Genomic DNA, 54,702 nt, shown 5'->3' with positions numbered 1-54,702 from the left:
AAACGTGGCCGCATCGGAGGTGCATCTCTCCTCCTTGCGGGAGAGGTCATCGAGGGTGGATCAGCAGGTTCCGCGCCGCATCCTCACGCCGGTTTGAAACTTCGGGTCGGATCGGGCGTAGGTCACTTATGGTACTTCTTGGCGATTACGAGGGATTTCAGGCATGAATCCGATTGATCTGATTGTGACTGTCTGCGCGGTGCTCTCGCCGGCCACCTGCGAGGAGCAGCATCTGGTGTTCGCCTATGGCGGCTCGCCGGCGCAATGCGCGATGGCAGCCCCGCCCTATATTGCGCAATGGATTGGCGAGCATCCGAAGTGGCAGGCCGTGCGATGGCGCTGCGAATATCCGCACAGCAACGACAAGGCGGATGCGGGCGGAGCAAAGTCCGCCGCCTGAGCCGTCGCGTTATTTGGTGCAGTCCTTCAGGTCCTTGTCGGCGATCGAGAACACGGCGTCCGCCTTGATCTCGATATCGCGCACAACGCAACTCCGCGAATTGGGATAGCTGACCTTGGCGTCGTAGCGGCCGGGCTCGATGCCCGTGATGCGCAGCCGCTCGTCATGGTCGACCTCCTTGTCCTTGTCGTTCAAGGTCTGGTTCGGTCCCCATTCGGTCTTGCCGGCGGGTGAGAGCTGGAAGCCGGAGATGGTCTCCGAGGTCAGATTCCAGAGCCGGACGCCTTTGCCCTTGCCCTGCGCGGCGGCTTCGCCCGCGCACGCCACCACCACGATCAAAGCCAGACACCAACGCATCATCGGCCGCTCCTCCTCATGCCGTCATTCTCTGATGACGCGCTCGACGTTCCTTGCCTTGTCGAAATTCTTCGCGCGGTCAAGTCCGATCGGTGCGATCAGCCTGGTCGAGACGAGATCGGCGCCCTCGAAATCCGTGCCGATGACGGTCGCGCCGCTCAGATCCGCGCCGCCGAGCTGGGCGCCTTTGAGCGAAGCACCGGTGAGGTCGGCGCCCTTGAGCCCGGCGAATTCGAGATCGACGCGTGAGAGGTCGGCGTTGCGCGCATTCAGTCCCGAAAGCTTCGCCGAGCGCAGCACCGTCCGCATCAGCCCCATCGACTGGTTGCGCATATCGGCGCCGAGATTCGCGTCCGCGATGGATGCGCCAATCAGGCTCGCACCGGAAAGGTCCGCGGCGATGCGCGCCCCGGTGAGATCGGCGCCGTCCAGACGCGCGCGCGCCATCTGCGCGGCGAACAGATTGGCGCCCTTCAGGCTTGCGCCGGTGAGGTCCGCCTCGAGCAGCCAGGCCTGATCGAGGATCGCGCGGTCCAGCCGCGCGCCGGCGAGCTTCGTCTTGTTGAGCCGCGCCGCGCGGAAGATGGCGCCGGAGAGGTCCAGCCCCGAGAGATCGAGGCCCGACAGCCGCTTGCTGGTAAAATCGGCCGGCGTGGCCGTTGCCAGGATGGTTTCGACCTCCGGCCTCGTCATTTCGGCCGAGACCATTGCGGGCGAGGTGAGGTCGACGTCGCGCATCATGTCCTGCGCGTTTGCCGCGAACGCGGCCAGCGCGAGGCCGAGCGTCGTGAGCGTGACCGTTGGCTTCATCATCAGGCTCCGCTTCGAACCTGCTTAGCACGCGGCCGGTGCGGCCGCCTATGAAACATCGCGCCCGGCGCGCTCGCCTTGCGTTCGCCGTACGAGGCCGGCCTTGATGGCGGCGATCTCGGCCTCGCCGCGCGCGCCGCGGGGGATGCCGATGGGCACCTCGGCCAAGATCCGCGCCGGACGCGGCGACAGGAAGAACAGGCGGTCGCCGAGGCGCACGGCATCGTCGAGGCTGTGCGTCACCAAAAGCGTCATCACCGGCCGGCTTGCGACCAGCGTTGCGATCTCCTCGCGCAAGCGGCCGGCCAGCGCGTCGTCGAGCGAGGCGAGAGGCTCGTCGAGCACCAGCAGGTCGGGCTCGACCGCGAAGGCGCGGGCAAGCGCGACGCGGCGCGCAAGCCCGAGCGACAATTCGCCGGGATAGTGGCTGCGATGAGCATCCAGCTCGAGGATCTTGAACAGTTCGGAAAGCTTGACGTCGTCGACGTCGGGCGCTGCCAGCCGCACGTTCTGCTCGACCGAGCGCCACGGCAACAATCGCGGCTCCTGGAACACCATGCCGATGCGCGCGTCCGGAGGGCGCGTGATGTCGCCCCGGAAATCGTGGTCGAGACCCAGGATGATGCGCAGCATCGTGCTCTTGCCGCAGCCGGACGGGCCGACGAGGACGCCGACCTCGCCGGCGCCGAGCGAGAACTTGACCGGCGCGAGCACCTCGTGCGTCCCGCCGGCCGCGCTCGTGAAGGTCTTGCCTAAAATGTCGACTTCAAGCCGCACGGGGCCGCCACCGGGTTGAGCGGGTTTCAAACGGCTGTACCAGCAGGGTTTCGATAACGAGCACGACAGCCGCAAAGGTCAGCGAATAGGCGAGCAGGCGCGGGGTGTCGAAAAGCTGGAAGGCGACGCCGATCTCGAAACCGACACCGTTCGGCCGTCCCAGGAGTTCGGCGACCAGCACGATCTTCCAGACCAGCGACAGGCCGGAGCGCGCGGCCGCGGCGACATAGGGCGCAAGCTGCGGCAGCACGACATGACGAAAGGTGCGCCAGCGCGACATCGCAAACACCGTCGCCATCTCGTCGAGCGAGCGGTCCAGCGCCCGCGTCCCCTCGCGCAAGGTGACGACCGCGGTCGGCAGCTTGTTGATGGCGATTGCTGCGATGGCTGCAGCTTCGGTGAGACCGGCCCAGATATAGGCCAGCACGATCACGACCAGCGCGGGCAGGTTGAGCAGCAGGATCAGCCAGGGATCGCCGAGCCGATCGGCGAGCCTGTTCCGGCCCATGAGATAACCGATGGCGCTGCCGAGCGACATCGCCAGCACGAAGGCCAACACGACGCGTGCCAGCGTCGCGCCGAGATGCAGGAACAGCGCGCCGGAGGCTGCTTCGGCGATCATCACGTTGAGCACTGCAGGCGGCGAGGGCAGTTTCGCGCCGCCGACGAACAGCGCCGCGATCCACCAGATCGCAATAAACAGGGCAAACGAGACGAGACGCAGCAACGTCAGTCTCCGCCGGGTGTGTGATAGAAGGTGCCGGGATCGAGCTCCGGCGCCGGCCCGACCAGGTCCCGGCCGCCGACCTCGGCGAGCACGCGATAGAGCACGCGCGCATCCGCCTCTTCGTCGTCGATGCTTCGGTGCGGAATGCCCTCGCGATAACGGTTGCGATAGGCCTGAAGCAGGGCGGGATCGCTTGTGCCGGTCAGCGGCGCGACCTTCTCCCATGCGGCGTCCGAGGTCGTCAGCAGCTCCTTGGCCTTGCGTGTCATCGCGATGAAGCGCGTCAGGACCTCGCGGTGGCTCGCCGCCCAGCCTTCATCGAAGACGTAGCCGACTGCGGCGACCGGTCCCTTGGCGCCGAGCTTGGGCAAAATCTCCTCGATGCCGGCGAGGCGGCGAAAGCCCTTGGCTTCGAGCTGGGCGCAGAAATTCCAAAAGTTGAGACTTGCATCCATCTCGCCGTCGAGCGCCTTGGCGGCGAGCAGCGGCGGGGCGCCATAAACGATGCTCGCATCCGACTTGAGGTCGATCCCGTCCTGCTTCATCCGCGCCTGCAGCAGCAGCCAGCTCTTGTCGATGGCACCGCCGGCGACGCCGAACTTGCGGCCCTTCAGGTCCGCGAGCGTCTTGATCGGTGATGAGGCCGGTACCATCACCGCGCCGAGCGCGCTCGAATAGGGATAGAAGGTCAGCTTGGCGCCGAGCGCACGCTCGCGCGACACCCACAGCCAGTCCGAGAGCATGATGTCGGCATTGCCGGCGCGCATTGCGATCTTGCCGGCCTCCGTGCTCGCAAGCTCGGTGACCTCGAGCGACAGATTGGCGGCCTTGTCGAGGCCCTGGTCGCGGATCGCAGCCAGTTCCCAGGAAAAAGTCCCGGTTTTCTGCACCGCGAGGCGGATTGTGTCCGCGGCGTGGCTGGTTGCGCTCTGCGTCAGCGCGAGAGCAATCGACACGGCCAATGTTCGAACCAGGCGTCCCATCACTTCCAGGCCATTTCCCTAAGACGTGTGCTTTTCAGAACAATAGGCATAGCATAGTTTCCATCGCAACCACGGGAGGACGGCCATGATCTCAGCACGACAGATACGACCGATTGTCGCCGCTCTGGCCGTGCTCGCCGCCACCGCGATGGCCGCGCGGGCCGAAGAGGCCAACGATTACCCGACCGCGGCGCGCGCCGAATACGTCTATGGTTGTATGAAGGCCAATGGCGAGACCCGGCAGGCGATCGAGCAATGCTCGTGCTCGATCGACGTCGTTGCCTCGATCGTGCCCTATGAACGATATGTCACTGCCGAAACCGCACTCAGCATGTCGCAGGTACGCGGAAACCTCGGCACCCAGTTTCGCACCTCGGAGCAGGCGACATCAGCCGTCAATGATTTGAGGCGCGCCCAGGCCGAAGCCGAGGTGAGGTGTTTCTGATTCTCGCCCCCGGGACGGTGCTTTCCCTTGTCCCCTCGCGGGAGAAGGTGGCGCGAAGCGCCGGATGAGGGGTTCTATCCGCGAATTCCAATGTAACAGAAGCACGCGCGGAGAGAGACCCGCGAAGCCAGCGCAAGCGGCGCCAATCAGATCCCCGGCTTCTCCACATCCCACTCATTCCGGAACATATGCCCGTCCGTATCCGTCGCCTCCGCGCGGAGACGCTTCGCACCATTCGAGACGTAGGTGAAACGGATGTTGGGATCTTCCGAGATCGAGATGCCGCCTTCCACCGCGAGCACGAGGCTGTCGTCCTGCCAGAGCCTGAGCTGGTTGACGAAGAAGGCGGGAATGTAGAGTTGCGTGACCTGATCCATCTGCAGGCCGGAATTGTTGGGATGGCCGATCATGATCTGCGCCTCGCGGATCCGGCTGGCGGGCGCTTCGTCGGCGCGCGCGAATTGCCGGTAGCGCATCTGGCCGAGGCGGTTTTTGGCTTCCTCGGCATTCTTCGCCGCCGGCGCGGAGCAGCCGCCGGATGCTTTCACATAGGTCTTGCTGACATAGAGCTGCCCGTCGCTGAGCTCGGCGACGGCGTGGACGTCGGTATAGTTGTTGACCCGCACGCGCGTTGAGATCTCCGACACATTGGCATCCGGCCCGAGCTCGAACTTCGCGGCCATCGGTGCGGGGTTGCGATCGATCACCAGCGTGATCGCGCGGATGCGCCTGTTGTCGCCGGGCGAAAGCTTTGCGCGCAGCGTGACCGGAACGATGGCCGCATCTTCCGCACGATAGGGCATCTCGATGCTGATGACGTCATTGCCGTCATTCATCGGGCGGTTGTTGAAGATGTCCTGTACGAGGCCCGGCCAGGGATCATAGGCCTCTTCCGTGCGCGCAGGCGTTGCCGCAAGGGCGATCCCGAGCAGGACGGCCGCAAATGTCAGGCGAAGCGAATGTTTGATCATGCGCGTAGCTCTCGCGGTGACGAAGCAGGGCGGCAGCGTAGCGCTCCTGCTACTCCCATTCAATTTCCGAAAATGCTGCGGTTGCGTTGCGGGCGTTGTAGTCGTCGAACAATTGCCAGCGCCCATGCTCGCTTGCGCCCGCCTTGTCCGCAGCCGCCCTGATCGGCTCGCCCTTTTGATTGAGCGCGCGCACGTCAGCGAGCAGGGTTTCGAGATAGCGGCGCTCATCGACGAGTGCTGCAGGCCAATCGCTCACGGGACCGTGACCGGGAATGACGCGCTGTGCCGGCAAGGTTTCGAGTTGGTTGAGCACCGCGAGCCACCCGCGGACGCTGCCGTCCACTACGGGAACATGGCGGAGGAAGACGAGATCGCCGGCAAACAACGTCTTGCTCGCCTCGTCCAGCACGGTCAGGTCGTTGTCGCTGTGCGCGGCCGGCCAGGCCTTCAGGATGAGACTGCGCGATCCCAGATCGAGCCGTAGTGTGTCGGCGACGAGCACCGTCGGCGGCACGATTCTGACGGGATCGATCAACTCCGCGCCCATGGTCCGGCGGAAATTGTCCAGATAGAACGGCCCGCGTGCCGCAAGCGCCTGCGGGAGCTTCGCGTGGCCGACGAAGTTCGTGCCGTCGTGGACGAAGGCCACATTGCCGAAAACGTGGTCGGGATGGCCGTGGGTATTGATGACGTAGCGGATGGGCTTGTCGGTCCGCGCCCGTACGGCGGCGAGCAGTGCTTCGCCTTCGCGGACACTGCCGCCCGTGTCGATCACCGCGACCGCGTCCGTGCCGATGATGAAGCCGACATTGGCGATTGCGCCCTCGTTCTCGGCGTTCATGAGGGCAATTGACCCGGCGTGCACGAAAATTCCGGGGGCGACTTCGCTCACAGGCAATTCAGGTGGGGTCGCGCGTGCTAGCGTCGTCAGCCCCAGCAGGGCAAGCACCGCGATCACCCGAGCGACATGCGCCATCTTTACGCCTCAGTTCCGATCTTCGCGTGGCCTTGCACTGCAACAAGTCAAATCATAGAGCGAAGTCACCAAGAAACTTCGCCGGTCATGGCGCGTAACGTGATCCATGGATAGCATTCAATCAAGAAAACAGGAGGAAGCGCGATGATGGAGGCCGGACGACATCGTCGCTGGTTGTTCTCGGTGTTGGCGATGGCTGCACTATCTGTCGCTGATGGCGCCGCGCGCGCCCAGACCACCGACAGCGGCGATCTTTCCTTCGAATTGGTCGATCCCAAAGTGCTGCGCGTCTGTGCCGATCCGCGCAACCTGCCGTTCTCCAACGAGAAGGGGGAGGGCTTCGAGAACAAGCTGGCGGAGTTCTTCGCCGAGAAACTCCAGAAGAAGCTTGACTACGTTTTCTTCCCGCAGGCGACAGGCTTCGTGCGCATGACGCTGGGCGCCCATCGCTGCGACGTCATCCTGGGCTATCCGCAAGGCGACGATCTCGTCCAGGGCACCAATCCCTATTACCGCACCTCCTATGCGCTGATCGCCAAGCAAGGCAGCGGGCTGGAGGACGTCGATACGCTCGAGGACGAGCGGCTGAAGGGCAAGCATATCGGCATCATCGCCGGCACCCCGCCGGCGACCAACATGGCGATCGCGGGCCTGATGGTGAACGCAAAGCCCTATCCCCTGATGATCGACACGCGCTTCGACAATTCGGCGCAGGCGATGATCGACGATCTCGCTGCCGGTACGATCGAGGCCGGCGTGCTGTGGGGGCCGATGGCCGGGTTCTACGCGAAAAAGGCGGCGCAACCACTCCATGTCACACCGCTGGTGAAGGAAACCACCGGGCCGAAGCTCGTCTATCGCATCGGCATGGGCGTGCGCCCCGCCGACCAGAACTGGAAGCGTCAGCTCAACAAGCTGATCCAGGAGAACCAGGGCGAGATCAACAAGATCCTGGTCGATTTCGGCGTGCCGCTGCTCGATGAGAGCGACCGGCCGCTCGGCGCGGAGACCGCCAAGAAATCGCCATGAAGAAATCGCCGTGACCAAATCGACATGAGCACGTTGCCATGAGGCGGCATCTTGCCGCTGCGCTCGTTGTCGCAGCGCTTCTGGCGCCGACATTCGCGCAGCAGCAGGAGCCGTTCGAGCCCGAGGGCTATCGCTCCGACAATTACCGCGCGCCGGTGCCGGCGACGCTCACTGGCGCGCGCGTGCTGACGACGGCAGAGGCGGAGGCGATCTGGCGCGAGAAGAGCGGCGCCTTCATCGACGTGATGCCGCGCCCGCCGAAGCCCCGGAATCTTCCCGCGGGCACGGTCTGGCGCGATACGCCGCGCTTCGACATCCCCGGGAGCATCTGGCTGCCGGACACCGGCTATGGCGCGCTGCCGCCGGCGATGGAGGACTATTTTCGCCGCGGCCTTGAACGCGCCTCGCACGGCAGCAAGTCGGCGCTGCTTGTGATCTACTGCCTCGCCGATTGCTGGATGTCGTGGAACGCGGCCAAGCGCGCGCTCAGCTATGGCTACGCCAACATTGCCTGGTATCCCGAGGGCACCGACGGCTGGGAACGTGGCAGGCTCATGACATCAGAGGTCCAGCCGGAGCCGCGGCCGGATGAAAGCAAATAGCCGGTGCGCGCGAGGCGCGGCTACTTCGCCTTTTGCAGCTTGGTGATGGTTTTGGAGCCGTTGGCATCGGTGGAGAAGCTTACGCGATCGCCGGCATGCACGCTCTCGAGCATGCCTGCATCCTTGGCCTTGAACTCCTGCACCGGCCCCGTCGCGCCGCCATTGGCGCCGACCGTGCCACCCTGCACCTCCTGGATCGAAATGGTGCTGTTGAGCCGATCGATCTTGGTGATCATTCCGTTCATGTTGTCTTCGGCGACAGCCGCTGACGCAAGCATGCCGATGGCCGCAGCGCTGGCGAGAAGGAGTTTTGCTGTTCCCATCGAGGCCTCCTGACGTCTAGGATTCACTTCGACAAGACATCTTAAATAGATTTGGTTCCGGCCGACAGTGTGGCAAAGATCAGCGGTTCCCACCGGATAGCGGGAACCTTTCTCGCACAGGTGTCAGCGAGGCTGACGCTATTCCATTTCCTGCTGGATCACGCGTCCGAGCGCGAACAGGCGCTGGTCGATCGCCGTCGGCACCTCGCAGACGAAGCGCACCACCTTGCGGCGGTCCTCGAAGATGCGGGTCTCCCAGATCAGCTGATTGGACAGCGCGTCGACCTTGGCGTCGTCGCGTGGGGTGACGCCCTGCAGCCTCTGGAGCTCGATGGTATCGTCGCGGACCTTGTCGGCGGCCTCGCGCTGCTTGCGGCTGACTCGCTCGAGCCCGTTCATCACCGAGGAGCGCTGGGCGTTGAGCGTGTCGAACAAGCCGGCGAACAGGAGCTTCGCATTCGTGGTCTTGTCGGCGGCGGAGCTTGCCAGAAACTCCTTCACGGATTTTTCGGCCTCGTCCAGCGGCGTCTTGCGCGCCGCCAGCTTCGAGACCAGCGTGCTCACCTTGGCATTGTCTTTCCACTTGTCCTGGACGTCGTCGAGCGGCGGGCCGGCCCAGACCGCGGCGAGCGAGACTTCCGGGACTTTTGCCTGCGTGCAGGGCCAGTCGGGATAGCGCGGATCGGCCGCACGCGAGGCTGCGGTCGATGCCGCGAGCGCCAGGGCGGCTATGGTCCAGATCCGCAATCTCATCCTTCGCCTCCCGCGGGCCCGCGTCGCGCCAGCCCTCGCGACGGATCATAGGCATAGATCGCGCCGATCATGAAGACGATTGTGCAACTCGCCACCACCGCCAGCGAGATCCAGTTGATCTGCCCATAGAGCGCGAACCGGATCAGCTCGACCGCATGGGTGAACGGGTTGGCCTGGCAGACATAGTAGAGATACGGGCTGCCTTCCTGCACCCGCCACAGCGGATAGAGGGCCGATGAGGCAAAGAACATCGGGAAGATCACGAAGTTCATCACGCCGGCGAAATTTTCGAGCTGCTTGATGCCGGAGGAGATCAGCATCCCCAGCGATCCCAGCATCAGGCCCGACAGCACCAGCGCCGGCAGCACCGTGAGATAGCCGAGCGGCGGCGGCGTGATGTCCCAGGCCCAGGCGATCACCAGGAACGCGTAAACCTGCAGGAGCGACACGGCAGTGCCGGCGAGCAGCTTGCAGAACAGCAGGAACCAGCGCGGCAGCGGGCTCACCAGCAGCGTGCGCATATTTCCCATCTCGCGGTCATAGACCATCGAGAGCGAGGACTGCATGCCGTTGAAGAGCTGGATCATCGCCATCAGCCCGGGCGCGATGTAGACCTCGTAGAGGATGTAGGTCTCGTAGGGCGGGATGATCGAGATGCCGAGCACCTGGCGAAAGCCGGCGGCGAAGATGAACAGCCAGACCAGCGGACGCACCAGCGCGGAGATGAAGCGCTCGCGCTGGTGCAGGAAGCGCAGGCCTTCGCGCCAGACGATGCCGGTGAGGCAGGTCATGTAGGCCGAGAGCGGGAAGCCGCGCGGCGCGGCGTCGCGCGTGGTGATGCTGCTCATGCGCCACCTCCAGGCATCGTCTGCGCCCCGGTGAGGCGCATGAAGGCGGAATTGACGTCCTGCGCGCCGGCCTCGGCGATCACGCGGCCGACCGGTCCCTTCGCCAGCACCTTGCCCTGGTGCAGCACGACGAGGTCGTCGCTGGCCGTGATCTCGTCGAACAGATGCGTGGCCCAGAGCACGCCGATGCCTTGTTCGGTCACGAGCTGGCGGACATGGCTGATGATGTCGGCGCGGGCCTTGACGTCGAGGCCGACGGTCGGCTCGTCCAGCAGCAACAGGCGCGGCCGGTGCAGCAGCGCGCGCGCGATCTCGAGCCGCCGCATCTGCCCGCCCGAGAGATCGCGCACCTTGTTGCCGGCACGGTCGGCAAGCCCGATGCGGCCGAGCAGCTCGGCGCTACGCGCGCCGGCCTCGCGCCGGCTGATGCCATGGAGCGCCGCGTGGTAGAGCAGATTCTGCGTCAGTGACAGGTCGAGATCGAGCGTGCGCGGCTGGAACACGACCCCGAGCAGCCGCAGCGCCTCGCCCGGATTTCGGCTGATGTCATGGCCGAAAATGCCGACCCGGCCGGTCTGAATGCCGAACAGCCGCGTAACAAGCGAGAACAGGGTGCTCTTGCCCGCGCCGTTGAGGCCGAGCAGCGCCGTGAAGCTCGCAGGCGCAACCGTGAAGGAGACGTCGATCAGCGCGCGGCGCTGGCCATAAGCGTGGCTGATGCGCTCGATCGACAGCGCCGGCACCGCGGCCGCGTCCAGCCGGGGCGCGCGTTCGGTCGGGGCGGCGATGGGTGCAGGTGTCGTCATGGCGCGATCGTAACGCCCCAGGGCAGTTCGCCAACCTGGATCGTCTTGATCACTTTCTGCGCTGCCACGTCGATGACCGAAACGTCGTTGGAGACGCCGTTGGTGGTGAGGAGATATTTTTCGTCGGGCGTGAAGGCCATGTGCCAGACCCGCTGCCCGACCAGCAGATATTTCGTCACCTTGCGTGTGGCGGTGTCGACAACGGCGACGCGGTTCGCCGGTCCCAGCGCAACGAAGGCGGTCTTGTCGTCCTTGGTCATGCCGATGCCGACCGGCTGGATCGCCTCGCGCCGCAGGCCGGGAATTTCGAACGTGACCTTGCCGATCACCTCGCGTTTTTTGGGATCGATGATCGAGACCGTGCCGCCGATCTCCGAGGAGACCCAGAGCTCCGAGCTGTCGTGCTTGAATTCGGCGAAGCGCGGCCGCGCATCGACCAGCACGTTGCCGACGATCTGGCGCGTATCCGTATCGATGAAATGTGCCATGTTGGTCGTTTCGGACGTGTTTATCAACGTCTTGCCGTCCGGGCTGATCGTCATGCCTTCCGGCTCTACGCCGACCTGGATGTCGCCGATCCGCGCGCGCTTCTCCAGATCGATCACGGTGACCGTATTGTCGTTCTCGTTCGCGACGTAGAGCACCTTGCCGCTCGTATCCTGGGTGAACAGCTCGGGGTCGGGGCCCGAGGGCAGGGTGTCGACGATGCCTTGCGTCTTGACATCGATCATCTGGATGGTGTCGTCGTCGCCGACCGCGACCATGACGAATTTCCCGTCGCGCGTGAACTCGATGCCGCGCGGGCGCTGGCCGACCTTGATGGTCTTGGTCACCGTCCAGCTCTCGGTGTCGATCACGCTGACGGTGTTGCTCTTCTCGTTGGAGATATAGGCGATGAACGCATGGGCGGGCGCTGCCGCGAGCACCAGTCCGGAGAGCAGGCAGATACGCCACATGCGCATTGTCGTCGTCCTCACTTCAACTTGCATTTGCTCTCCGGGCGATCATAGCCGAGCGTATCGAGCTCGGAGACCTGGTGCAAAAAACCCTCCTGCGGCGACACCGAGACCACCATGCGGCCGTCGACCAGGAGGATCGGCTGGCGGAGCTGCAAATTCCAGTCGCGCAGCGTCAGCCGCGTGCCCTTGAAGGCGGCCACGGAAAAATCCGGCCCCTTGATGAAGTCGGTGACCTTCTTGACGTCGCCGGAATTGGTGCGCGAGGTGGCCTCGCCGATCATGCGCGCCGCCGTCCAGGCCTGCATGTCCAATGCCGTCATGCGGCGCGAATTCAGCTTCATGAATCGGTTCTGCATCTGGATGGCGCCCCACTGGTCCTGCGCAGCGTCCCAGCTCCGCGGCACGAGGCCGGCAGAGCCCGCCACGGGGCGCGGATCCCAGGTGCGGTAGGGCAGGTAGGCGCCGAACACCTCGCTCTCGTCGGCGGCGACCAGCACGTCGTAGGCAGGTGCCTGCTGCGTGAACACCGGCATCTGGCGCTGGATCAGCGTCACGCCACTATCGGTGCGGCGCGCCCCGCCGGTGTCTTCGAATGTGCGCTCCTGCACGATCTTGGCGCCGAACCGCGTCGCGGCACGTCGCAGCGCATCGGCATAGAGCTTGTCCTCGTCATGCGAGCCGACCACGAGCAGCCAGCGTGACCACCGCTTCCACACCAGATATTGCCCGAGCGCATCCGCCAGCATCGACCGTGTCGGCGCCACGTGGATGACATTGGCGCGGCAATCGGCCTCGCGCAGCCGCTCGTCGATCGCGCCGGCGTTGAACAGCACTGTGCCGCGATCGCGCAAGCCGTCGGCGACTTTCAGCAGCGCGTCCGCCGGAAGGTCTGCGATGATGAAACCATTGTGCTCGGCGAGCGCGGTCGCTGCCTGGACCGGATCCTCGCCTTCCCTGAGGCGGTGCTCCTCGAGCTTGAAGCGCTGGTTGAGGAATTTGCCGGTGGTATTGTTGTCCTCGATCGCAAGCCGCGCGCCGGCGATGCCGTCATTCTCGGCCGGCTGCTCGACCAGCGACAGGGTCGATCTGGTGCCGGCGACGCCGAGATAGCCGATCCCGATCTCGATAGGCTCGGCCGCGAGCGCCTGCGTCGCCGCAAGACCTGCGCCAACGAGACCGGCGCCGATCAGGCCGACCAACCATCGGATCATGTTTCCTCCTTGTCGTCCTCCCCGGCTTAGGTATCGGCGGAGGCATTTCCTGCCTTGAAACATGACCGATTTGGCTTAGCTTGCAACCCCGCATTTCGTCGTCGCGATGAGAAGGAGCAGGTCACGATCATGCGAGCGCTATTGGCGGCAGCCTTATTTGTGTTGACTGGTACCGCCGCGTTCGCCGATCCGCCGAAGCTTGCGGTGTTCGATTTCGAGTTGATCGATACCAGCCTGCCCGGCGAATTCTACGGAGCAAAGCCGGAGAACGAGCGCATGCTGCGCATCGGCGATCAGCTGCGCAAGGAATTGGCACAGTCCGGCAAGTTCCAGGTCGTGGATATCGCGCCGGTGACCGACGCGGCCCGGCACAGCAATCTCCAGGCCTGCGGCGGCTGCGACATCAAGCTGGCGGGGCAACTCGGCGCCGATCTCGAAATCACCGGCGTGGTGCAGAAGGTCTCGAACCTGATCCTCAACCTGAACATCTATCTTCGCGACGTGCACACCGGAAATCTCGTGACGGTGGCCAGCGCCGACATGCGCGGCAACACCGACGAATCCTGGTCCCGCGCCATGAGCTACCTGATCCGCAACCGCCTCCTCGCACCGAATTACGGCAAGCCGGAGTAGCGCTTTCTTCGCCTCTTCCCGCTTGCGCGGCTCAACCTCTCCCCTTGCGGGAGAGGGGGGCTCGCCGTAGTGGCGAGCCGGGTGAGGGGTTCTATCCGCGAGTCACTTTCTCAGTCGCATTCGCTGATGCAACCCCTCATCCGGCGCTTCGCGCCACCTTCTCCCGCAAGGGGAGAAGGGTAAGCAGTGCCTACCTCACGCCGTCAATCTCGCCGCGTGCCAGTGCAGATGGTCGCTCATGAAGGTCGAGATGAAATAGTAGCTGTGATCGTAGCCGGGTTGCCGCCGCAGCGTCAGCGGGATGTTCGCTTTCGTGCAGGCCGCTTGTAGCAGCTCCGGCCGAAGCTGCTCGGTCAGGAAATTATCGGCATCGCCGTAGTCGACCAGAAAGCCCGAATATTTCGCGCCGTCCTGGATCAGCGCCACCGTGTCGTGCGCGCGCCAGCTGTCCTTGTCGGGGCCGAGATAGCCGGTGAGCGCCTTGGTGCCCCAGGGCACTTGGGAGGGGGCGACGATCGGCGCAAAGGCGCTGGCGGCGCGATAACGGTGCGGATTGCGCAGTGCGACCGTCAGCGCACCGTGGCCGCCCATGGAGTGGCCCATCACCGATTGGCGCTTGGCATCGACCGGAAATTTCTCCGCGACGAGCCGCGGCAATTCGTCGGTGACGTAGCTCCACATATGATAGTTGCGCGCGAACGGCTCCTGGGTCGCATCGACATAGAAACCGGCGCCGAGACCGAAATCATAGGCGTTGTTGGGATCGCCGGGCACGTCGGCGCCGCGCGGGCTGGTGTCGGGCGCGACGAAGATCAATCCAAGCTCGGCGCAGGCGCGGCGGAACTCGCCTTTCTCGGTGACGTTGGCATGCGTGCAGGTGAGGCCGGAGAGATACCAGACCACCGGCAGCTTTGCGCCGTCCTGATGCGGCGGCACATAGACCGAGAAGGTCATGTCGGTCTTGGTCGCAGCGCTTGCATGGCGATAGACGCCCTGCACGCCGCCGTAGGATTTGTTGGTCGAAACAGTCTGGATCGTCATGCCGGAAACTCCGTGGCGTCTCGCCACCTCAAGATTGCAACGCGTATTTGACCGATTTTTGCGGAAAGCGTGCCCCGTCAGGCGACGCCGCTGTCGATCGCCAGGCGCACGAGCTCGACCGAGGTCTTCACTCCGAGCTTCTGGCGCATGATGGACGATGTGTTGGCGACCGTCTTGTAGGAGGATTGCACCAGCCAGGCGATCTCCGAAAGGCTCTTTCCGGCGCTGAGCAGCCGCAGGATTTCCATCTCGCGCGCATTCAATTTGGACAGCGGATTTTGCGCGAGCTGAGGCCCGGCAAACGCGATGCTGCGGGCGATCGCGCTCGGCAAATAGGTCTCGCCCTTGCCGACCGCGCGGATCGCCTCGACGAGGTCGTTGGGGTCGCCGGTCTTGGAGACGTAGCCCTTCGCGCCGCACTCGATGGCGCGCGCGGCGAAGGCCGGATCGTCGTTCATGCTGAACATGATGATGCGGGCATCGGGTGCGCGGTCCAGGATGCGGCGCGCGAGCTCGAAGCCGGAAACCGTGGGCAGGTTGATGTCGATCACGCAGATGTCGGGGCGCTCGACGATGAACACGCACTCGCCGCCTTCGGCGTCGGCGGCTTCCAGGATATCGATCTCGCCTTCGTCGGCCAGCACGGCACGGCAGCCGGAGGCGACGATGGGATGATCGTCAACGATCAGAATGCGCATAGGCGTTCCCCGCGACAGCCATTCGCGCCTTCCGTTTTGCGTCGCATGAGACCGCGCAGGGCGGTAACGCTCGCAACGAACGTCCCGCGTCGGACCATGCAACCCGGCCGAGATTGCTGTACGGTTCAGATTAGATATCGGGCGCTTTGGTCATGTCAACGTTCCCGATGAGCGAACCTTCGCGGGTGGTGGGCGAAAGCAATGTGGCAGAATTTATCCTTGCGCGGGCGCATCAATCTCTTGCTGGCGCTCGTGCTGGCGCTGGGACTTGCCGTCAACATCGGGCGGCAGGTCGCCGAGGCGGGGCCGCGCGTCCAGGCCGAGGACCAGAGCGTGATCCGGCTGGCGCGCGAGTTCATCGAGATGATCGTGGCGGAACTCAACGAGGCGCCGGATCCAGATGCCAAGCTGAACCAGATCGCGCACGACCTCAACCGGCAGCGTCATATCAGCATCGCCCTGCGGGATGCCGTGGGTAACGCGCTGACGCCGCCACGTTCGGGCGAAGATGATGACGCGCGCGCCCCGCCGGCCTGGTTCGTCAGCCTGATTCATCCCGAGCAGACCGCGGTCAGCGTCCCCGTCTCGATCCACGGCAAGCCGGGGTCGCTGGTGATCACCTCGCATCCCAATGACGAGATTGCGGAGATCTGGGACGGCATCTTGACGCAGCTCGAGATCGGCTCGGCCATCGCGCTCGTGCTGTTCCTGGTGACCATGACGGTGGTCGGCCGCGCGCTGAAGCCGCTCGAATCCCTCTCGCAGGCGATGATCGCGCTCGAAGCGGGGAGCTACGATGCACGCGTCGCACCCGGTGGCGCGCCGGAGCTCGCGGCGATTTGCACCAGGCTCAACCACCTCGCGGCGACGCTCGGGCAGGCGGTCGAGGAGAAGCGACGCCTTGCCGAGCGCGCGGTGTCGCTCCAGGACAGGGAACGCAAGGAAATCGCACGCGAACTGCACGACGAGTTCGGGCCCTATCTGTTCTCGTTGCGCGCGCATGCGAGCGCGCTGGCGAAGCTCTCGGAGGCGCGCGAGCTGAGTGCCGAGGCCGTGCGCAAGCACGGCGGCGCGATCCTGGAGCAGGTCAATGCGCTTCAGCAGTTCAACCGCCGCGTCCTCGAGCGCCTGCGGCCAGTCGGTCTTGCCGAACTCGGCCTGCGGCAGGCGCTTGAAGCGCTGTCGCGGCTGTGGCGGGAGTCGCATCCCGACGTTCGGATCGAAACCATGATTTCGCCGGCGCTGGGGGCGACCGGCGAGACTGCCGATCTCACCATCTACCGGATCGTGCAGGAAGCGCTGACCAACGTGTTCCGTCACGCTCGCGCGACCTCGGTAAACGTCACGATCGAGCCGGCCGAGCAGCCGGGCGGCGCGCGCGAGGGGCGCGTCTGCGCACGCGTGCGGGTCTGCGACAACGGCCGCGGCATGGAGGAGGGGCAGAAGCTCGGATTTGGTCTCGTCGGCATGCGCGAGCGGATTCTCGCGCTCGGCGGCACCCTCAACGTTGCATCCAGCGAGGCTGGCGTGACGGTGGAGGCGCTGATCCCGACGGCGGCCAGTTGAGGGTCGGGAATAATTCCCGATTTCGTCGGGAAGTATGGAGCCGATACCGCCCGACCTTTTGTAGCTGGCGCGCTTCTCGCCGTCGATTACACTTCCTGAATGATCGGCGACGTTCAGAACAGCCGACGATTGGAATGGGACGGCAGGGAATGGGCGGGCGAAGGCTGTTGATCGCCTCGATCTCGACGGGGCTGGTGCTGTGGACTGATGCCGGGATCGCGGCGCAGGACGAGGACACCAATGTCCAGAACCTGCCGCCGGTCGAGGTCGTTGCACCTGAGCCGAGCGTCCGCCGCGCACCGTCGCGCCCCGCAACGCGCGTGGCGAGCCGTCCCCGCAACCGGATCTACGTCTACCCGACCGCGCCGGGCAATGCGAAAGGTCTCGACGTCGACAAGGTTCCCTCGAGCATCAATGCCATCGACGCCAATCAGATCAAGCGCACCGGCTCTCTGAACGTCACCGACGCGCTCCGCGACAATGTGGCTGGCGTGAACATCTCCGAGGTGAGCGGCAATCCATTCCAGCCGAATGTCGAGTTTCGCGGCTTCGTCGCTTCGCCGATCGTCGGCACGCCGCAGGGGCTTGCCGTCTACCAGAATGGCGTGCGCATCAACGAGGCCTTTGCCGACAGCGTCAATTGGGACCTGATCCCGACCGCCGCGATCCGGTCGGTCACCGTCGTGACCAACAATCCGGCATTCGGCCTCAACGCGCTGGGCGGCGCGGTCAACCTGCAAATGAAGGACGGTTTCACCTATCAGGGCGCCGAGACCGACACCATGGGCGGCTCGTTCGGACGCATCCAGAGCTCGGTTCAATGGGGCAAGCAGGTCGACACCAACTACGCCGTCTACGCCGCGCTCGAAGGCCTGCACGACAATGGCTTCCGCAACTTCTCGCAATCGGACGTGCGGCGCTTCTACGGCGATGTCGGCTACAAGGGCGGGGATAGCGAATTCCATGTCAACATGGGGGTCGCCAACAACAATTTTGGCGCATCCGCCACCGTTCCCGCAGAATTGTTGCAGCAATATTGGGGCGCGATCTATACCAACCCGCAGACCACCAACAATCGCGTCGGCTACGTCAACCTGACCGGCAAGGTCGAGGCTACCCCGACCTGGACTTTCGAAGGCACCGCGCATGCGCGCGTGTTCGAGCAGCGCGTGGTCGACGGCAATCCCACCAGCGTGCAGGAATGCGCCGCTCCTGGCCTATTGTGCTTTGGCGACGACACGACGCCGGCCAACGGCCTGAACGGCACCCAGCTCGCAAATCCCTTCGCCCCCGGAGCGCTGCTCGGCGAGATCGACCGGACGACCACGCGATCAACCACGTTTGGCGTGTCCGGCCAGGCGACCAACACCGACAGGCTGTTCGATCACGAGAACCGCTTCGTGGTCGGCGCAAGCTTCGATGCCAGCGTGACGCGCTTCAACGCCACCGCCGAGCTCGGGACCATCGGCACGGACTACGCCGTCACCGGCAGCGGGATATTCTTAGGGAAATCCGGCACGCCCGACACCGGCGAGATGGGCCCTGTGTCGCTGCGATCAGTCAATCAGTACACCGGCCTCTATGCGCTCGACACCTTCAACGTGACGGATGCCTTCGCGATCACTGGCGGCGGCCGCTTCAACCACGCGCGTGTCACGCTGGAGGACCAGCTCGGTACCGATCTCAACGGCGATCACACCTACGACCGGTTCAATCCGATCATCGGTGGCACCTACAAGATCACGCCGGAGCTCACCGCCTATGCTGGCTATTCGGAAGCCAATCGCGTCCCGACGCCGCTCGAGCTCGGCTGCGCCGATCCGAACAACCCATGCCTGATCGCGTCCTTCCTCGTTTCCGATCCGCCGCTCAAGCAGGTCGTCTCCAAGACCATCGAAGCGGGCCTGCGCGGCAGCAAGGAATTGAACATCGGCACGCTCGGCTGGAAGATCGGCGGCTTCCGCGCCACCAATTATGACGACATCATGGGCCTGCCGGTGGCCGGACGGCAGGGCTTTGGCTTCTTCCAGAACGTCGGCGACACGCGCCGCCAGGGACTTGAGGCCGAGGTTACCCTCAAATCCGCGGCGCTCCAGTTCCACGCCAGCTACGCCTTTGTCGACGCGCGTTTCCTCGACGCGCTTCAGCTTTCGTCCAACAGCCCGGCTGTCGATCCGGTCACCGAGACCATCCAGGTCGTACCGGGCAATCAAATCCCCGCGGTGCCCCGCCATCGCGTCAAGGTCGGCATCGACTATGCCGTTACCGATGCCTGGAAAGTTGGCGGCGATGCGCTGTTCGTGTCGAGCCAGTATCTGGTCGGCGACGAATCCAACCAGGAAGCCAAACTGCCGTCGTACGCCGTATTCAATCTCCACACATCCTATCAGGTGACGAAGACCATCCAGGTCTACGGCAAGATCGACAACGTCTTCGACAATCGTTATGCGACCTACGGCACCTTCTTCGATACCGGCGCGGTGCCCAACTTCACCAATGGTGGCGTCAACTTCACCGATCCGCGCTCGCTGAGCCCGGCCCGGCCGCGCGCGTTCTACGCGGGGTTAAGGGCGACGTTCTGAATCGAGCTCACGGCTCGCGTGTTCGTGTGTCGAGCGACTCTCGCGCAGCCCGGTGTCGCAAATCTACTGCAAAGCGGACTTGACCTTTCGCGCTGGTTTACGCGGCGCGTTCCTTGTCTGACTGTTCCTCTACGGCGGTGGTGGTTTCTTCCAGTCCCTTTCCGTATTTGCCCGCGAACCTTTCGAGATTATCGGCCCACATCCTCAGCATCGTGACCTGAAAGCGCATGATCGGCTTCAAGGCATTCATGCCGATCGCTGTCGCTGCGGTGACGCGCCCTTGCGGGTCGCGATCGAAACGGTTGGCGTCAACGGTTTTGTCTGCCATGCTGTTCGCTCCTTCGCATTGTTGCTACGGCCTAAAGCCGGCTGTCGGTTTTGCACTGCGTGATTCCAGACACTCCGCCAGAACTTGATCTGCCGCGAGTCGCGCGCATTGGTCGTCATGCAATTCGTCCAATTTCTTCAAATAAGCGACTGCCGCAATTTGCAAGAGATCGAAATCTTTTTCGCCCGTATCAGGAAGATTGGCGACGTAGCGATAGAGAGCGGAACGCCTGTTATCGTTCTCGCTGACGCCGCTATGGAGCAGCAGGTAGTTCCGCCACGCGAATGCACACGCGCCTTCTATGGCCTGAGAAGTCATGGGCACCTCCCGAAAGCCAGAGAAAGACTGGCGCCCCATTTCGTTCCCCGAATTTGTCAGATGTAACGTTGTTCCGTAGCTGCGCCGCAAGGAGCACGCGGTGATAGCGATGGGGTCAAGCGATTGGCTGTTCGAACGGCGTCAAACTCGGGCTGATCACCCTTCAAGGGTCGAATTGCGCGATGACCGTGGATGTGTTCCCCAGAAACTGCAAAGCGTGCGGGATCGCCCGGTTCAATGATCGGAACAGATCTCGAATAGGTCGGCTACAGACGAAGAACACGCGCGAAGATAACCTGGCGGTAATCGCGAGCCTGGGAGCTTACTTCGGAAACAACCTGTCGCGGATGTAGCGCGACGTCGGCGTGAGTCTGAGCCCTCGGGGTTTGCGCCAGACCGCCTTGTCGATCTCCTTCTTGTCTCCGATCTTCAATTGGCCGGACGCGTTCTTCGCCAGGAAAATCGCATCGCTCATCTTCCGCCCGGATCGGCGGTTTTTCCCCTTCACCTCTCTCCAGAGCCTCAAGGGACCGAGCTTCAGGTTCGGCAATTCTTCGCTAATCTCGCGGCGCAAGCACTTCCTGTCACTCTCGCCGGCGCGCCTGCGGCCGCCCGGAAACATCCAGAGCTTGTCGCGCCGACGTCTGACCAGGAGCACGCGCCCCTTCCTTGCCGCAACGAGTTTGGAGGACTTTGCCATATTCCCGCGAATCGATTTTCCTACTTTGTATCAGTCTAAACCGGTCGGTTCGGCCTACAACTACGGGTGCAGCGTTTGCGAGCCGGTATTATCCCGGTCCTGGCAGCAGCATGCTGGCCGGAGCGTGACCGAGTTTGCGCCTGCCACCATTGATACGCCAGCAGCCCATTGCGAGCGCTCCCCGAACCCCACTTCTCAAATCGGCCATGACCCGCCATTGTGCCGGCCCGAAACGAATGGAAATGGAGCTGCACCAATGTCGGACGAGGTCTCGCGTCGCCAGTTCGCGAAGATCGCGGGACTGTCCGCAGCTGCGATGACGTCTCCGGTGCCTGAGGCTGCAGCCAAGCCGGGCCCGGCCGCGTCCGGCGCGCGCGGCTTTCCGGCAGGCTTCCTCTGGGGCACGGCCACCTCGTCCTACCAGGTCGAGGGGGCCGTCACGGAAGACGGGCGAGGGGCCTCGATCTGGGACACGTTCACGCGCGTGGCCGGCAAGATCGAGGACGGTACCAATGGCGACCGGGCCAACGAGCACTACCATCGCTACAAGGATGACATCGCGTTGATCAGGGAGCTCGGCTGCAAGGCCTATCGTTTCTCGGTCGCCTGGCCGCGGGTGTTTCCGGACGGCGACGGCAAGCCGAACCCGAAGGGGCTCGACTTCTACAACCGCCTGATCGACGAGCTCCTGGCAAGCGGCATCGAGCCGTGGCTCACGCTCTATCATTGGGACCTGCCGCAATCGCTGCAGGATCGTTTCGGCGGCTGGCGCTCGGCCGAGACCTGCAAGCTGTTCGGCGACTATGCGGCCTATGTCGCGCGGCATCTGACCGATCGCGTCAAGAACGTGTTCACACTCAACGAGAGCGGCAGGTTCGTCTATTTCGGCTACGGCATCGGTATCGACGCGCCGGGGCTGACGCTGTCGCAGGCCGAGGTGAACCAGATCAGGCACAACACCGCACTGGCGCACGGGCTTGCGGTGCAGGCGGTCCGCGGCGCCGGTCGCCGCGGCACGCGGGTCGGGCCGGCCGAGAATATCGATGCCTGCATTCCGGCGATCGACACGCCGGAGAATGTCCGCGCCACCGAGATCGCGCTGCGCGAGCTGAATGCGAGCTATCTCAACGTGATCATGGAGGGCAAGTACACCGATGCTTTCCTGAAATTCGCAGGAGCCAACGCGCCGAAATACACCGATGCGGAGCTGAAGATCATCTCCTCGCCGATCGACTTCCTCGGTCTCAACATCTACGCGCCGCAGCATTATGTCGTGGCCTCCGACAAAGGCGCCGGCTTTTCGCTGCTGCCCATTCCAAAGTCGTTTCCCCACATGAATTCGGACTGGCTGCGCGTCGGCCCTGAAACGATCTACTGGGTGCCGAAGTTGGCGGCGAAGATCTGGAAGACGAGCGCGATCTACATCAGCGAGAACGGCGCCTCCGGCGACGATCAGGTCACGCCCGACGGCAAGATCTTCGACACCGACCGCATCATGTATCTGCGCAATTATCTCGCCCAGCTCGAGCGCGCGACGGCCGAGGGCGTCCCGGTCCGTGGCTATTTCCTTTGGAGCCTGATGGACAATTTCGAGTGGGTGTTTGGACTCAACAAGCGCTTCGGCCTCTATCACGTGAACTTCGACACCCAGGTCCGCACGCCAAAACTCAGCGCAAGCTTCTACCGCAACGTCATCGCGAAGAACGCAGCGGGGGTGTAGCGGGGACACTTCTCCCTCTTCCCCGTTCTTACGGGGAGAGGTGAAGTGTCACTTTTCCGGATTGCGCGACCATTGCCTGTTGCCGACGATTTGTCTCGACGTATCAAATGGTTTCGCGGAATGGCCGTGTGTCATCCGGCAACCGCGCTTCTGCTTTGCTAGGGTTGTTTTCAGCCTTTTGCGAAAGGGCAGCCCGGTCGGACGATTGACTCCGCTCTTCCCCTGATTCAAAACGCGCTCAACAGCCAAGAAAAAGAGGATAACGCCATGGTTGACGCGCTGATCATCGACGCCTGCAGGACGCCGCGGGGCGTAGGGAAGGCCGGCAAGGGGGCGCTCTCTGGCATCCATCCGCAACAGTTGGGCGCGACCGTGCTGCGCGCGCTCGCCGATCGCACCGGCATCGACACCGCGGATGTCGACGACATCATTTGGGGCTGTAGCGCACAGGTCGCGACGCAAAGCGGAGACCTCGGGCGGATGTCGGCGCTCGATGCCGGCTATGACGTGCGCGCCAGCGCGGTCACGCTCGACCGCTTTTGCGGCTCCGGGATCACCAGCGTCAACATGGCTGCAGCCTCGATCATGGCTGGCGCGGAAGACCTCGTCGTCGCCGGCGGTTGCGAGATGATGTCGATGGAAGGACGGCGCGGCGGCGGTCCGATGATGATGGACTCCGGCAATCTGCGTCTGCGGGCAAGGCACCCCCAGTCGCATCAGGGCGTCTGTGCGGATGCGATCGCGACCATGGAAGGCATCACGCGCAGGGACGTCGATGCGCTCGGGCTGGAAAGCCAGAAGCGCGCGGCGCATGCGATGGCCAATGAGCACTTCAAGAACAGCCTGGTGCCTGTCTACCGCGAGGACGGCAGCCTTGCGCTCGACCACGAGGAGTATCCGCGGCCGCAGACCACGATGGAGGGCCTTGGCAGCCTCAAGCCGGCATTCCCTGCGATCGCCGATTATGCGCTCGACGACAAGGGCACGACCTATCGCGGCCTGATCCTGCAACAATATCCGGACCTCAAAATCGACTTCGTGCACCACGCCGGCAATTCCTCCGGCGTCGTCGATGGCGCCGCCGCGATCCTGCTGGCTTCGCCGACCTATGCCAAGGCACATGGGTTGAGGCCCCGCGCCCGTGTGGTGGCGATGGCCAACATGGGGGATTCACCGACCCTGATGCTCAACGCGCCGGTGCCGGCGACCCGCAAGGTGCTGGCCAAGGCCGGGCTCGACATCGACGACATCGATCTCTTCGAGATCAACGAGGCCTTTGCCGTTGTTGCGGAGAAGTACATCCGCGACCTCGGGCTCGACCGCGCCAAGGTCAACGTCAACGGCGGCTCGATCGCACTCGGCCATCCGATCGGTGCCACCGGCTCGATCCTGATCGGCACCATCCTCGACGAGCTCGAGCGGCGCGACCTGAAGCGCGGGCTCGTCACCATGTGCGCGGCCGGCGGCATGGCGCCGGCGGTGATCATCGAGCGGGTTTAGCCTTCTTTTATAGGCTGAATCGCGCTTCTTCTTGCACAAAGAGTGCGGTCATCGCTTGTCGGGAGCATGGAATCAGCTTTAGCAAGGGCGTCGCGGGCCTTTGAAATAAGGCAAAAAGCGCTGTTTTGGCTGCCATCCGCTCTGGAAGTGGCTAAAAAAGCAGGGTTTTTGTCACAGCGGGACAAAAAAGCCCGTAATTTCGAGACAAAACCGTGCAGAAGGCTATAGGCCTTCAACGGTTGGTCTAATATGCAACCGGCAACGAATCAGAGGAGACACGATGCCAACCCAACTGTCCAAATCGCAGCTGATCGAAAAGATCGCGACTGCCACCGAGCTTTCCAAGCGTGACGTCAAGAACGTCATGGAGACCTTGACGGACGTCGGCCACAAGGAGCTCAAGAAGAACGGCCTGTTCCTGGTGCCGGGCTTTGCCAAGTTCGTGGTCATCAAGAAGCCCGCGACCAAGGCGCGCAAGGGCACCAACCCGTTCACGGGTGAAGAGATGATGTTCAAGGCCAAGCCGGCCCGGAAGATCGTCCGCGCACGGCCCGTGAAGGCCGCCAAGGACGCCGTGGCTTAACGGCTAAAAAGCAAAGGCCCCCTCCCACAAGAGGGGGCCTTTTGTTTTTTGAGGTGCCGCGGGGGCGAGGCGGAGGGGTCAGCCCCTGCGGTATCCGGCTTTGACCCGAACGGGCTGAAGCTGGCCGCGCGGCGCGGGGATCAGACCCCGGAGCCTGTCGATCGCGCGATCGAGCCATTGCCGCAGCCGCCGTGGTCTCCGCACTGTTTTCGTGTTTTTCATCCTCATCATCATTCTCACTCGGCTGCCTCGACCTGCTGCTTGGCCGGGTCGAGCGCTGCGGCAATCGCCTCGTCGACCCGCTCGAGCCAGATGAATTCGAGGCTCTCGCGCGCGCTCTTCGGAATGTCGTCGAAATCGCGCTTGTTGCGCGCCGGCAGCATGACCCGCTTGAGGCCCGCAGCCGCGGCCGCCACCACCTTCTCCTTGATGCCGCCGACCGGCAGGACCAGGCCGCGCAAGGAGATCTCGCCGGTCATGGCCGTGTCGTTGCGCACGGTTCGGTTGGTCAGGAGCGAGGTCAGCGCCGTGAACATCGCAACGCCCGCGCTCGGTCCGTCCTTCGGGGTGGCGCCCGCCGGGACGTGAACGTGAATGTCGCTCTTCTCGAATAGCGCCGGATCGATACCGAGCTGGGTCGTCCGGCTCTTCACCAGTGTCAGCGCAGCCTGCACGCTCTCGCGCATGACGTCGCCGAGCTGGCCCGTCAGGATCAGATTGCCCCTGCCGGGCACGCGCGTCGCCTCGATGAACAGGATGTCGCCGCCGACCGGCGTCCACGCAAGGCCCGTGGCGACGCCGGGTACGCTGGTGCGCAGCGCGATCTCGCCCTCGAAGCGTGGCTGGCCGAGCACCGTCGTGATGTCCTTCGGGCTCACAACGACCTTGGCCGCGGTACCTTCGGCAATCTGCACCGCCGAATGGCGGAACACTTTTCCGATCTCGCGCTCCAGCGAGCGCACGCCGGCCTCCCGCGTGTAGCCCTTGACGATCAGCTTCAGCGCCTCCGGCTCGATCTCGGCCTGTTCGGCCGTGAGGCCATTGGCCTCGAGCTGACGCCGCACCAGATAGCGCCTGGCGATCTCGAGCTTCTCGTCCTCGGTGTAGCCGGCAAGACTGATCAGCTCCATGCGGTCCAGTAGCGGTCCCGGGATCGAGTCCAGCATGTTGGCGGTGGCAATGAAGACCACGCGCGAGAGGTCGAAGGGCACGCCGAGATAGTTGTCCCGGAACGTGCCGTTCTGCTCGGGATCGAGCACCTCAAGCATCGCGGCCGACGGATCGCCCTGCACGCCGCGACCCATCTTGTCGATCTCGTCCAGCATCATCACGCAATTCCGGCTACCTGCCTTCTTGATGCCCTGGATGATGTTGCCGGGCAGCGCGCCGATATAGGTGCGGCGGTGACCGCGGATCTCGGCCTCGTCATGCACGCCGCCAAGGCTGACGCGCACGAAGGGGCGATCCATCGCGCGCGCGATGGACTGGCCGAGCGAGGTCTTGCCGACGCCGGGCGGGCCGACGAAGCACAGGATCGGCGCCTTGCCCTGGGGGGCGAGCTTGCGGACCGCGAGATATTCGATGATGCGGCTCTTGATCTTCTCCAGGCCATAGTGGTCCGCATCGAGGATGCGGCGGGCCTCCGCGATGTCGATCGGCTTCTCCTCGGGCAGCGCCCATGGCAGCTCGATCAGCCAATCCAGATAGGTGCGCACCATGCCGGCCTCGCCGGCGGCTTCCGGCATGCGCTCATAGCGGCGCACCTCCTTCTTTGCGTGGGCTTCTGCCTCCGGCGGCATTTTTGCTTTCGCGATGGCCTCGGTCAGCTCGGCGACCTCAGCGGCCTTGCCGTCACCTTCGCCGAGCTGGCGCTGGATGGTCGCCATCTGCTCGCGCAGGATCGCCTCGCGCTGGCGCTCGTCGAAGGCCGCCTTGGTCTGCTGGCCGATTTCGTTGGAGATGCGTAAGACCTCCAGCCGCTCGGCGAGCTGTTTCGAGACCTTCTCCATGCGGACGGAGAGATCGACAGTCTCCAGGATCTCCTGCTTTTCCTGCGGCTTGATGTCCATATAGGCAGTGGCGAGATCGGCCAGCGCACCGGGCGCGGTCGTGCCCTGGAACATCGCTACTAGTTCGGGCGGCACCTGCGGCAGGAGCTGGATCGCCTCGATCGCCTGGCGCTGCAGATTGAGGAAGCGCGCCTCGATCTCGGGCGAGGTCGTGGTCGGTTCCGGAATCTGCTGCACGCGCGCGGCCGGGAACGGCGTCCCCGGCAGGAAGTCGAGGATGCGCACGCGCTGCACGCCCTGGCAGACGATGTGATGGGTCTCGTCAGGTGCGGTGATGTAGCGCACGATGTTGGCGATTGTCGCGATCCGGTAGAGATCATCCGGGGCGGGATCGTCGATATCGGGGTTGCGCTGGAGCACGATGCCGATCGGCCGCTGCTCGCGCAACGCTTGCTGCGCGGCGGCGATCGACTTCGCCCGCGCGATCGCGATCGGTGCGATCACGCCGGGAAACAGCACCATGTTGCGGACCGGGATGACGATCAACGCGTCGTCCGGGATTTTGACGGCTTCGGTGGTCACGGTGGTTTCGGTCTGTTCGTTGGCCATGGTCGACCTCAGGCGGATTTGGCGAGGCGCAGCGCGACGCAGCCGTCCATCACGAAACGGCTGATGGCATAGCGTCCAACTGGCAGTGCAATACGGCGCTCGAAACGCCCCTGCGGCAGCTCGAGCCGGTGGATGCGGGCATTGCGCAGCTCCGGCGGCAGCGTGCGCCGGCCGGAGATGACGAGCACGCCGTCATGGATCACCGTTTCGACATTGTCGGGATCGACGCCGGGAAGGGCGACCAGGATCAGGAGCTCACGATCGGTCTCCAGCACGTCGATCGGTGGCTCCCAGCAGGACTCCTGACGGCCGAACTGCTGGCGCAGCCGCTCGCCGCGGTTGAGCTGCTCCAGGGCTTCGGAAAGCATCCAGTCGAGGGGATTTTTGGGTTGCATGGCGCGGGCTCTGGAATGGAAAGCCTGCATATGGTGCTGGTTCCGGGGAAATCCAGCGCCAGCCTGCAAGGGTGGCTCGACGGATGGGCGGGCCGTGTTGCCCACCCGAATGCTTCGGCGCCGCTGCATCGCACACGGCGCCGTCTATTGCACCTCGTCGCTTGTGGCCCCTAGGCCGCCGCCCGGTATTGCTCTTCGGCTTCAAGATTGATGACGGAGGTAGCAAGCTCGGTCAGTGCATGGTCGGTCGCTTCCTCTTCGTCCAGCGTTTCCTGGAGCAGACGAGCCGCATCCTGCATGCCGAGTTCCTCGGCCCAGGTGCGCAGCGTGCCGTAGCGGGAGATCTCATAGTGCTCGACGGCTTGCGCCGCCGCGAGCAGGCCAGCATCGAGCGCCGGCGCGCCCTTGAACTCCTTCATGATCTCCGCGCCTTCATCCGCGATGCCGTTGATGGCTTCGCAGGGTTTGCCGCGCGCCGGCTTGCCCAGCATCTTGAACACCTGGTCCAGGCGCTTCACCTGGCCTTGCGTCTCCTTGAGGTGCTTGTTGAAGGCGGCGGTGAGGTCCTTTGATTGCGCGGCCTTCGCCATCTTCGGCAGTGTCTTGATGATCTTGTTCTCGGCGAAATAGATGTCCTTCAGCGTTTCGAGAAACAGGTCGTTCAGCGTCTTCGGCGCCCGGCGCGCGCGCCGCGCCGTCGATGTCTTCGTTGCTCGTTTTTTTGCTCGCTTAGCCATGGATCCTCCTCTTGAGGTCGACGGGAAGACGTCTGCTTCCTCGATCCTCACGCGATCAAGGCGTGAGGTTGGCCCAAGGTTCCAATCGACATGAGGAGGCGACGATCCGCCGCTCGGCCCGGCGGCTCGTGGAGCCTCGCCTCCATGGCCGGCGCGCATCACACCGGTAGACGAGGCCGCATGCGTCGATGAATCAGGGCCAGAGCATCGTGGCCGAGGCGTGACCCAGGAGCATGGCGATTCCGCCGTCGCTCATGATCGAACTTCGCTGGTTTTTCAGACTGGCGACGCCGCGCGCTCGCGCCTGCTCGGCATTTGCCTGCGGCCGATGCCGTGCTGTTCATGCTGAAGGGCATCACCTGGGTCCGCGCCAACCTGTCGTGATGCCGTCAAATTGGATCAATTTATTGATTCTGTTGTAATTTTCGTACGACTCCCGGAGCGAAAGTATTACCTTTCGCAATGCCATCCGCTTTCTCTTGCGCAGCCTCATGGCTTTGACGTAACTCGGATCGAACAGCGCGGAACGCGCGCATCGCCAGGATGCCGATCCCGATGACAACACAGCGCATGGCCGGCGACGGCATGGCCGAAGATTAGAAGAGCCTCGCCGGTGTTCGCGCGGATCAGGCACATCGTCGATCTAAAGAGATCGCACAAGGGGTCGAACAAGGCATCCAACCGGGTGCTCGTCCGCATCCGCGCGCTCCTGCGCAGCAATGAATTCTATCTGATCCCGCTCGCGCTTCTGATCGGCATCGCCACCGGCGGCGTCGTGACGCTGATGGCCGAGATCGCGCAGATCGCCCACGTCCTGATCTTCGGCATTCCCGTCGACGTGCGGCTGTCGGCGAACGCCTATGTCAGCCCGTGGGCGGCGCTGAGCGCGCCTGCCCTTGGCGGTCTGGCGCTAGGGATGATGGAATGGTCGCGGCGGCGGCTGAAGATCTCCAGCGCCGTCGACCCGATCGAGGCCAACGCGCTGCGCGGCGGCAATCTGTCCCTGCGCGACAGCGTGGTGGTCTCGAGCCAGACGCTGATCTCCAACGGCTGCGGCGCCTCCGTGGGTCTCGAGGCCGGCTATACCCAGATAGGCTCCGGCATCGCATCGCTGCTCGGTCAGTTTTTCAACCTCCGGCGCAACGATCTCCGCCTGATCGTCGGCTGCGGCGCTGCGGCTGCCATCGCGGCTGCCTTCGGCGCACCGATCACCGGCGCGTTCTACGCCTGCGAGCTGATCGTCGGCGTTTATGCGGTCGGGAGCGCCGCGCCGATCCTGGCGGCTTCGCTCGCCGGCGCCCTGACCGCGCAATGGCTCGGCGGCGCGCCGTATTCCATCGAGATACCGAAGGTCAGCTCGGTCGGGATCGAGCAATATCTCGCCCTGATCGGGCTCGCGCTGGTCACCGGCGGCGTCGGCATTGCCGTGATGCGCTCTTCCTCGATGTTCGAGCGCCTGTTCGCCTGGCTTCCGGTCTGGCTGCGCCCGGTGCTCGGCGGCCTCATCGTCGGCTCTTTTGCGATCGTCACTCCGCAGGTGCTCGCGGCCGGCCACGGGGCCATGGTGCTCGACCTTTTCCACGACATGACGATCAGCCTGATCGCGCTGATCATCGCCCTGAAGCTGACCGCCTGCCTCATCTCGCTCGCTTCGGGCTTCCGCGGCGGCCTGTTCTTCGCTTCGCTGTTCGTCGGGGCCTTGATCGGCAAGTTCTTCGCCGCCGTGCTGCTTCTGGTCAGCCCGAACTTCGCGATCGATCCGCTGGTTGCGATGCTCACGGGCATGGCGACGCTCGGGGTTGCCATCGTCGGCGGCCCCCTGACGATGTCGTTCCTGGTGCTGGAGATGACGCGCAATGTCGACGTCACCGCCGTGGTGTTGGCGGGCTGCATCGTTACCTCGATCTGCGTGCGCTTCATGTTCGGCCATTCGTTCTCGACCTGGCGCCTGCATCTGCGTGGCGAGACCATCCGCAGCGCCAACGACGTCGGCTGGCTGCGCAACCTGACAGTCGAACGGATGATGCGGAGCGACGTCGGCAAGGTGCCGTCCTCGACGACGATTGCCGCGACAAGGCGCGAATTCGCGCTTGGCTCGCGGCCGGGCATCGTCGTCGTCAACAATGCTGACGAATATGTCGGCCTCGTCATGCTGCCCGACCTGTTCTCCAGCGACCTCGACACCATCGCCGACGACATCCAGGTGATCGAGCTCGCCCGCTATACCGACATCGTGCTGATCCCGGAAATGAACGTAAAAAGCGCTATGGCGGTGTTCGACGAGGCGGAGGCGGAGATGCTGGCGGTGGTCGAATCCACCGATGGCCGCAAGGTGATCGGCTTCCTCACCGAGACCTTCGCCCGCCGCCGCTATGTCGAGGAAATCGACAAGGCGACGCGCGGCGTGCTGGGGGCGTTGTCGTAGCGCGCAGCGGTATCGGAGGAGGGGTGTCGCGGCGCTCGTCTCGACCCGGCCTCACAGTTTCCATGATGGGGTCTTGCTTTGGACAAACCGCATTGGCGATGATCAGCCAAGCGGAAATGCGACGGATGCCCCTGGGGCGACATTGGGCTGGGGCAAGGAGCGCCAATGAGTGCCGTGATTAACTCGACACAAATCGAACCGCGTCATGTCCTGTCCACGCGCATGGACGAAGAGCTCACGCATACCTACGAGAAGATCAGAAGCGTGGATGAAGAGATCGCGCGCGCGAGCGAGCAGCTTTCCAGGCTGGAGCGCGAGGAGCGTGATGACGCGCGTAGCCGCCTGCCGCGTGGCCGGCCGGCGCTTCGCGGCCTCGTCGGCCTGGCACTGGCGGCGGGGATTGGCGCCGCGGCCTTGGTCTCGCAATCGTCCCGAGGTGATGAGGTCAGGCAGATGATCGCCGGATGGGCACCGCTGCATGCTGCGATGCTGTCGCCGTCGCAAGCAGAGCCGATGTCCGACGCACAGCCCAGCGCGACTGGCGAGCTGGCTCAGGCCCAAGCCTCGACGCAACCGGTACCTGCCGTTCAGGCCGTTCCGGAGGCGGTCGCGCCGGCCGTTACCACGCTCCCGCCGCAGGTGACGGAATTGCTCGAGAAGATGGCCAGCGATCTCGCCAACGTGCAGCAGGGCATCGAGCAGCTCAAGGCAAGCCAGGCGCAATTGAAAGCAAACCAGGAGCAAATGTCCGTCGACAATCTCAGGGTTGCCGACGAGTTGAAAGCGAGCCAAGAGCAAATGGCGCGTCTTGTCGTCAAGACGCCAGACAACAAGCCGCCGGCCAATACGCCCGAAAGGACGGCCGGGAAGTCCGCTCACCAGATGTCCGATCCCGACACGCGGCCGAAGACGGCCACTGCTGCCGTGCCTCCGCCGCGCCCGGCCGCGGCCTCGTCACGCAAGCCGGCGCAGGCCGCGCCCGCGCCGCACGCGGCGGTGCAGCGGCAGGCCCCGGTGCAACTGGAGTCCGCGCAACAATAGTTGTCGGCGCGGCTCTCGATCTCGGCCCTCGTACCTTGCCCGCGGGAAGGGTGACCTCACTCCAGCCGGTCGACCTGGCGCAGGATGGGGAATAGCTTCATCCACAACAGCGCCACTGCGATCGTGCCGATGCCGCCGAGCAGCGCAGCCGGCATCGCGCCGAGCAGGGCGGCGAGCATGCCGCTCTCGAATTCGCCGAGCTGGTTCGAGGCGTTGATGAAGAGGAAGTTGACGGCGCCGACGCGGCCGCGCATTGCGTCGGGTGTGGCGAGTTGCACCAGTGCAACGCGGACGATGACGCTGATCGTGTCGGCCGCGCCCATGGCCATCAGCGCCGCGACTGACAGCCATACGGTTTGCGAGACTGCGAAGACGATGGTGGCGAGTCCGAAGGCAATCACCGCCTGGAACATCCGCAGGCCCGCTCGACGCGCGATCGGATGGCGTGCGATCACCGCAGTCATCAAAAGCGCACCGACGGCGGGCGCTGCCCGCATCACGCCGAGCGCCCAAGGGCCGGCATGCAGGATATCCTTCGCGTAGATCGGCAGCAGCGCGGTCGCGCCGCCGAGCAATACGGCGAACAGGTCGAGCGAGATCGTGCCGAGGATTGCGGGATTGCTGCGCACGAACGCGATGCCCGCGAACAATTCGGCGAGGTTCGGCGGCTCGGATTCGGCGGGACGCTCAAGCTCGATCGCGCCGACGAGCGCCACGGCCAGGAGTGAGCATAGCGCCATGATGCCGTAAGGCGCGCCGGGCGCGAGTGCGTAGGCGAGCCCTCCGAGCGCGGGACCCGTGATCGTGGCGAACTGCCGTGTGCCGGTCGCCATGGCGGTCGCGCGTTGGAGCATGCCGCCCGGTGCGACGCCGGGCAGCAGCGCAGAGGAGGCGGGGCTTTCGAAGGCGCCGGCGAACCCGAGGATGGCAAGGACCGCGAAGATCTCCGGTGCCGTTACCGTTCCCGCGAGCGTGCGTATGCCGAGCCAGGCTGCGGCCAAGGCCTGCATCACCTGGCAAAGCTGAACGATGCGGCGGCGGTCGTAGCGATCGGCCACATGCCCTGCGATGAAGACGAGAATGGCACTCGGAATGAACTGCACGAGGCCTGCCATGCCGAGATAGAAGGCGCTGCCGGTCAGTTCATAGATTTGCCAGCCCACGGCAACGGTTGCGACGTTGTGAGCGAATTCCGAGAGCATGCTGGAGCCGATATAGAGCAGCAGCGGCCGACGTCGCGTCAGCGTCTCGGCCGGATTTGCGGCAGAAGCCGTTTGGTCTGAAGTCATTTGATCCAAATTTCATGCGAGGTGAGGGGCAGGGACGGCGGGCACTGCCCCCATCCCTCGCCGGTTAGCGGGACGAGTCCGCGGAGGGCGCGACCACGAAGGCGACGATCCGGCGGACGAGCGGCAGAACCACCAGCAACGTCGGAAAGGCAACGAGCCACGACAGTCCCCAGGCCACTGGCCACGTCGCCAGGAAGAGCGGGGTCGGTCCAAGGCTCTTTAGTGTCGAGATCATCGACACCACGGCCGTCATGAGGATGGAAAGCACCAATGGCATGACGACAGGCGCATAGCACGCCGGCAGTTTGCGAACTGCAATCATGTGATCTCTTTGGGAAAAGGACGCGTCAGTCACGTTGAACCCTCAAAAATGCATCGATCCCGACCGCGTCGGTTGATGCGTTGGTTCACGTGAAACGCTTACGGCGCCGCAAAACAGCGCGCCGGTTACATAACCGCCCCGCTGAAATCGATCAAGCCGGATTTGCCAGGCAGGTTTACAATCGTTCAAATCGGCGCGGCGGATTGCCGCGATCGGGCAACCACATCGCTGGGTTGTGGATTATGTATCGTTTTCATATCTGTAGTTTGGTTCTTTGAGCGCGAACGGAGGAAGGCTCAGATGACGGATCAAATCACGATGTCCTTGAAAAGCAGAAAGGTCCTGCTGGCCACGCTCGCTGGCCTCGCATTCGTCGCGGCGTCGGCGGTGCCGCCGGCTGCGGCGTCACAGACGTCACTTTCGAAGTCGGCCACCACGGTCGCCCCGGCTTCCGCCGCTGCGACCGACTTTAGCGCTGCACGACGCCGCTATTATCGTCGCGGACCGAGTGCTGCGGGCCTCGCCTTCATGGGCGCGGCGACCGGCTTGATCGCCGGCGCAATCGCCGAGCAACGGCGGCGGGATTACTACGAGAACAATTACTATTATGGCCCGGGTCCCTCTTACGGCCCCGGCTATTACGGCGGCAGTCCTTATTATGGCGGTCCGCGCTACTATCAGCCGTACTGATCGCAAGAGCTTGCCATCGGAGTGCGCGCGGACAAGCGCGCCTCTAAAAGCACGATGAGATTAGGGTGAATCGTCATCGTGCTTTATGTTGTTTGAGTATGATGTTGTTTGAGCATGATCTTTTCGGAACACCGCTCCACGCTTTTCCGGATCATGCTCTAGCGGGGCAGCAGGTTCGTCTTGGCGAGATCGACGACTTCGTCGCCGCGGCCGTTCATCACGGCACGCAGGACCCAGAGACTGAAGCCCCTGATCTGCTCCGGGGTGATCGTCGGCGGCATCGAGAGCTCCTGCTTGGCGGTGACCACATCAAGGAGCGCCGGACCGTCATGCGTCAGGATCTCCTGCATCGCGCCCGGGAGCTCGCCCGGGTCCTCGACGCGGCGACCCATGATGCCCATGGCGCGGGCCATGGCTGCAAAGTCGGGGTTTTTCAGATCCACGTTGGTGTCGACGAAGCCTGCAGCCTTCATCTCGAGCGCGACGAAACCGAGCACGCCATTGTTGAAGACGACGACCTTCACCGGCAGCTTCATCTGGGTGAGCGTGATCAGGTCGCCCATCAGCATGGTGAAGCCGCCATCGCCCGATAGCGAAATGACCTGACGTCCTGGCTGCGCCGCCTGCGCGCCGATCGCCTGCGGCATGGCGTTGGCCATGGAGCCGTGCACGAATGATCCGATCAGCCGGCGGCGTCCGTTCATCTGCAGATAGCGTGCGGCCCAGACGGTCGGCGTGCCGACATCGGCGGTGAAGACCGCATCGTCAGACGCATGGTCGCTGATGACCTTCGCGAGATATTGCGGATGGATCGGCTTGCGGCCCGGGGTCCCCTCCGCGAGCGCGTCGAGGCCCTCGCGCGCCTTCTTGTAGTGCGCGATCGCATTGTCGAGATGCCGTCGTTCGGTCTTGATCGTCAACAGCGGCAGCAACGCTTCGATGGTCAATTTGACGTCGCCAACCACGCCGAGATCGAGCCTGCAGCGCCGGCCGAGATTTTCCGGTCTGATGTCGATTTGCGCGATCTGGCAGTCAGTCGGGAAGAACTGCTTGTAGGGAAAATCAGTACCCAGCATCAGCAGGACGTCGCAGGCATGCATGGCTGCATAACCGGACGAGAAGCCGATGAAGCCGGTCATGCCGACGTCATAGGGATTGTCGTATTCGACATGCTCCTTGCCTCCGAGCGCATGGACGATGGGACTCTTCAAGGTCTCGGCCATCTGCATCAGCGGTGCGTGCGCGCCCGCGCATCCCCGGCCGCAGAACAGCGTGACGCGCTCCGTGCCGTTCAAGAGAGACGCCAGCGCCGCCAGTTCGTTGGTCTCGGGCACGATCTTTGGCGCCGCGAGCGCCAGGCCCCGCGCGGTCGCGAGAGCACGCTTAGGTGGGGCGCGAAATGCGACGTCGCCTGGTATGGCCACCACTGCAACCCCGCGCAATCCGACCGCAGCGCGGATGGCGTTTTCCAGCACATAAGGCAATTGGCCGGGATCCGAGATCAGCTCGCAATAGTGGCTGCACTCCTGGAACAGATTTTGCGGATGGGTCTCCTGAAAATAGCCGCCGCCGATTTCGGCGGAGGGGATTTGGGCTGCGATCGCCAGCACCGGAACGCGGCTGCGGTGAGCATCGAACAAGCCATTGACGAGGTGCAGATTGCCCGGCCCGCAGGAGCCGGCGCAAACTGCAAGGCTGCCCGTCATCTCGGCCTCGCCTGCCGCGGCAAACGCTGCGACTTCCTCGTGCCGCACATGCACCCACTCGATGGTGCCGCGACGGCGCAACGCTTCCGTGAGGCCGTTGAGGCTGTCACCGACGATACCATAGATGCGCTTGACACCAGCCTGCTCGAGCGTTGCCACGAAGAGATCGGCCACGTTGTTGATCGCCATCACGTTCTCCCGGTATCGCTGATGTTGTCGGCCGACTGTCGCGTTCTGAAGCGCTCCAACCTCGGGGCGTGCATCAACATGACGTCAGGATAGGGTACAAACGCATCCTGACGCGATCACGGCTGGTTTATTGGGAAGTCGGTACGCTGTGGTTTGCGCACCTTGCTCCGCCTTTGCGGAAGCAATCACCGCCCTGCGGGTGCCGATAGCGCACCGGTCGAGTAGCGCCACCAGTCGACTGCGCGTGGCTCGGTCGGCCAGACGGCCGCGTTGGAGTCGCGGAAGGACTGGGTGGCAGGGGCGGGGGCCTTGCGGGCGTGGTGGCGCTGGCCTGCCGAGGCCTGAATCGTGAGGGCCACGAGCAGCGTGGTGGCGAGCAGCGTCGGTGTTGTTGTTCGCATCATTGCTCTCCCTGGTGGACGCTGACAGAGAAGCTGACAGGGAAAATGGCTCGTGCCGGCGCCGCCGTTCATGAGAGATGGCGATGCGTCTTGCCGAATATCACGGTTTCAGCCATCACGAAGCGGCGAGCCAAAACTTTGGTCGCGGCTAAATATTCGGCAATGGCGCCGGTGGTCCCGATGGACTTGCCCCGCGCGATCCGGTTCAATGGGGCGAGTTGATGTATCGAGCCACAACGATGTGGAAATATTTGCTGGTCCTGTTGCTGCTGGGGTCGCCTGCTATGGCTCAGGTCAAGCCGGTCCCGAAGACCGTGACGGCGGCGCGCCCGGACCCCTGCGCCCCGATCGGGCGCACCGCCGATGGCAAGCTGGTGTATTCGATGAAATGCGAGAACCTGCCGCCGCCACCGCCCCAGGCGGAACTGAAGGAGGTGCCCCCGCCCGCCGCCGAGCCGGAGCCCGAGACGCGACGGAGCGGGATTTTCGGCTGGTCCTACGACCGCAGGTAAGGCTCACGCCACTTGCGCTCATCCCGCCGGAATGCTCTTTGCTTGGGAGTTAGCTTAAGAGTGCCCTTTGGAGGGCCGATGCCCTCCCACCTAGAGAGATGAGATGAGCAAACTCGTTATCCGCGCCGGCGATTTCACCTTCGATGCCCGCTTTGAGGAGCAGTTGGCGCCGAAGACCGTCGCCGCATTCCGTAAAGCCATGCCGTTCGAAAGCCACATCATCCATGTGCGCTGGAGTGGCGAGGGCGTGTGGATGCCGCTCGGCGACCTCGATTTCGGCGTCGGCTACGAGAACCATACCAGCTATCCCGCGCCGGGCCAGATCATCCTCTATCCCGGCGGCATCAGCGAGACCGAGATCCTGCTCGCCTATGGCGGCGTGCACTTCGCGAGCAAAATGGGCCAGCTCGCCGGCAACCACTTCATTACGCTGACGTCGGGTCTGGAGAATCTGGCGACGCTGGGCAAGAGCGTGCTGTGGAAGGGCGCGCTGCCAATCCGCTTCGAGGAAGTCTGACTTGTCGGAGCCCCGCTACCCGCGCGATCTCCGCGGCTATGGCCGCAACCCGCCGCATCCGCACTGGCCGGGCAAGGCGCGGGTCGCGGTGCAGTTCGTCGTCAATTTCGAGGAGGGCGGCGAGAACAACGTTTTGCACGGCGATCGCGCGTCGGAAGCCTTCCTGTCCGACGTGCTGGGCGCGCAGCCCTGGCCTGGCCAGCGCCATGCCAACATCGAATCGATGTTCGAATATGGCTCACGCGCTGGCTTCTGGCGGCTGTGGCGTATGTTCGCGATGCGCAAATGGCCGACCACCGTGTTCGGCGTTGCCACGGCGCTCAAACGCAATCCGGAAATCGTCGCCGCGATGCAGGAGGCCGGCTGGGACGTCGCCAGCCACAGCCTGAAATGGATCGAGCACAAGGACATGACCGAGGCGCAGGAGCGCGCCGAGATCACCGAGGCCATCCGCGTGCACACGGAGGCGACCGGTGCGCGGCCGCTCGGGTGGTACACCGGCCGCTCCTCGATCAATACCAACAGGCTGCTGATGGAAGAGGGCGGCTTCCTCTATCTCTGCGACTCCTATGCCGACGATCTGCCCTATTGGGTTAAAGGCGGGGGCCGCAAACAGCTCATCATTCCCTATACGCTCGACAATAATGACATGCGTTTCATCAACGCGCAGGGCTTTGCGGAGGGCGAGCAGTTCTTCACCTATCTGAGGGATGCCTTCGACGTGCTCTACGCCGAAGGCGAGAGCGCGCCGAAGATGATGTCGGTGGGCCTGCATTGCCGCCTGGCCGGTCGTCCCGGCCGAGCGGCGGGGCTGATGCGCTTTCTCGACTATATCGGCGGGCACGAGCACGTCTGGGTGCCGACCCGACTGCAGATCGCGCGTCATTGGCATGACAATCTCGCCCATCTCGCCGACGATGCGTTCGAGATCGGTTGAGGCGAGCGGCGATGTCGCAGGTCTCGCTCTCCGATCTCAACGCTGCAACCAACGCCGATTTCGTTGCGGCGCTCGCCAACGTCGTGGAATATTCGCCGTGGATTGCCGAGCAGATCGCCGCACAGCGCCCGTTCGCCGGCATTAGTCAGTTGCATGCCGCGCTGATCGCGGCGATCCAGAGTGCCGAAAATGACGTGCAGTTGGCGCTGATTCGCGCGCATCCCGATCTCGCCAACAAGACCCAGCGTGCCCCCGGGCTCACCGCCGAGTCGAACGCCGAGCAGAACAGCGCCGGCCTCGACCGCCTGTCCGAGGCGGAATATGCGGCATTCGAGCGGGTCAACAACGCCTATCGCGAAAAATTCGGCTTCCCCTATATCGTCTGCGTGCGTCGCCACACCAAGGATTCCGTGCTGCGTGACTTTGAGGTGCGGCTGCAAAACATCGCCAAGACTGAAACCCGGCGTGCGATCGAAGAGATCGGCCGCATCTCCGCGCTCCGGCTCGATCAGCTTGTCGTCGCCGAGGACAAGCTCAAAGTGCATGGTCGGCTATCGACGCATGTGCTCGACAATCATGCAGGCAAGCCCGCGCCCGGCATTGCGGTCGAACTCGTCGAGCTGGCTGCGCTCGGCGAAAACCGCGTGATCGCGCGCGCGGTTACCAATGATGACGGACGCACCGATCAGCCGCTGATCGGCGGCCGGCCCTTGCCGATCGGCCGCTATGAGCTCCGCTTCAGCGTCGGCAAGTATTTTTCCGACCGCGGCGTGCAGACGTCGGAGCCGCCGTTCCTCGACGAGATTCCCTTGCGTTTCTCGATCGCCGAGCCGGAAGGGCACTACCACGTGCCGCTGCTGGTGACACCCTGGAGCTATTCGACTTATCGCGGCAGCTAGGCGCCGAACTTTTCGTGCAGCGCAGGGAAAAGTCGGTCCGGCTTGAACGGCGTGGAGGTGAAGCGGATGCCGGTGGCGTCCGCAATCGCGTTGCCGAGCGCGGCAGAGACGGGATTGTACGGGCTCTCGCTCATCGACTTCGCGCCCATCGGTCCGATCGTGTCGGATGTGTCGGCGAACAGCACTTCCGTGCGCGGCACATCGGCGAAGGAGGGCAGGTGATAGTCGCGGAATTTGGCGTTAATGATGCGCCCCTGCGCGTCGATTACCATCTCCTCGTACATCGCGGCCCCCAAAGCCTGCGCTACGCCTCCCTCGACCTGACCGCGGCACTGCATGGGATTGGCGACGACGCCGGCATCGGCTGCCTGCACGCTCTTGAGGATCTTCAGTTCGCCGGTGGCCTTGTTCACCGCCACACGAAAACCCTGCACGTTGAACGCGACCGAACGCGGTGTACCCTGGGAATTGCCGCTCGCCACGAGCGCCTCACCTTGCTCCTGCGCGTTCCTTGCGACCTCAGCAAAGGAAAGCTGCCTGACGCCGCTGACGACAGAATTATCGTTGAGCGTGCAGGTCGCGGCATCGCATAGCCATGCATCGGCTGCGGCAGCCTTCAACATGTTCGCAAGGCGCTCCGCCGCCGCATGCGTTGCCTTGCCGGCAACGAAAATGCCGGCGCTGCCATAGGCGCCGGTATCGTGGCCGCCATGCGCGGTGTCGGATTGCCTGAGGCGGATATTATCGACGGTGGTCGCGAGTGCGCTGGCTGCGATCTGCCGGTGCACCGTGCTGGTGCCGTTGCCGAACTCGGCGGTGCCGACGGTGAGCTCAAAGCCGCCGTCGTCGTTGAGCGCAATCATCGCGTCCGCGATGTGCCCGGCCGGCGGCACGGTGTCGATCATGGTCAGCGCAATGCTCTCGCCGATCAGCCAGTCCGGCGACAGATCAGGACTGGGCGCATCTGCCTGCATCGCGCGCTCAACGAGGTCGAGGCACTGGTCGAGCCCGTAGGAGCCATAGGCGACGTCGTGATATTCCGACGGCGGCGGCGACAGCATGGGATCACCGGGCCTCACGACGTTGCGGCGGCGGATGTCGTACGGGGTGATGCCGAGCTGTCGTGCCAGCTCGTCGATCGCCGCTTCCACGGCGACCAGCGTCTGCGGCAGGCCATAGCCGCGAAACGCGCCGGCAGGAACCGTGTTGGTGTAGACGGCGATCGCATCAACCTTCTTGTTCGGACAATTGTAGACGCTGATCGACTCGGCCACCGCGTGACCCAGCACCGGCCCGGCGTGATTGCCATAGGCGCCGGTGTTGGAGAGGACGTCGAGCTGGAGCGCGGTGAGCTTACCTTCCGCATCGGCGCCTGCCTTGATATGGACGCGCATCGGGTGGCGCGTCGAGGTCGCAATGAACTGCTCTTCGCGCGTCAACTCGAGCTTGACGGGCCGCCCCGTCTTCAGCGCGGCGAGCGCCAAGATGTCCTCGACGAACATCTCCTGCTTGCCGCCAAAACCGCCGCCGACGCGCTCGCAGAACACGCGGACCTTGTCCAAGGGCAGATCGAAGATGTCCGACAGCGCGCGTCGGGTGAGGAACGGCACCTGCGTGGAGGAGCGGACGTTGAGGACGCCGGACGGATCGAGCCAGGCAAGCCCACCATGCGTCTCCAGCGCGGCATGTTGCACGCGCTGGGTCGTAAAAGTGCCTTCATAGGCGACAGCAGAAGCTGCAAGTGCCGCTGCGACATCGCCGAACTCGCCGTGCATTTCCGCGACGATGTTGCGCTTTGCATTGGCGACGCGATGTTCGATGGTTCGATCGGGATGAACGACCGGCGCGCCAGCCGCCATCGCCTTTTCAGGATCGACGACCGCGGGCAGGATGTCGTAGGTGACCTCAAGGCGCCGGCACGCTTCCTCCGCAGCAGCCTCGCTCTCCGCCACGACGGCGGCGACCTTTTGGCCGATGAAGCGGACGACATCATCGAGGACGCGCGTGTCCTCCGGGTCCATCCAATCCTTTTCGTGCCGCGCGGTCGAGAACAGCCGGTCAGGCACATCTTCATGCGTCAGCACAGCGTGGACGTCGGGAACGTCCAAGGCGGCCGTCTTGTCGATCGCGATGATCCTTGCATGCGGATGCGGTGAGCGCAGGAGCTTGATATGAAGGAGGCCCTGGATCTCGGTATCGAAAGTGTAGCGCGCCTCGCCGCGCACGATGTCGGGGCCGGCCGGCGCGGGAAGGCTGCGGCCGAACGCGCCGCCGGCCTCAATGGCGTCGTCGACATTGGTCTTGCCGTCGAGCGCATCCTCGATCGAACGATAGCCGGTGCAGCGGCAGATGTTGCCCTTCAGCGCCGCACCAAGATCGGTGCGCTGCGCCTGGTTCAGCGACGCGCAGGTCAGGATCATTCCGGCGGTGCAGAAGCCGCACTGAAACCCTTGCGCGTCGAGAAAGGCTTGCTGCATCGGATGCGTGCCGCCGTTGCCGCCTAGCCCCTCGATGGTGGTGATCGCGCGGCCCTCGGCGCGGAAGGCCGGGATCAGGCAGCTGTGTACGGGCTCGCCGTCGAGCAGCACGGTGCAGGCGCCGCAATCGCCAGCGTCGCATCCCTTCTTGACGCCGAAATGGCCGAGCTCTCGCAGAAAGGTTCGCAGGCATTGGCCTGCGCGGGGCATTTGCGAAAACGGCTTGCCGTTGATCTCGAAACTCATGACCGCGGGCCATCGAGCAATTCGCGACGGATCTCCTCGGCAAGGTGCAGTGTCATATGCTTGCGCCAGAATGGCTTGCCGTGGACGTCGTCATGATAGAGGCCGTCGGCGATCTCGGCCGCGATGGCCGCGCGTAATGCGTTCGCATCGGGCGGCTTCGGAAAGGACAATCGGATCGGGCGCACAGTCGATGCAGTTACCGTCAGGTTCAGTCCGCCATCGCCATCAAGGCTGCCGATCAACAGTGCCGCAGAGCGGCCGACCGGCGTCAGCGAGATCTGGCGGAATGCCGAACGGCGCTTTAGCGCGGTGAGCGGGATATCGACCTGCCGCAACAGGTCGCCCGGCATCAGGCGGTTGCGCTGGTTGCCGGTGACGAAGTCGAGGACCGGAAGCTTCTGCTCCACGCCGCCTGCCTTCCAGATCGTGCAGATGCCGTCGAGCGCCGAGGTCAGCGAGATCATCGGCCCCGCCGGCAGCGACATGCAGAGATTTCCGCCGACGGTCGCCGTCTTCCAGATCTTGAACGAGGCGAGGAAAGCGCGGCAGCATTGGTTGATTAGCGCTGCGGCGAGCCACTCGGGCGGACAGGTCAGCGCATCAAGCTCGGCGATGGTGCAGGTGGCCGCAATCGTCAGATCGGTGTCGGTGATGGTCAGTGCCGGCCATTTCAGGTCGGCGAGATCGATCAGGCGGGACAGATGGGCCTGGGGCTCCGAGAACAGCCAGGTTCCGCCCGCGAGCCAAGCATCACCTGCCGTCCAAACGGGCAGTTGCGCGCGGCTCTGCGGATGGGCCACCGACGTGATTGTATTCAAGTCCATGAGTACGCCAATGCCTTGAATCGGATCGATCGCCTGAAATGGAGTCTTGCAAGTCCGGAGCCAAGTCGCAACAAGGACGCAGGCGGCTGGCCTTCCTTTGCAGGCGAAAATGCCGGCCGGCGCCAGGAGAAACGGGATCATGGATAACGCAAAGCCGGTCTGGATCAAGGATCCGCTCGCCATCCTCGCCGATGGTGCCGAGCGCGGCATCGTGGTGCAGGATGGGCGGATCGTCGAGCTTGTGCCCGCCGGTGGCAAGCCCACGACGGACGCCGCAGTCTTCGAGGCCGGCGAACATGTCGTGCTGCCCGGGCTGATCAACACCCATCATCACTTCTACCAGACGCTGACGCGCGCGCTGCCTGCGGCGATGGATCGCGAGCTGTTTCCCTGGCTCAAGGCGCTCTATCCGGTGTGGGCACGGATGACGCCGGAGGCACTCCAGCTCGGCGTCACCGTGGCGATGTCGGAGCTGTTGCTGTCGGGTTGCACCACCACGACGGATCATCACTACGTGTTCCCCGCGGGCCTGGAAGATGCCGTCGACATCGAGGTCGCTGTCGCCGAGCGGCTCGGCGTGCGCGTGCTGCTGACGCGCGGCTCGATGAACCTGTCGCAGCGCGACGGAGGCTTGCCGCCCGACAGCGTGGTGCAGGACCAGGACACGATTTTGGCCGACAGCGCGCGGGTGGTCGCCAAGCATCACCAGCGCGGTGCGGATGCGATGGTGCAGATCGCGCTGGCGCCATGCTCGCCCTTCTCGGTGACGACGTCGCTGATGCGCGCCACTGCCGAACTCGCCGACAAGCTCGACGTCCGCCTGCATACCCATCTCGCCGAGACCGAGGACGAGAACCAGTTTTGCGAGCAGATGTATGGCTGCCGTCCGCTCGATTATCTCGAGCAATGCGGCTGGCTCAATGCGCGCACCTGGCTCGCTCACGGCATCTTCTTCAATGCCGACGAGATGAAGCGGCTGGGCAAGGCCAAGACCACCATCAGCCACTGCGCCTGCAGCAACCAGCTTCTCGCGTCCGGCTGCTGCCCTGTCTGCGAGATGGAGGAGGCCGGCGTCGGCATCGGACTCGGGGTCGACGGCTCGGCATCCAATGATGCCTCCAATCTGATGCAGGAGGTGCGCTCCGCGTTCCTGCTCCAGCGTGCCCGCTATGGCGTGACGAGGATCAGCCACAAGGATGCGCTGCGCTGGGCCACCAAGGGCTCGGCCGCCTGCGTCGGCCGCCCCGAGCTCGGCGAGATCGCAGTCGGCAAGGCCGCCGACCTTGCGCTGTATCGGCTGGATGAATTGCGTTTCTCGGGCCACGGCGATCCGATTGCCGCGGTCGTGCTCTGCGGCGCGCATCGGGCTGATCGGGTGATGGTCGCGGGCAAATGGGCGGTGGTCGACGGGGCGATCCCCGGCCTGGACGTCGCCGATCTGATCCGCCGCCACAGCGCGGCGGCTCGTGCGATGCAGGCGGGCTAGGACAGGCGGAACAGAGAAGAGGGGGCAACCACCATTGCCGGGTATTGGTGGCTACCCCCTCTAACCTCCTCCGGGAGGAGCAGGTGATTTTACCAAAGCAAGAAGCGTGCTACTTGCCCGGCAGCTTGTCGTCGATGCCCTTGACGTAGAAATTCATGCCGAGGATCTGGCCGTCATCGAGGTGATCGCCGCCCTTGCATTCGACTTCCTTGCCGTCCTGCCCAACCACCGGGCATTTGAACGGATGCAGCTTGCCGGCTGTGATCGCGGCCTGGGCATCCTCTGCCATCTTTTTCACATCGTCGGGCATGTTGGTGTAGGGCGCCATCGCGAACATGTGGCTGTCGAGCCCGCCCCAGGTGTCCTCGGACTTCCAGGTGCCATCCAGCTCGGCCTTGACGCGCGCAATGTAGTAGGGGGCCCAGGTGTCCAGGATCGAGGTGAGCTGGGTCTTCGGGCCAAACTTGATCATCTCGGAGTCCTGGCCGAAGGCGAGCTTGCCGCGTTCGCTCGCAATCTGCATCGCTGCCGGCGAGTCCGTGTGCTGCATGATCACGTCGGCGCCCTGATCGAGCAGCGCCTTGGCGGCGTCGGCCTCCTTGCCCGGGTCGAACCAGGTGTTGGCCCAAATGATCTTGACCTTGATGTTCGGGTTGATGGTCTGCGCCGCGAGGATCGTCGCGTTGATGCCGGACACGACCTCGGGAATTGGGAACGAGCCGATATAGCCGAGCACACCGGTCTTCGACATCTTGGCGGCGATCAGGCCCTGGATGTATCGCCCCTGATACCACTTCGACGAATAGGTCGACATGTTCTTGTCGCGCTTGTAGCCGGTGGCGTGCTCGAAATGCACGTTCGGATATTTCTTCGCGACCTTCAGCGTCGGATCCATGTAGCCGAAGGACGTGGTGAAGATCAGCTTGTTGCCGGCGCGGACGAGCTGCTCGATGGCGCGCTCGGCGTCCGGACCTTCGGGAACGTTCTCGAGATAGGTGGTCTCGATCTTGTCGCCCAATTCCTTCACCAGCGCCTCGCGCGCCTGCTCGTGCTGATACGTCCAGCCGAGATCGCCAATCGGGCCAAGGTAAATGAAGCCGACCTTCAGCTTGTCGGCAGCGGAGGCAGCGCTGACGCTTCCGGCAAGCAAGAGCCCGGCAGTCAGCGCAAGAAGTGTTTTCCTCATCATCAATCTCCAAACAGTCGGGGAAAGCTACACCGCACCGTGCGCGCCCCATCGCGCACGAAGCGGAAGTCCATCAACGATCGGGCACGAACACGGTGCCGAGCGCGGCCGGCGCGGTCGAGCCACCGGTGCGCGCGCGGGACAACAGAACCAGGACGATCACGGTTGCGAGGTACGGCAGCGCCGACATGAACTGCGAGGGAATGCCGATACCCCAGCCCTGCGCATGCAGCTGCAGGATGGTGACCGCTCCGAACAGATAGGCGCCGACGACGAGGCGGCCCGGCCGCCAGGACGAGAACACGACCAGCGCCAGCGCGATCCAGCCGCGGCCGGCGGTCATGCCGGGAATGAAGAAGGGCGTATAGGCGAGCGGCAGATAGGCACCGGCCAGCCCCGCACAGGCGCCGCCGAACATCACGGCAAGGGTGCGGATGCGCAGCACCGGATAGCCGAGCGCATGCGCTGAGATGTGGTTGTCGCCGCAGGCACGCAGGATCAGCCCCGGCCGGGTCCGGTAGAGAAACCACCAGACGCCGACGATCAGTACGATCGAGAGATAGACGAAGGCGTCTTCGCCGAACAGCACGCGGCCGACCAGCGGAGTGTCCGTAAGGACGGGGATATGAAGATGCGGCGCCGGCGTGATGCGCTCGCCGACGAAACCGGCGCCGATCAGGCCCGACAGTCCAATGCCGAGGATGGTCAGTGCCAGACCCGTCGCGACCTGGTTGACGGCAAGGCCGAGCGCCATCAGTGCGAAGACCAGCGACATCAACGTGCCGGCGACGATGCCGCAGATCGCGCCAATGATGATCGAGCCAGTCAGCCAGGCGCCCGCAAAGCCGCAGGCCGCACCCATGATCATCATGCCCTCGACGCCGAGGTTGAGGACGCCGGAGCGCTCTGTCACGAGCTCACCGGTCGCCGCGATCAGCAGCGGCGTCGAGGCGGCAAGCACCGACAGGATGATCGCTTCAACCAGCTCCACGGGCCACCTGACGGTTCGGGAAGATCAGTCGGAAACGGTAGAGGATCAGGGAATCGCAGGCGAGCACGTAGAACAGCAAAATCCCCTGAAAAACCTTGGTGACATCAAGCGGGATCTTCATTGCGATCTGCGCCTGCTCGCCGCCGATGAACGTCAACGCGAGGAAAAGGCCTGCAATTAATATTCCAATCGGATTCAGCCGGCCAAGGAAGGCGACGATGATGGCGGTAAATCCGTAGCCTGGCGAGATGCCGGGTTGCAGATGCCCGACCGGGCCGGCGACCTCGATGATGCCGGCAAGTCCGGCCAGCGCGCCCGAGACGGCGAAGGTCAGGATGACGAGCTGGTTGGCCTTGAAGCCGCCGAACCGCGCCGCGCGCGGCGCAGCGCCGACGACGCGGATCTCGAACCCCTTGATGGTTCGCCCGAGCAGGACCGCCGCCGCCGCTACGACCAGGAGTGCGATGATCGAGCCGAGATGAAGTCGCCCGCCTTCGATCAACACCGGGACCGTCGCCACGGGATCGAACTCGGCCGTGGTCGGGAAATTGAAGCCGTGCGGATCACGCCAGGGGCCACGGACGAGATAGTCGAGGAAGAGATCGGCGACATAGACCAGCATCAGGCTGGTCAGGATCTCGCTGGCGCCGAACTTCACCTTGCAGACGGCGGGGATCAGCGCATAGAGCGCGCCCGCGACGGCGCCCAGCAAGAGCATCGCCGGGAGCACCCAGGCGCCGGCGTCGGTGCCTTGCGTCTTCACCGCGATCCAGCTTCCGGCAACGGCGCCCATCAGAAACTGGCCCTCGGCACCGATGTTCCAGGCATTGGCGAGATAGCAGAGCGACAGCCCGATCGCGATCATCACCAGCGGCGTCGCCTTCACCGCGATCTCCTGGAGGGAGTAGCCATCGGTCAACGGCGCGATGAAGTAGGCGTGGAGAGCAAGGAGCGGATTCTTTCCGAGGAGCGCGAACAGGATGCTCATGGTCACGATCGTCAGGCCGATTGCGATCAGCGGCGAGACCAGCGCGATCGTGTTGGAGCGCTCTGTGCGTCTCTCAAGCATGAGCTGCATGTGCGAACTCCTTCTGCTCCAGGCTGCTGCCGCCCATCAACAGGCCTAGCCTCTCGCGTGTCGCTTCTCCGGCCGTGAGCGGCGCCGACAGCCTGCCGTGGAACATCACCGCGATACGGTCGGCGATTTCGGCGAGCTCGTCGAGATCCTGGCTCGTCACCAACACCGCCGCGCCGCTGGCGGCGAGATCCAGGAGCGCCTGGCGGATGACGGCGGCCGCGCCAGCATCCACGCCCCAGGTCGGCTGGCTCACCACCAGCACGGCCGGCTTGCGCAGGATCTCGCGGCCGACGATGAATTTTTGCAGATTGCCGCCGGAGAGGCTTGCCGCTTCCGGATCGCGCTTGGCCTTGCGCACGTCGAAGGTCTCGGTCGCCTTGTCGACCGTTTTCAACGTTGCCGCCGTATCGACAAAGCCGTGCCTGACCATGCCGCTCGCGGCATGGCCTGTCAGCAACGCGTTTTCCGACAATCGCATGCGCGGCGCGGTGCCATGGCCGAGCCGCTCCTCGGGCACGAAGGCTGCGCCCAGCTTGCGGCGCTGGGTGATCGACAAAAGTCCGGCGGCGATGCCTTCGATCACCACCGTACCCGGCTCCTTCGACAGCCGCTCGCCCGACAACGCGGCGAAGAGCTCGTCCTGGCCGTTGCCGGCGACACCTGCGATGCCAAGGATCTCACCGCCCTTGAGCTCAAGCGAGATGTGCTCAAGTCGCACGCCGTGCGGCTCATCGGGCGCAAGGGTGAGATCGTTGACGACGAGCCGCGGCACTGTGGTCTGCCTGCCGGCCGCGGCCTTGACCTCCTTGATCTCACCGCCGACCATCATGCGCGCGAGCGAGGCCGCCGTCTCGGCCTTCGGATTGCAGGTCGCGACCTTCCTGCCGCCGCGCAGGATGGTGGCGGTGTCGCACAGCCGCTTCACCTCCTCGAGCTTGTGGCTGATATAGAGGATCGCGCGGCCCTCGGCCTTCAGCCGTTCGAGCACGATGAAGAGCTGGTCGGCCTCCTGCGGCGTCAGCACCGCGGTCGGCTCGTCCAGGATCAGGAATTTGGGATCTTGCATCAAGGTGCGCACGATCTCGATGCGCTGGCGCTCGCCGACCGACAATTGCCAGACCTCGCGCCTGGGATCGAGCGGCAGGCCGTAGGTTTTGGAGACCTGCTCCAGCCGTGCGGACATGTCCTTGAAGGATTCCTTGCCATCGAGCCCGAGCGCGACGTTCTCGGCGACGGTGAGATTCTCGAATAGCGAGAAATGCTGGAACACCATTCCGATGCCACGGCTGCGGGCTTCCGATGGGCCGGACAGCACGATGCGCTCGCCCTGCCAGCGAATCTCGCCGGCGCTTGGCTGGATCAGGCCGTAGATCGCCTTGACCAGCGTCGACTTGCCGGCGCCGTTCTCGCCGAGCAAGGCATGGATCTCCTTGGGGAAGATATCGATGTCGATCGACGCGTTGGCGAGGAAGTCGCCATAGCGCTTGGTGAGCCCGATCGTCTGGAGCAGCGGGAGCTCCCCGGTATGCAGGCTATTGGGCATCGCGTCTGACATTCGCCGTCACGTGGGTCGGGTAAAGTGTTTCTCTGCCTCAATAGTGGGCTAGTTTGATCCGTCGCGTAAGTAGCGAAAAAACGCCATGCCTTGCTCAACGCTTCGGCAAACGAGGGGATTGGCCGTCCATTCGCGATTCTTGGGCGGCAGTTTTAGCGAGTCCGTAGTTGTGCGGTAAGCGTCTGTTGCAAATTTGTGACGGTTCAAACCAAATCGGAACCGCCTGTGCAGCGTTGATGCCAAGTTGGGCAATCGACGCGTTGGCCCTGGATGCTTTGCGCAGACGCGGCGACGCCGCTGGCCCGGGCTTCAGCGTGTCGTTTTTCGCCGACACAAAAGGCAAAGAAAAACAATCAGAAAACTCTAGCCGAGGCTCGCGCAACGCAGGCAGGCGAAGCGTGTTGCCGCGTATCGAAGCGAGCCAGAAAGCCCTGATCCTCGCGCGCCTTCTGCCGAAACCTGCAGCATGCGCTGAAGCAAGTTGAGGCTTCTCACCTCCAGGGAACAGCGCAAGTGTCGCACCCAAGAGGCTTGCTTTCCAAGCTTCAACATTGGGGGTGTTTGGATGTCGTTTCGTTTCATGGCAATTGCAGCAACGGCGCTGTCTCTTGCTACGCTAGCCACCGGCGGCTTGGCTCACGCGGCGGACCTACCGGTCAAGGCCGCCAAGAAGGCGGCGGACCTTCCTTTCTTCCTGGTGATCGACGACCGGGTCTCATTCTCCTGGATGCCGAAGGGCACCGATCCCGGCATGTGGAGCGTCCGTCCGGATGGTTCGATCGACGGCAAAACGCCTAAGCAGGTCTACTCCTTCACGCATTTCGACCTCTGGGCCTACGGCACCAACTTCTTCACCATCTCGATGTTCAAGTCGGGTCACAACGACCCTGCCAGCCCTTGCGTCGCGCCCGGCGTGACCATCACCGGCGGGGCCGCCGATTGCGCCGGCGCGACCGAGATCTACGGCCTGTTTCGCTCGACCTTCGGCTGGAATGAGTTGTTCGGCACCAAGGCCTTCACCGCCGGTCCGCTGCACAACATCTCGTTCGAAGTCGGCATGGACGGCAACACCGAGAACAACTTCCTGGCGCCTGCCAAGCGCGATGTCGTCGCCGGTTTGCAGTTCGCTTTCGATCTTCCCTACAAGGGTTATATCAACGTCGCGCCACTGGCGTACTGGGAGTTCTCCAATCACAACGCCTTCACCCAGTGCGGCTTGTTCGTCACCGGGCCTGCGGGCGTCGTCTGTAACTCGGACGGCAATGTCAGCTACAACCCGACCTGGGCGGTCGAAATCAACTACTACATGGACCTCGGCTTCCTACCGCCGAGCATGCAGTTCTGGTCGATCAGCGGCCGCGCCGGATGGTACGGACCGAAGGGCGACTCGAACGGCCTTCCTGCGCTCTCGGGCGTCGGCCGGTTCTCCACCGCGTCCAAGACCGAGCTGAACAGCGAGCCGATCCGCCTGACCTTTGACGCCTCGAAGGCTGCGTGGGGTGACAAGTACTCGCACTTCGTCGACCTCTGGGTTGCCTACCGCTACTGGCAGAACAAGTTCGGCCTCGACCACAACGCCATGCCCGGCGTCTGCACCGTCGCGGCCACCGGCCAGAGCACCAAGAGCTGCACCGAGTCCACGGTCTATGGTGGTGTCACGTTGAAGTTCTGATCGAGCGACGCTTAGGGTGGGTTACGCCGAGCGGACTGCGCTTCGCGCAGCCGCAGGGCTGACCCACCCTACGACCGCGTCTACTTCGACCATACGCCGTCGTGCAGGGCTTCGGCTTCGTCTTCCAGAAGCGGGCCTACGACCTCGGTCGGCCGCTGGCCGCTGGCAAAGACCTCGCGGCAGGGCAGGTCGAGCGTCGGGTTCTCCGGATGATTGCCGGTGACGCCGCGCAGGCGGTGTTCGCTCAAGGCATAGACCACGCGACCGATGCCGGCCCAGTAGATCGCGCCGGCGCACATCGCGCAGGGCTCGGCGGAGGAATAGAGCGTCGCCTTGGCGAGCACCTCGCGGTCCAGCGTGCGGCAGGCTTGCGTGGCGGCGAGACGTTCGGCATGCGCGGTGCCGTCACGGTCCGGCATGTAGCCGTTCTCAGCCTCGATCAGCACCTTGTCGTCCGCATCGACCACGAGGCAGCCGAACGGGTGGTTGCCGTGCGTAAGGGAGCGGCGGGCGACCTCAAACGACAGGCGCAAGAAGTGCTCGTCGCGTTCCGATCCGCTCATCGCTGCTCCGCGGTCAATGTCCCGCCATATGACGGCCGACCACGGTGAGGTCGGCTTCGCTGGTCCGTGCTTCATACACGAATTCGCCGTGGAACATCACCACCAACCGGTCGGACAGCTCAAGCAATTCATCGAGATCCTCGCTGACCAGCAGCACCGCCGCTCCGCGATTGCGCGCGGCCATGATCTCGGCATGGATCTGCGCCACCGCGGCGAAGTCGAGGCCGAAGCAGGGATTGGCCGCGATAAGCACCTCGACGTCGCCGCCGAGCTCGCGCGCCAGAACGGCGCGCTGGACATTGCCGCCCGACAGCGCCGAGATCGGTGTCTCCGGCGTGCGTGTCTTGATCTTGTATTGCGCGATCTTCTTTCGGGCGTCATCCCGGAACGCGCCGCGGTTGAGCCACCAGCCGAGGCTCGCAAAGGGCGCGCGGTCGAACTCGCGGAAGGCGATGTTGTCCGCAACGCTCATGCCGCCGACGCAGGCGTTCTTGAGCGGCTCCTCCGGCAGCAGTGACATCTTGTGCCGGCGCATCTCCTCGCGGCGCGCGTGATAGGGGTTGCCGGCGACGCGGATCTCGCCGCTCTCGGCCTCGCGCTGGCCGGCCAGCACCTCGACCAGTTGGCGCTGTCCGTTGCCGGAGACGCCGGCGATACCGACGATCTCGCCGGCGCGCACGGTGAGGGAAACGTCATGCACGGCAATGGCGCCGGCATCGTCGAGCGCCCGGACCTTTGCCAGCTGCAGCCGCGCCTGACCCGTCTCACCGGTGCGTGGCGGCTGCACGGTCAACTGCTCGGCGCCGATCATGGTGCGCGCCATCGCGTCCGGCGTCAGCTCGGAAACCTTGCCGGCGCCTGCGAGCTTGCCGCGGCGCAGGATCGTCACCTCATCGGCGAAGGCCATGACCTCGCGAAACTTGTGCGTGATCATCAGGATGGTCAGCTCGCCCTTCACGACCATGTCGCGCAGCATGCCGAGCACCTCGTCTGCTTCTGCGGGCGTCAGCACGGAGGTCGGCTCGTCCAAGATCAGGAAACGCCGCCTCAGATAAAGCTGCTTGAGGATCTCGCATTTCTGCCGCTCTCCGGCAGAGATGTCGGAGACCTTTGCGTTGAGTGGCACCCTGAACGGCATCCGGGCCAGAAACGCTTCGAGCTCCTTCTTCTCCTTGCTCCAGTCGACCACCGCCGGAACGTCATCACGCGCGAGCACGAGGTTTTCGGCGACCGTCATCGCCGGCACCAGCGTAAAGTGCTGGTAGACCATGCCGAGCCCGAGCGCATGCGCGTCCTTGGGATTCCCGATGGTCTGCTGGCGGCCACCGACGAGGATGTCGCCTTCGGTGGCGTGGTAATAGCCCATGATGCATTTGACGAGCGTCGATTTGCCGGCGCCGTTCTCGCCGAGCAACGCGTGGAACGAGCCCGGCCGCACCTTCAGCTCGACATTGTCAAGCGCCAGGAAATCACCGAAGCGCATGGTCATGGCGAGTGCGTCGACGCCGAAGGCGCCACTCGGCGGAGGTATCTCGCCGATGATCACGAGATCGCTCCGATCAACGCATCCGAGGTCGCGACTGCGCCGAAGACGCCGCCCTGCATCTTGATCATCTTCAGGGCGTGGTCGTGATTGCTCTTGTCGGTCGCGCCGCAGCAATCGTGCAGCAGCACGCATTCGAAGCCGCGATCGTTGGCCTCGCGCATGGTGGTGTGGACGCAGACGTCGGTGGTGATGCCTGTCAGCACGATGTTCTCGATGCCGCGCACGCGCAGGATCAGTTCGAGATCGGTGGCGCAGAACGAGCCCTTGCCGGGCTTGTCGATAATGGCTTCGCCCGGCATCGGCGCCAGCTCGGGGATGATCTCCCAGCCGGGCTCGCCGCGCACGAGAATACGGCCGCACGGGCCGGGATCGCCGATCCCGGCGCCGATCTGCCGCGAGCGCCAGCGCTTGTTGGCGGGCAGGTCGGAGAGGTCGGGGCGATGGCCTTCGCGGGTATGCATGATGTGGAATCCCTGCTTACGCATCACCGCGAGCAGCTTCTTGATCGGCTCGACCGGGGCCCGCGTCAGCGAGAGGTCGTAGCCCATCTTGTCGACATAGCCGCCGACGCCGCAGAAATCGGTCTGCATGTCGATGATGATCAGCGCCGTGTTCTCGGGGCGCAGATCGCCATTATAGGGCCAGGCGTAGGGCTCGGACTTGATGTGGCGCTCGGGCATGAGTTCGCTTCCTAGCGGGTGATCGATAGTTCAGCCGGCGCGCCCGTCAGCGTTCGCTTCGGCGAGCAGGTGATGATCATGATCGCGAGCGTCAGGATGTAGGGCGCGGCGTTGAAGAGGTGATAGCCGGAGGTGACGCCGACCGATTGCAGCGCCGGTCCCAGCGCCGCGGCGCCACCGAAGGCGAGCGAGGCCCACAGGCACAGCATCGGATCCCAGCGCGCGAAGATGACGAGCGCGACCGCCGTGATGCCCTGTCCCGAGGAGAGGCCCTCGTTCCAGCTTCCGGGATAGAACAGCGACAGGAACGAGCCGCCGATGCCGGCGAGGAAGCCGCCGACCATGGTGGCGCGCAGCCGGATCAGGAGCACGGAATGGCCCATGGCGCGCGCCGCATCCGAGCTTTCGCCGGCGGTGCGGATGAGCAGGCCCCAGCGCGTGGTGCGGAAGGCCCAATAGAGGATCGGCGCAAGCGCGACGCCGATCAGGAACATGACGTTGATGCGCAGCGCGGCCCGGACCTGCGGGATGTCGCTCCACCAGCCGAAATCGATCGCCGGCAGCCGCGGCGCGGTCGGCTCGATCAGCGGTTTGCCGAGATAGAAGGCGAGACCCGTGCCGAACAGCATCAGCGCAATGCCGACCGCGATGTCGTTGACGCGCGGCAGCGAGCAGATGCCGGCATGCAGCGCGCCGAGCAGGGCGCCGGTGATACCGGCGGCAAGCACCCCGAGCCAGGGCGAGCCCGAGAGATAGGAGATGCCATAGGCGCTCATCGCGCCCATGACCAGCGTGCCTTCGAGACCGAGATTGATGCGGCCGGAACGCTCGGTAATGCATTCGCCCAGGCTCACGAACAGGAAGGGCGTGGAGACGCGAATGGCGCCGCCGAATACGGCAAGCGGGACGGTCCACAGTCCGATCGATCCGTCTGCCATCTCAGGACTTCCCCTTGAGAAAACCGATGCGGCCGTAGAGCGCATCGCTTGCCAGCACGAAGACGAAGATGATGCCTTGAAGCACCAGCACCGACGCATCGGGCAGCCCCAGGCGGCGCTGCAACAGCCCGCCGCT

The 54,702-nt window shown here is 64.2% G+C and carries 55 protein-coding genes (1 of these 55 only partly in view); 19 read left to right on the top strand and 36 right to left on the bottom strand.

The window, feature by feature from the left end:
• Nucleotides 1-163: 163 nt before the first annotated feature.
• Nucleotides 164-400 (top strand): hypothetical protein, encoded by a 237-nt coding sequence (locus tag ACV1FX_RS10945; RefSeq protein WP_473117559.1) that lies wholly within the window; start codon nucleotides 164-166, stop codon nucleotides 398-400.
• A gap of 9 nt (nucleotides 401-409) precedes the next feature.
• On the opposite strand, the gene ACV1FX_RS10940 is transcribed toward ACV1FX_RS10945, so the two are convergent.
• From ACV1FX_RS10940 to ACV1FX_RS10920, 5 genes are read right to left on the bottom strand one after another with little or no spacing between them, the layout of a single operon-like run.
• Entirely contained in the window at nucleotides 410-757 is a 348-nt protein-coding gene (locus ACV1FX_RS10940; protein WP_473117583.1) for a hypothetical protein, read from the bottom strand.
• 24 nt (nucleotides 758-781) lie between these two features.
• Nucleotides 782-1,567 (bottom strand): pentapeptide repeat-containing protein, encoded by a 786-nt coding sequence (locus ACV1FX_RS10935; RefSeq protein ID WP_473117558.1) that lies wholly within the window; start codon nucleotides 1,565-1,567, stop codon nucleotides 782-784.
• A gap of 48 nt (nucleotides 1,568-1,615) precedes the next feature.
• Nucleotides 1,616-2,344 (bottom strand): ABC transporter ATP-binding protein, encoded by a 729-nt coding sequence (locus tag ACV1FX_RS10930; protein ID WP_473117557.1) that lies wholly within the window; start codon nucleotides 2,342-2,344, stop codon nucleotides 1,616-1,618.
• Entirely contained in the window at nucleotides 2,334-3,071 is a 738-nt protein-coding gene (locus tag ACV1FX_RS10925; RefSeq protein WP_473117556.1) for an ABC transporter permease, read from the bottom strand. The genes ACV1FX_RS10930 and ACV1FX_RS10925 overlap by 11 nt, the downstream gene beginning before the upstream one ends.
• Before the next feature lie 2 nt (nucleotides 3,072-3,073).
• Nucleotides 3,074-4,054 carry an ABC transporter substrate-binding protein gene (locus tag ACV1FX_RS10920; RefSeq protein ID WP_473117555.1) on the bottom strand — a complete coding sequence of 327 codons (981 nt, stop codon included), beginning with the start codon at nucleotides 4,052-4,054 and terminating at the stop codon, nucleotides 3,074-3,076.
• Between the two features lie 85 nt (nucleotides 4,055-4,139).
• Here ACV1FX_RS10920 and ACV1FX_RS10915 point away from each other — a divergent pair, with 85 nt between their 5' ends.
• Complete coding sequence (locus ACV1FX_RS10915; protein WP_473117554.1) at nucleotides 4,140-4,499, top strand: hypothetical protein; 360 nt, start codon at nucleotides 4,140-4,142, stop codon at nucleotides 4,497-4,499.
• A 146-nt stretch (nucleotides 4,500-4,645) separates the two neighbouring features.
• Here the strand turns inward: ACV1FX_RS10915 and ACV1FX_RS10910 are convergent, their stop codons facing one another.
• Nucleotides 4,646-5,470, bottom strand: a complete 825-nt coding sequence (locus ACV1FX_RS10910; protein ID WP_473117553.1) for a quinoprotein dehydrogenase-associated SoxYZ-like carrier — start codon at nucleotides 5,468-5,470, stop codon at nucleotides 4,646-4,648.
• Nucleotides 5,471-5,519: 49 nt separating this feature from the next.
• Nucleotides 5,520-6,446: a quinoprotein relay system zinc metallohydrolase 2 gene (locus tag ACV1FX_RS10905; RefSeq protein WP_473117552.1), complete on the bottom strand. Its 927-nt coding sequence runs from the start codon at nucleotides 6,444-6,446 to the stop codon at nucleotides 5,520-5,522.
• A 144-nt stretch (nucleotides 6,447-6,590) separates the two neighbouring features.
• Between ACV1FX_RS10905 and ACV1FX_RS10900 the strand changes: the two genes are divergently transcribed.
• On the top strand, nucleotides 6,591-7,475 hold the full coding sequence (locus tag ACV1FX_RS10900) for a substrate-binding domain-containing protein (protein WP_473117551.1): 885 nt from the start codon (nucleotides 6,591-6,593) through the stop codon (nucleotides 7,473-7,475).
• 38 nt (nucleotides 7,476-7,513) lie between these two features.
• Nucleotides 7,514-8,077, top strand: coding sequence for a PQQ-dependent catabolism-associated CXXCW motif protein (locus ACV1FX_RS10895; protein ID WP_473117550.1), 564 nt, complete (start codon nucleotides 7,514-7,516; stop codon nucleotides 8,075-8,077).
• Between the two features lie 20 nt (nucleotides 8,078-8,097).
• Here ACV1FX_RS10895 and ACV1FX_RS10890 read toward each other — a convergent pair whose 3' ends face one another.
• The 6 genes from ACV1FX_RS10890 to ACV1FX_RS10865 form a co-directional block, all read right to left on the bottom strand.
• On the bottom strand, nucleotides 8,098-8,400 hold the full coding sequence (locus ACV1FX_RS10890; RefSeq protein ID WP_449383445.1) for a copper-binding protein: 303 nt from the start codon (nucleotides 8,398-8,400) through the stop codon (nucleotides 8,098-8,100).
• A 138-nt stretch (nucleotides 8,401-8,538) separates the two neighbouring features.
• Nucleotides 8,539-9,153, bottom strand: a complete 615-nt coding sequence (locus ACV1FX_RS10885) for a hypothetical protein (RefSeq protein ID WP_473117549.1) — start codon at nucleotides 9,151-9,153, stop codon at nucleotides 8,539-8,541.
• On the bottom strand, nucleotides 9,150-10,001 hold the full coding sequence (locus tag ACV1FX_RS10880; RefSeq protein ID WP_473117548.1) for an ABC transporter permease: 852 nt from the start codon (nucleotides 9,999-10,001) through the stop codon (nucleotides 9,150-9,152). The genes ACV1FX_RS10885 and ACV1FX_RS10880 overlap by 4 nt, the downstream gene beginning before the upstream one ends.
• Nucleotides 9,998-10,807: an ABC transporter ATP-binding protein gene (locus tag ACV1FX_RS10875; RefSeq protein ID WP_473117547.1), complete on the bottom strand. Its 810-nt coding sequence runs from the start codon at nucleotides 10,805-10,807 to the stop codon at nucleotides 9,998-10,000. The genes ACV1FX_RS10880 and ACV1FX_RS10875 overlap by 4 nt, the downstream gene beginning before the upstream one ends.
• Nucleotides 10,804-11,769 (bottom strand): YVTN family beta-propeller repeat protein, encoded by a 966-nt coding sequence (locus ACV1FX_RS10870; RefSeq protein WP_473117546.1) that lies wholly within the window; start codon nucleotides 11,767-11,769, stop codon nucleotides 10,804-10,806. Before ACV1FX_RS10870 ends, ACV1FX_RS10875 begins: the two co-directional genes overlap by 4 nt.
• Nucleotides 11,770-11,780: 11 nt before the next feature.
• On the bottom strand, nucleotides 11,781-12,977 hold the full coding sequence (locus ACV1FX_RS10865) for an ABC transporter substrate-binding protein (RefSeq protein ID WP_473117545.1): 1,197 nt from the start codon (nucleotides 12,975-12,977) through the stop codon (nucleotides 11,781-11,783).
• 129 nt (nucleotides 12,978-13,106) lie between these two features.
• Between ACV1FX_RS10865 and ACV1FX_RS10860 the strand changes: the two genes are divergently transcribed.
• Nucleotides 13,107-13,610 carry a DUF3280 domain-containing protein gene (locus ACV1FX_RS10860; protein WP_473117544.1) on the top strand — a complete coding sequence of 168 codons (504 nt, stop codon included), beginning with the start codon at nucleotides 13,107-13,109 and terminating at the stop codon, nucleotides 13,608-13,610.
• Nucleotides 13,611-13,805: 195 nt separating this feature from the next.
• Here ACV1FX_RS10860 and fghA read toward each other — a convergent pair whose 3' ends face one another.
• Nucleotides 13,806-14,651, bottom strand: coding sequence for an S-formylglutathione hydrolase (gene fghA / locus ACV1FX_RS10855; protein ID WP_473117543.1), 846 nt, complete (start codon nucleotides 14,649-14,651; stop codon nucleotides 13,806-13,808).
• Nucleotides 14,652-14,728: 77 nt separating this feature from the next.
• A complete protein-coding gene (locus tag ACV1FX_RS10850) occupies nucleotides 14,729-15,349 on the bottom strand; it encodes a response regulator (protein ID WP_458146782.1) in 621 nt (206 codons plus the stop codon).
• Between the two features lie 201 nt (nucleotides 15,350-15,550).
• Here ACV1FX_RS10850 and ACV1FX_RS10845 point away from each other — a divergent pair, with 201 nt between their 5' ends.
• Nucleotides 15,551-16,915, top strand: a complete 1,365-nt coding sequence (locus ACV1FX_RS10845; RefSeq protein ID WP_473117542.1) for a histidine kinase — start codon at nucleotides 15,551-15,553, stop codon at nucleotides 16,913-16,915.
• 149 nt (nucleotides 16,916-17,064) lie between these two features.
• Complete coding sequence (locus tag ACV1FX_RS10840) at nucleotides 17,065-19,497, top strand: TonB-dependent receptor (protein ID WP_473117541.1); 2,433 nt, start codon at nucleotides 17,065-17,067, stop codon at nucleotides 19,495-19,497.
• Between the two features lie 97 nt (nucleotides 19,498-19,594).
• Here the strand turns inward: ACV1FX_RS10840 and ACV1FX_RS10835 are convergent, their stop codons facing one another.
• The 3 genes from ACV1FX_RS10835 to ACV1FX_RS10825 all read right to left on the bottom strand — a co-directional run bounded on the left by ACV1FX_RS10835 (nucleotide 19,595) and on the right by ACV1FX_RS10825 (nucleotide 20,843).
• On the bottom strand, nucleotides 19,595-19,825 hold the full coding sequence (locus ACV1FX_RS10835) for a hypothetical protein (RefSeq protein ID WP_473117540.1): 231 nt from the start codon (nucleotides 19,823-19,825) through the stop codon (nucleotides 19,595-19,597).
• Nucleotides 19,826-19,849: 24 nt separating this feature from the next.
• Entirely contained in the window at nucleotides 19,850-20,143 is a 294-nt protein-coding gene (locus ACV1FX_RS10830; protein WP_473117539.1) for a hypothetical protein, read from the bottom strand.
• 322 nt (nucleotides 20,144-20,465) lie between these two features.
• Complete coding sequence (locus tag ACV1FX_RS10825) at nucleotides 20,466-20,843, bottom strand: NUDIX hydrolase (protein WP_473117538.1); 378 nt, start codon at nucleotides 20,841-20,843, stop codon at nucleotides 20,466-20,468.
• Between the two features lie 256 nt (nucleotides 20,844-21,099).
• Between ACV1FX_RS10825 and ACV1FX_RS10820 the strand changes: the two genes are divergently transcribed.
• The 3 genes from ACV1FX_RS10820 (at nucleotide 21,100) to ACV1FX_RS10810 (ending at nucleotide 24,646) form a co-directional block, all read left to right on the top strand.
• The gene (locus tag ACV1FX_RS10820; RefSeq protein WP_473117537.1) at nucleotides 21,100-22,563 is read left to right on the top strand and encodes a GH1 family beta-glucosidase; all 1,464 of its coding nucleotides are present in this window, start codon (nucleotides 21,100-21,102) and stop codon (nucleotides 22,561-22,563) included.
• A gap of 267 nt (nucleotides 22,564-22,830) precedes the next feature.
• Nucleotides 22,831-24,063, top strand: coding sequence for an acetyl-CoA C-acetyltransferase (locus tag ACV1FX_RS10815; RefSeq protein WP_473117536.1), 1,233 nt, complete (start codon nucleotides 22,831-22,833; stop codon nucleotides 24,061-24,063).
• Between the two features lie 280 nt (nucleotides 24,064-24,343).
• The gene (locus ACV1FX_RS10810; RefSeq protein ID WP_027528369.1) at nucleotides 24,344-24,646 is read left to right on the top strand and encodes an HU family DNA-binding protein; all 303 of its coding nucleotides are present in this window, start codon (nucleotides 24,344-24,346) and stop codon (nucleotides 24,644-24,646) included.
• 236 nt (nucleotides 24,647-24,882) lie between these two features.
• Here the strand turns inward: ACV1FX_RS10810 and lon are convergent, their stop codons facing one another.
• The 3 genes from lon to ACV1FX_RS10795 form a co-directional block, all read right to left on the bottom strand.
• Nucleotides 24,883-27,264 carry an endopeptidase La gene (gene lon / locus ACV1FX_RS10805; protein WP_473117535.1) on the bottom strand — a complete coding sequence of 794 codons (2,382 nt, stop codon included), beginning with the start codon at nucleotides 27,262-27,264 and terminating at the stop codon, nucleotides 24,883-24,885.
• 8 nt (nucleotides 27,265-27,272) lie between these two features.
• Entirely contained in the window at nucleotides 27,273-27,659 is a 387-nt protein-coding gene (locus ACV1FX_RS10800; RefSeq protein WP_254111443.1) for an Hsp20/alpha crystallin family protein, read from the bottom strand.
• A gap of 170 nt (nucleotides 27,660-27,829) precedes the next feature.
• Complete coding sequence (locus tag ACV1FX_RS10795) at nucleotides 27,830-28,396, bottom strand: YciE/YciF ferroxidase family protein (protein WP_473117534.1); 567 nt, start codon at nucleotides 28,394-28,396, stop codon at nucleotides 27,830-27,832.
• A gap of 613 nt (nucleotides 28,397-29,009) precedes the next feature.
• Between ACV1FX_RS10795 and ACV1FX_RS10790 the strand changes: the two genes are divergently transcribed.
• Together ACV1FX_RS10790 and ACV1FX_RS10785 are read left to right on the top strand one after the other, a co-directional pair.
• On the top strand, nucleotides 29,010-30,821 hold the full coding sequence (locus tag ACV1FX_RS10790) for a chloride channel protein (protein ID WP_473117533.1): 1,812 nt from the start codon (nucleotides 29,010-29,012) through the stop codon (nucleotides 30,819-30,821).
• Between the two features lie 165 nt (nucleotides 30,822-30,986).
• On the top strand, nucleotides 30,987-31,862 hold the full coding sequence (locus ACV1FX_RS10785) for a hypothetical protein (RefSeq protein ID WP_473117532.1): 876 nt from the start codon (nucleotides 30,987-30,989) through the stop codon (nucleotides 31,860-31,862).
• A 56-nt stretch (nucleotides 31,863-31,918) separates the two neighbouring features.
• Here the strand turns inward: ACV1FX_RS10785 and ACV1FX_RS10780 are convergent, their stop codons facing one another.
• Nucleotides 31,919-33,151, bottom strand: coding sequence for an MFS transporter (locus tag ACV1FX_RS10780; RefSeq protein ID WP_473117531.1), 1,233 nt, complete (start codon nucleotides 33,149-33,151; stop codon nucleotides 31,919-31,921).
• 64 nt (nucleotides 33,152-33,215) lie between these two features.
• Nucleotides 33,216-33,473 carry a DUF2798 domain-containing protein gene (locus ACV1FX_RS10775; protein ID WP_473117530.1) on the bottom strand — a complete coding sequence of 86 codons (258 nt, stop codon included), beginning with the start codon at nucleotides 33,471-33,473 and terminating at the stop codon, nucleotides 33,216-33,218.
• Nucleotides 33,474-33,773: 300 nt separating this feature from the next.
• Here ACV1FX_RS10775 and ACV1FX_RS10770 point away from each other — a divergent pair, with 300 nt between their 5' ends.
• Complete coding sequence (locus tag ACV1FX_RS10770) at nucleotides 33,774-34,163, top strand: hypothetical protein (protein WP_473117529.1); 390 nt, start codon at nucleotides 33,774-33,776, stop codon at nucleotides 34,161-34,163.
• A gap of 158 nt (nucleotides 34,164-34,321) precedes the next feature.
• Here the strand turns inward: ACV1FX_RS10770 and poxB are convergent, their stop codons facing one another.
• Nucleotides 34,322-36,058 (bottom strand): ubiquinone-dependent pyruvate dehydrogenase, encoded by a 1,737-nt coding sequence (gene poxB / locus ACV1FX_RS10765; protein WP_473117528.1) that lies wholly within the window; start codon nucleotides 36,056-36,058, stop codon nucleotides 34,322-34,324.
• Between the two features lie 185 nt (nucleotides 36,059-36,243).
• Nucleotides 36,244-36,459 (bottom strand): hypothetical protein, encoded by a 216-nt coding sequence (locus ACV1FX_RS10760; RefSeq protein WP_473117527.1) that lies wholly within the window; start codon nucleotides 36,457-36,459, stop codon nucleotides 36,244-36,246.
• Nucleotides 36,460-36,698: 239 nt separating this feature from the next.
• Here ACV1FX_RS10760 and ACV1FX_RS10755 point away from each other — a divergent pair, with 239 nt between their 5' ends.
• The 4 genes from ACV1FX_RS10755 (at nucleotide 36,699) to uraD (ending at nucleotide 39,324) form a co-directional block, all read left to right on the top strand.
• On the top strand, nucleotides 36,699-36,971 hold the full coding sequence (locus ACV1FX_RS10755; RefSeq protein WP_473117582.1) for a hypothetical protein: 273 nt from the start codon (nucleotides 36,699-36,701) through the stop codon (nucleotides 36,969-36,971).
• Nucleotides 36,972-37,074: 103 nt separating this feature from the next.
• Complete coding sequence (locus tag ACV1FX_RS10750; protein WP_027528380.1) at nucleotides 37,075-37,488, top strand: DUF3830 family protein; 414 nt, start codon at nucleotides 37,075-37,077, stop codon at nucleotides 37,486-37,488.
• Nucleotide 37,489: 1 nt separating this feature from the next.
• The gene (gene puuE, locus ACV1FX_RS10745; RefSeq protein WP_473117526.1) at nucleotides 37,490-38,425 is read left to right on the top strand and encodes an allantoinase PuuE; all 936 of its coding nucleotides are present in this window, start codon (nucleotides 37,490-37,492) and stop codon (nucleotides 38,423-38,425) included.
• 11 nt (nucleotides 38,426-38,436) lie between these two features.
• The gene (gene uraD, locus ACV1FX_RS10740; RefSeq protein ID WP_473117525.1) at nucleotides 38,437-39,324 is read left to right on the top strand and encodes a 2-oxo-4-hydroxy-4-carboxy-5-ureidoimidazoline decarboxylase; all 888 of its coding nucleotides are present in this window, start codon (nucleotides 38,437-38,439) and stop codon (nucleotides 39,322-39,324) included.
• On the opposite strand, the gene ACV1FX_RS10735 is transcribed toward uraD, so the two are convergent.
• Together ACV1FX_RS10735 and ACV1FX_RS10730 are read right to left on the bottom strand one after the other, a co-directional pair.
• Entirely contained in the window at nucleotides 39,321-42,047 is a 2,727-nt protein-coding gene (locus tag ACV1FX_RS10735; protein WP_473117524.1) for a molybdopterin-dependent oxidoreductase, read from the bottom strand. The two genes, uraD and ACV1FX_RS10735, sit on opposite strands and share 4 nt — an antisense overlap.
• Nucleotides 42,044-42,871, bottom strand: a complete 828-nt coding sequence (locus tag ACV1FX_RS10730; RefSeq protein WP_473117523.1) for an FAD binding domain-containing protein — start codon at nucleotides 42,869-42,871, stop codon at nucleotides 42,044-42,046. The genes ACV1FX_RS10735 and ACV1FX_RS10730 overlap by 4 nt, the downstream gene beginning before the upstream one ends.
• Nucleotides 42,872-43,010: 139 nt before the next feature.
• Here ACV1FX_RS10730 and ACV1FX_RS10725 point away from each other — a divergent pair, with 139 nt between their 5' ends.
• Nucleotides 43,011-44,357: an 8-oxoguanine deaminase gene (locus tag ACV1FX_RS10725; protein ID WP_473117522.1), complete on the top strand. Its 1,347-nt coding sequence runs from the start codon at nucleotides 43,011-43,013 to the stop codon at nucleotides 44,355-44,357.
• A gap of 109 nt (nucleotides 44,358-44,466) precedes the next feature.
• Here ACV1FX_RS10725 and ACV1FX_RS10720 read toward each other — a convergent pair whose 3' ends face one another.
• The 4 genes from ACV1FX_RS10720 to ACV1FX_RS10705 form a co-directional block, all read right to left on the bottom strand.
• Nucleotides 44,467-45,543 carry a BMP family ABC transporter substrate-binding protein gene (locus tag ACV1FX_RS10720; protein WP_473117521.1) on the bottom strand — a complete coding sequence of 359 codons (1,077 nt, stop codon included), beginning with the start codon at nucleotides 45,541-45,543 and terminating at the stop codon, nucleotides 44,467-44,469.
• Nucleotides 45,544-45,616: 73 nt separating this feature from the next.
• Nucleotides 45,617-46,534: an ABC transporter permease gene (locus tag ACV1FX_RS10715; protein ID WP_473117520.1), complete on the bottom strand. Its 918-nt coding sequence runs from the start codon at nucleotides 46,532-46,534 to the stop codon at nucleotides 45,617-45,619.
• On the bottom strand, nucleotides 46,521-47,612 hold the full coding sequence (locus tag ACV1FX_RS10710) for an ABC transporter permease (protein ID WP_473117519.1): 1,092 nt from the start codon (nucleotides 47,610-47,612) through the stop codon (nucleotides 46,521-46,523). The genes ACV1FX_RS10715 and ACV1FX_RS10710 overlap by 14 nt, the downstream gene beginning before the upstream one ends.
• Nucleotides 47,596-49,167 (bottom strand): ABC transporter ATP-binding protein, encoded by a 1,572-nt coding sequence (locus ACV1FX_RS10705; protein WP_473117518.1) that lies wholly within the window; start codon nucleotides 49,165-49,167, stop codon nucleotides 47,596-47,598. Before ACV1FX_RS10705 ends, ACV1FX_RS10710 begins: the two co-directional genes overlap by 17 nt.
• Before the next feature lie 565 nt (nucleotides 49,168-49,732).
• Here ACV1FX_RS10705 and ACV1FX_RS10700 point away from each other — a divergent pair.
• The gene (locus ACV1FX_RS10700) at nucleotides 49,733-50,839 is read left to right on the top strand and encodes a hypothetical protein (protein ID WP_473117517.1); all 1,107 of its coding nucleotides are present in this window, start codon (nucleotides 49,733-49,735) and stop codon (nucleotides 50,837-50,839) included.
• An 80-nt stretch (nucleotides 50,840-50,919) separates the two neighbouring features.
• Here ACV1FX_RS10700 and ACV1FX_RS10695 read toward each other — a convergent pair whose 3' ends face one another.
• The 5 genes in view from ACV1FX_RS10695 to ACV1FX_RS10675 are tightly spaced (at most 13 nt apart) and all read right to left on the bottom strand, a layout consistent with a single transcriptional unit that may run on beyond the window.
• Complete coding sequence (locus ACV1FX_RS10695; RefSeq protein ID WP_473117516.1) at nucleotides 50,920-51,402, bottom strand: nucleoside deaminase; 483 nt, start codon at nucleotides 51,400-51,402, stop codon at nucleotides 50,920-50,922.
• 13 nt (nucleotides 51,403-51,415) lie between these two features.
• A complete protein-coding gene (locus tag ACV1FX_RS10690; protein WP_473117515.1) occupies nucleotides 51,416-52,948 on the bottom strand; it encodes an ABC transporter ATP-binding protein in 1,533 nt (510 codons plus the stop codon).
• A complete protein-coding gene (gene biuH, locus ACV1FX_RS10685) occupies nucleotides 52,945-53,628 on the bottom strand; it encodes a biuret amidohydrolase (protein ID WP_473117514.1) in 684 nt (227 codons plus the stop codon). Before biuH ends, ACV1FX_RS10690 begins: the two co-directional genes overlap by 4 nt.
• 11 nt (nucleotides 53,629-53,639) lie before the next feature.
• The gene (locus ACV1FX_RS10680) at nucleotides 53,640-54,566 is read right to left on the bottom strand and encodes an ABC transporter permease (RefSeq protein WP_473117513.1); all 927 of its coding nucleotides are present in this window, start codon (nucleotides 54,564-54,566) and stop codon (nucleotides 53,640-53,642) included.
• A gap of 1 nt (nucleotide 54,567) precedes the next feature.
• Nucleotides 54,568-54,702: the end of an ABC transporter permease gene (locus ACV1FX_RS10675; RefSeq protein ID WP_473117512.1), read on the bottom strand. 978 nt of this gene lie beyond the right edge of the window; only the last 135 of its 1,113 coding nucleotides appear in the window; the start codon falls outside the window, past its right edge — the gene reads right to left on this strand; it ends in the stop codon at nucleotides 54,568-54,570.

The sequence above is a fragment of the Bradyrhizobium ingae genome (assembly GCF_055791185.1).
The sequence above is the reverse complement of the archived record's forward strand: the minus strand, read 5'-3'. Positions and strand labels throughout refer to the sequence as shown.

Coding starts and splice junctions, on each gene's coding strand:
- ACV1FX_RS10945 (WP_473117559.1), top strand. CDS start 164: ATGAATCCGATTGATCTGATTGTGACTGTCTGCGCGGTGCTCTCGCCG.
- ACV1FX_RS10940 (WP_473117583.1), bottom strand. CDS start 757: ATGCGTTGGTGTCTGGCTTTGATCGTGGTGGTGGCGTGCGCGGGCGAA.
- ACV1FX_RS10935 (WP_473117558.1), bottom strand. CDS start 1,567: ATGAAGCCAACGGTCACGCTCACGACGCTCGGCCTCGCGCTGGCCGCG.
- ACV1FX_RS10920 (WP_473117555.1), bottom strand. CDS start 4,054: ATGGGACGCCTGGTTCGAACATTGGCCGTGTCGATTGCTCTCGCGCTG.
- ACV1FX_RS10915 (WP_473117554.1), top strand. CDS start 4,140: ATGATCTCAGCACGACAGATACGACCGATTGTCGCCGCTCTGGCCGTG.
- ACV1FX_RS10910 (WP_473117553.1), bottom strand. CDS start 5,470: ATGATCAAACATTCGCTTCGCCTGACATTTGCGGCCGTCCTGCTCGGG.
- ACV1FX_RS10905 (WP_473117552.1), bottom strand. CDS start 6,446: ATGGCGCATGTCGCTCGGGTGATCGCGGTGCTTGCCCTGCTGGGGCTG.
- ACV1FX_RS10900 (WP_473117551.1), top strand. CDS start 6,591: ATGATGGAGGCCGGACGACATCGTCGCTGGTTGTTCTCGGTGTTGGCG.
- ACV1FX_RS10895 (WP_473117550.1), top strand. CDS start 7,514: ATGAGGCGGCATCTTGCCGCTGCGCTCGTTGTCGCAGCGCTTCTGGCG.
- ACV1FX_RS10890 (WP_449383445.1), bottom strand. CDS start 8,400: ATGGGAACAGCAAAACTCCTTCTCGCCAGCGCTGCGGCCATCGGCATG.
- ACV1FX_RS10885 (WP_473117549.1), bottom strand. CDS start 9,153: ATGAGATTGCGGATCTGGACCATAGCCGCCCTGGCGCTCGCGGCATCG.
- ACV1FX_RS10880 (WP_473117548.1), bottom strand. CDS start 10,001: ATGAGCAGCATCACCACGCGCGACGCCGCGCCGCGCGGCTTCCCGCTC.
- ACV1FX_RS10875 (WP_473117547.1), bottom strand. CDS start 10,807: ATGACGACACCTGCACCCATCGCCGCCCCGACCGAACGCGCGCCCCGG.
- ACV1FX_RS10870 (WP_473117546.1), bottom strand. CDS start 11,769: ATGCGCATGTGGCGTATCTGCCTGCTCTCCGGACTGGTGCTCGCGGCA.
- ACV1FX_RS10865 (WP_473117545.1), bottom strand. CDS start 12,977: ATGATCCGATGGTTGGTCGGCCTGATCGGCGCCGGTCTCGTTGGCGCA.
- ACV1FX_RS10860 (WP_473117544.1), top strand. CDS start 13,107: ATGCGAGCGCTATTGGCGGCAGCCTTATTTGTGTTGACTGGTACCGCC.
- fghA (WP_473117543.1), bottom strand. CDS start 14,651: ATGACGATCCAGACTGTTTCGACCAACAAATCCTACGGCGGCGTGCAG.
- ACV1FX_RS10850 (WP_458146782.1), bottom strand. CDS start 15,349: ATGCGCATTCTGATCGTTGACGATCATCCCATCGTCGCCTCCGGCTGC.
- ACV1FX_RS10845 (WP_473117542.1), top strand. CDS start 15,551: ATGTGGCAGAATTTATCCTTGCGCGGGCGCATCAATCTCTTGCTGGCG.
- ACV1FX_RS10840 (WP_473117541.1), top strand. CDS start 17,065: ATGGGCGGGCGAAGGCTGTTGATCGCCTCGATCTCGACGGGGCTGGTG.
- ACV1FX_RS10835 (WP_473117540.1), bottom strand. CDS start 19,825: ATGGCAGACAAAACCGTTGACGCCAACCGTTTCGATCGCGACCCGCAA.
- ACV1FX_RS10830 (WP_473117539.1), bottom strand. CDS start 20,143: ATGACTTCTCAGGCCATAGAAGGCGCGTGTGCATTCGCGTGGCGGAAC.
- ACV1FX_RS10825 (WP_473117538.1), bottom strand. CDS start 20,843: ATGGCAAAGTCCTCCAAACTCGTTGCGGCAAGGAAGGGGCGCGTGCTC.
- ACV1FX_RS10820 (WP_473117537.1), top strand. CDS start 21,100: ATGTCGGACGAGGTCTCGCGTCGCCAGTTCGCGAAGATCGCGGGACTG.
- ACV1FX_RS10815 (WP_473117536.1), top strand. CDS start 22,831: ATGGTTGACGCGCTGATCATCGACGCCTGCAGGACGCCGCGGGGCGTA.
- ACV1FX_RS10810 (WP_027528369.1), top strand. CDS start 24,344: ATGCCAACCCAACTGTCCAAATCGCAGCTGATCGAAAAGATCGCGACT.
- lon (WP_473117535.1), bottom strand. CDS start 27,264: ATGGCCAACGAACAGACCGAAACCACCGTGACCACCGAAGCCGTCAAA.
- ACV1FX_RS10800 (WP_254111443.1), bottom strand. CDS start 27,659: ATGCAACCCAAAAATCCCCTCGACTGGATGCTTTCCGAAGCCCTGGAG.
- ACV1FX_RS10795 (WP_473117534.1), bottom strand. CDS start 28,396: ATGGCTAAGCGAGCAAAAAAACGAGCAACGAAGACATCGACGGCGCGG.
- ACV1FX_RS10785 (WP_473117532.1), top strand. CDS start 30,987: ATGAGTGCCGTGATTAACTCGACACAAATCGAACCGCGTCATGTCCTG.
- ACV1FX_RS10780 (WP_473117531.1), bottom strand. CDS start 33,151: ATGACTTCAGACCAAACGGCTTCTGCCGCAAATCCGGCCGAGACGCTG.
- ACV1FX_RS10775 (WP_473117530.1), bottom strand. CDS start 33,473: ATGATTGCAGTTCGCAAACTGCCGGCGTGCTATGCGCCTGTCGTCATG.
- ACV1FX_RS10770 (WP_473117529.1), top strand. CDS start 33,774: ATGACGGATCAAATCACGATGTCCTTGAAAAGCAGAAAGGTCCTGCTG.
- poxB (WP_473117528.1), bottom strand. CDS start 36,058: ATGGCGATCAACAACGTGGCCGATCTCTTCGTGGCAACGCTCGAGCAG.
- ACV1FX_RS10760 (WP_473117527.1), bottom strand. CDS start 36,459: ATGCGAACAACAACACCGACGCTGCTCGCCACCACGCTGCTCGTGGCC.
- ACV1FX_RS10755 (WP_473117582.1), top strand. CDS start 36,699: ATGTGGAAATATTTGCTGGTCCTGTTGCTGCTGGGGTCGCCTGCTATG.
- ACV1FX_RS10750 (WP_027528380.1), top strand. CDS start 37,075: ATGAGCAAACTCGTTATCCGCGCCGGCGATTTCACCTTCGATGCCCGC.
- uraD (WP_473117525.1), top strand. CDS start 38,437: ATGTCGCAGGTCTCGCTCTCCGATCTCAACGCTGCAACCAACGCCGAT.
- ACV1FX_RS10735 (WP_473117524.1), bottom strand. CDS start 42,047: ATGAGTTTCGAGATCAACGGCAAGCCGTTTTCGCAAATGCCCCGCGCA.
- ACV1FX_RS10730 (WP_473117523.1), bottom strand. CDS start 42,871: ATGGACTTGAATACAATCACGTCGGTGGCCCATCCGCAGAGCCGCGCG.
- ACV1FX_RS10725 (WP_473117522.1), top strand. CDS start 43,011: ATGGATAACGCAAAGCCGGTCTGGATCAAGGATCCGCTCGCCATCCTC.
- ACV1FX_RS10720 (WP_473117521.1), bottom strand. CDS start 45,543: ATGAGGAAAACACTTCTTGCGCTGACTGCCGGGCTCTTGCTTGCCGGA.
- ACV1FX_RS10710 (WP_473117519.1), bottom strand. CDS start 47,612: ATGCAGCTCATGCTTGAGAGACGCACAGAGCGCTCCAACACGATCGCG.
- ACV1FX_RS10705 (WP_473117518.1), bottom strand. CDS start 49,167: ATGTCAGACGCGATGCCCAATAGCCTGCATACCGGGGAGCTCCCGCTG.
- ACV1FX_RS10700 (WP_473117517.1), top strand. CDS start 49,733: ATGTCGTTTCGTTTCATGGCAATTGCAGCAACGGCGCTGTCTCTTGCT.
- ACV1FX_RS10695 (WP_473117516.1), bottom strand. CDS start 51,402: ATGAGCGGATCGGAACGCGACGAGCACTTCTTGCGCCTGTCGTTTGAG.
- biuH (WP_473117514.1), bottom strand. CDS start 53,628: ATGCCCGAGCGCCACATCAAGTCCGAGCCCTACGCCTGGCCCTATAAT.
- ACV1FX_RS10680 (WP_473117513.1), bottom strand. CDS start 54,566: ATGGCAGACGGATCGATCGGACTGTGGACCGTCCCGCTTGCCGTATTC.